The organism is Mesorhizobium sp. SP-1A (genome assembly GCF_032460275.1).
Taxonomy (GTDB): Bacteria; Pseudomonadota; Alphaproteobacteria; order Rhizobiales; family Rhizobiaceae; genus Mesorhizobium.
In genome coordinates this window covers 454,548-512,218 of record NZ_JAVXZD010000003.1, presented here as the reverse complement: position 1 = coordinate 512,218, position 57,671 = coordinate 454,548, and the positions used below count along the sequence as shown (strand labels likewise).

Genomic DNA, 57,671 nt, shown 5'->3' with positions numbered 1-57,671 from the left:
GGCAGACGAAGGGACGGCGTCGCGGTAGCAGCGGGCAAACATCGCGTTGCCACGAGCAGCCGCCGGCGCCCAGCAAAATCCGGATTGTTCTCCTAAGACGAGGGTGACCCTATTTTTCGCATTACGAACATCGGCAATGCGCCCTTTTCTCAGCCGTTGAGGTCAGCTTTGCCGCTGCCCAAAAGCGGACGTTGGCTGGCCGTTGGAAGTCGTGGAAAGACCAAGTTTTCGCGCTCGGGCACAGTCATGGATCATCATCGAGACGCGGGACGCATCTGCGCTGGGTCCACGGAGCGGTCACCGACGCTGCGCGCGGCTTACAACGCAGATCGAAGAGGTCCATTCAGAAAATAGACTGTTGCCCACGGATCACAGGTGCGACCGATCTGACTTCTATTTTCGTTGCGTTGCGATGCCGGATTCCCTCGCTAGGAGTTCTGTGTCACAAATCGGCCTGCAGGGATTTGCGTTGCAGTGGCCGCAGTCTTCAATGGCGCCACCCCGATTTTGTCAGAGCGGAGATGGATGGCGTGAACGTCGACGATTTTCTCGATGATCTTTCGGGGCTCAGATTTCCTCACGCCTTCAATCCTTACTCTGAGAAGTGCGCCGTTCACGATGTAGACGAGGCCCCGGCTATCCGGCGCAAGAACCTAGAGGCAATACTCCTCGCTGCGACAACGAACGGAATTGATTCGGTCTGGATCGGCCGTGATCTCGGCTATCGCGGGGGAAGACGAACAGGCCTCCCTCTGACAGACGAGGCCCATTTATCATCCCATGCCGCAATCTTTGGCTGCGCCCCCCTTTGCCGAGCTACAAAAGGACCAATGGTAGCGGAGCGCACCGCGACAATCATTTGGCGCATGCTGGAGAATATTGGGCGGCCCGTGTTCCTGTGGAATGTATTTCCCCTTCATCCCTACGAGCAAGGCGATCCCCTTTCCAACAGATGCCACACAAGAGCGGAGCGCCAGGCTTGCAGGAGCCTGCTGGTATGGCTCTTGCGGACTTTGAGCCCACAGCATGTGGTTGCCATCGGCAAGGATGCGCAAAACGCGTTGGCGGATCTCGATATTCCCGCTGCCGGCGTGAGACACCCAAGTTACGGCGGGCAGACCGAGTTCATCACCGGTATCAAGACGCTTTACGAACTGCCGCAGGCAAGACGCGAGAGCCCGCAACTGTCTCTGTCGCTGGCCTGAAATTCACGGATTTGGGGAATAGGCGAGCGTTCTGTTTTCGAGATCCGCGGTGACAACGCCGCCCCGGTTGGCCTGAAGTTCGCGGAAGACTTCGTAGCCCGACAAGATGGACTCCTCCCAAAGCCACAGTGGCATACTCGCAACCTCGTAGCCTTCAACGAATTCTCTGACCGTTTTCAGAAGGCCGTAGTCGAGTGCGGGAACACCCTCGAAAAGTCTCAGCCGCTGCGCGTGATTGAACACCCAGGTGGAAACGCCCTCTTCGATCAACACCGCACGCGCGCCATCCTCAACCTCGTCGATTTTCGGAACGCTCTTCCGCTTGCGCTTCAAAAGGCGTCTCAGATTGGGCGACCATCCGAGTTTGGCGGCGAATGCCATGTGGAAAGCATCGTGAAATCGATAGTCATCGTCCTCCATACGGTTGTCCGTCAGCTTGTCGCCGAGCGGGCTCCCCTCATAGTAGGGCGTGACCTGGCGCTTCCCGGGTTCGCCGTTCTCGACAAGCGTCAGAGAAAACCGCCGAGGAAGCCTTTCGTGCTCAGGAAAATCCGCATCCAACAGCTGCGGATAGCGCTTCTCCTGCGGCCAGCGGTCGTACGTTTTCCTGAGGTTCTCCGCCGCCGCATCAGCAAGACTGAGTCCAGCTTCCTCGGCAGCGTCCCTAAGGCATCGCAGTATTGCAACGAGCCTTCCGACGATCGAGGCTTGGTTGTCCTCTAGGCGGCCCGCCTGGAAATCCACAACCAGAAGCCCCACCTCCGACGCCAGTTTCAGCAGGCGTTGTTCAAACTGGCTGCTCGGTTCAGACGCTTTCCTTCCGACAGGCTTCTGCAGATCCACAAACTTGAGATCTTCGGGTGCCGAGAACTGCCAATCGTCCACCGGCCGGTCAATATTATGCCCGACGTAGGCGAGGCTGATGTTTGACCTGCATGCAATCGCGCTAAGATACCATAGAGTATCACCAAATTCCTCAACCACCGTTTTCTGGTATCCAATATAGGCCGCTCTATCTCGCTGCTTTTTCTTTACTTCACTCAATATGCTTCCGGCCTCTCCGAAAATCCCTAGAAGGGGAAAAGAGAGATGTCGATTGGTTCTGAAGAGCTTATCTGTCTTGTTGGCAGCCTTCTGATAGGCGCTAAGTGTCAAAGTTCCTGCTGAAAACTCGATCATGCTGAAAACCTTTTGAGCTATTCGACAATCTTGTCCATGCGTTTCGAGTAGCGCGAGCTGCTCTTCATGAACTGATACGGTATTCCGATAACGGTGTTAATTTGTCCCTTGTATTGATCTTGGATCCAATCCAGCAATGGCTGCGCTTGGGCCAAGGTGAATTTTCTATGGCCGATCCCGTTGTGATAACCGAGCTGCGTAAGGATTCCCCCGGGAACCACAGGAGCTGCATTGCCGAAGTAGTAGAAATTGCGGGAGAGCAGTACTCGATTCGTCTGAGTGTCGTTTTTGATATTCGATGGTTCGGGGCTGCCATCGATTTGGCTGTGATGTGAATCCTCCTGGATCCATGCCGTCATTCCTTGCGGTCGATGATAGATATTGTCGCCCATGATGGTCTTGCGACTGCCATTGCGGACAGGTCTCTTGCAGCGATACTCGGGATCGTCCCAGTACGCGTCGAAGGTGAGTGTCTCGGTCACCTGCATGGCGTATGCACGCGACCTCGATGTCCACGAGAATGTGCTGCGTAAATGGGTGCGCGAGCTATCGGCCGATCCGCAGCACGCCTTTCCCGGCCACGGGCAGATGAAGCCGGAGCAGCAGGAGATTGACCGGCTGCGCAAGGAGGTCGCGAAGCTGAAGGCGGAGCGCGATATCCTAAAAAAGGCCGCAGCCTACTTCGCGAGGGAAGTGACATGAGGTTCGCTTTCATCGCGAGGCACCGGGGCATCTGGCCGGTGGCATGGCTGTGCGATGCGCTGGATGTCTCTCGGTCGGGCTTCCATGCCTGGCTCAACCGCTGCCCCAGCGCTCGCTCCCGGCACGACGAAGTGTTGGTGACGGCGATCGACCGGAGCTTCAAGAGCAGCGATCGAACCTATGGTGCACGTCGCGTCTGGCATGACGTGCTGGCCGAGGGTCTCTCCTGCGGCCTGCATCGCATCGAGCGGCTCATGCGGGAGAACGGGCTGCGGGCCCGGCCTCGGCGTCGTGGGCTGCCGAAGGACACCGGCGAGCGAGCGGCAGCGTCGGACAACCTCCTTGACCGCGCCTTCGATGCGGCGGCACCGAACCAGAAATGGATCGCCGACTTCACCTATATCTGGACCGCCGAAGGATGGCTTTACGTCGCCGCCGTCGTCGATCTGTTCTCCAGGCGTGTCGTCGGCTGGGCGATGAAGGCCGAGATGACGGCGCAACTCGTCACCGACGCTCTGATCATGGCGATCTGGAGGAGAGGCAAGCCCGACAGCTGCTGCACCACTCCGACCAGGGATCGCAATACACCAGCGAGCAGTTCCAGCGGCTGATGACTGATCACGGCATCACCTGCTCGATGAGCCGGTCGGGCAACGTCTGGGACAATGCTGCGATGGAGAGCTTCTTCTCGTCGCTCAAAACCGAGCGGACGGCCCGCAAGGTCTACAGGACGAGGGATGACGCCAGGGCGGATGTGTTCGATTACATCGAGCGCTTCTACAATCCTCGGCGGCGGCACTCGACACTGGGCTATCTGAGCCCTGTGGAGTTCGAGGAAAAAGCTATGTTAGCTTAACCGCGTGTCCGAAAAACCGGCAGCAGGCCATATAGGGCATGCCGATCTGCTTCAGGAACATGGTTTGGCCTCCGTAGCTTGGATGGCGAACCTGATTCACTTCCAGTTTGGGAGGTGGCCATCGCGAATGGACATTCCCTTGGCCAGGAGATCCTTGAGCTTCTTCAGACCCGCGTCATCTTCGTGGACATGAACACATTCTTGGTCGAATCTTGTCCCATCGCTCTGCCTTTCAAAATATCTATACTTAGTTAAGTTTGAGTTCCGATTCTTTTCAAGCGTCGGATGAGAGGACGGTGAAACTATGCTGCCGCCAGTGCTCGAAATCTACATCGTTTGGCATCCTTCCGACCGGGCCGGTGAGAATATTGGGGAGGAAATTATTAGGCATTTCCGTGGCTCGGCCTTCACGGGACTCATTGGCGGAGCCGTCGAAGTCCTCGTGCGCAGCCAAGGCTGGGCTGGCGGTGCCGATGCTCCGCGCCCTATTCCGACCTCCTCCAGACCGCAGCCCAATGGCATTCCATGCGCTCGCTATACGGCTATTGTGCCGTTATGCGGCACGGAGTTGGCGGCCTCCGTTGAAGCCGGTTCACCTTGGCGTGGTTATGCGGAGGCGATCGTGGAGGCGCAACGCGAACATCCTGCCACAGTCGGGATTTTCCCGTATCTTCTGGCGGGCGGAGCACTGAGCGGCACCGTTCTGGGAGGGCTATTTGGAGCCTATCAGGCATTCGCAGCGGGCGCGACCGACGCGCCGCATGATACGGCGCAAAACCTCAGATGCCGCGACCTGACGCAGAGTCTGGCGCAGTTCCTAAGTCCGGAACAGAACCCCCGCGTAACGGCGTTCATCAGCCACACCAAGTACAGCGCGGCAGCGGAGGTTGGAGACGTAAAGGAGTTGGTCGCTCTCGTGCGGGAGGTTATTGCCAACACGCATCTCGCCGCATTCTTCGACGCAAGCGATCTGCAGCCCGGAACGGACTGGTCAGCGGAGCTTGTTGCCAACGCGGCGACAAGCGCGCTCCTGGCCTTGCGGACAGACCTGTATCCGAGCCGCGTTTGGTGCCAGCGGGAGATGTTGACGGCAAAACGCAACGGAATGCCGGTGATCATAGTAGATGGAATTGGATATGCCGAGGAGCGGGGATCATTCCTGATGGATCACGTGCCGCGCGCCCCTATTCATGTAGATGATGGCCGCTGGCGACGCCGCGACGTTTACCGCGCGCTAGACTTGCTCGTTGATGAGTGCCTGAAGCGTGAACTTTGGCGATGCCAAAGGGAACTCGCCGGTCCCCGTGACGACTTGAAGGTGTCGTGGTGGGCTCCTCATGCTCCCGAGCCGCTCACACTTATCCAGTGGCTAGAAGAGGCCCGCGCCGGCGGGTCGCTTCCCGCCGGCACCGAACCGTTGCGCATTATTCATCCCGATCCGCCACTCGGCACGGATGAAGCCGTGGTGCTTCAGCAGATCGCGCGTTTTGGCGGCGTGACTGGAAATCTGGATGTGATGACGCCCCGTCAACTGGCGGGACGGGGTGGCTGATGGCACAGGACAAGAAATCTAAGGGCGACCCGCTACTGAAACCCGAGGCTCTGGAGGGACTGCGTATTGCAGTGTCCGTGTCCAACAGCCCCGATCTCGCGCGGCTTGGTCTGCACGAAATACACTTCAGGCTGGCGCTGGGAGAGATCGCGCGCAGCGTTCTTGTCGCGGGTGGAAAGCTCGCATATGGCGGGCATCTGCAGCCGGACGGGTACACGGCGTTCCTGGTCGGGGAGTTACAGAGATACAGCCGCCGGGACAGGCCGCTGCGAATATGCCTGCCTGCCTCCGAGCACGGGAAGTTGACGGACGCACAGCTTCATGATGCAGCCGCCGAGTTGGGCCTGTTCGGTGAGATCGTCTGCCTGTCTGCTGATGGCGAGCCAATAGCCTTCATTGCCAACCGAACCTTTGACCCCGATGACACACCACGCGCCCTGTCCGGTCTTCGCCGCTACATGACCGCAGAATCGCAGGGACGCATTCTCATTGGGGGAAAGCGGTCCGGGTTCCAGGGAACGATGCCCGGCGTCGTGGAAGAGGCGCTGTTTGCGCTCAAAGCCGGACAGCCCTTGTATGTTGCTGGCGGCTTCGGCGGTGCCGCAATTGACATTGTCGGTGCGATAAACAGAGAGGCAGCGGCCTGGTTCGTTCAGCAGGATGGTGCCGAGCGGGACGGGCGGCTGGATGATGCGCTCGGGATCATTCGTAGTCTCACGGAGGGGCGCAGCTGGACCGCGCTCGACAATGGCCTCAGTCACGATGAGAACGCAAGGCTGGCCGCCACACCGCGACCAAGCGAAATTGCCGCGCTGGTGAGCCTCGGGATGGGCCGCCGCTTCGCGGCATGAAGGTGCTTTTTGAGAACCCTAGTAGGCGACCCGCAATGGCCATCGTTCGACGTAAATGTTTCATTTCGTATCACCATGCAGACCAGGACGCTGTGAATGCCTTCGTGCGCCGATTTGACCACGAACGCGACAGTTTCATCGCGCGGGGGCTGGGCGAAGAAATGCCTGGCGATGTCATCAACAGCACGAACACGGATTACGTGATGGCCAAAATCCGTGAACGCTTTCTCTCCGACTCGACCGTCACCATCGTTCTATTGGGGCGGTGCACCTGGGCGCGCCGTTATGTGGACTGGGAGATTCAGTCCTCCTTGCGCAGAGGGGAACAAACGATTCCCAACGGATTGCTTGGGATCAAGCTGCCCAGCTTTACGAGCTTTCCCCAACGCTTCCATGACAACCTGTCATCGGATTGGCCGCGCGTCGATTGCTACGCGAGGCATATGGAATATCCTGGGAGTACGGAGGAATTGGTGAGCGGCATCGAAGCAGCATATCAACGGCGAGCGACCCATGCTCATCTGATTGTCAATCCCCGTGACCGCATGGGGTACAACCGGCAGTGCCAATGAACTGCATCATACATTTGATCACGGAATAGGGTCACTTGGTCTCCTACACCACCAAAGAAGAACTACGCGGATTTGTCCGCGATATTTCTGTCTTGCAGCGCACGCGAACGAGGAAAAGCGCTGAAGAGCGATCGCCGCAGGGAGCGACGTTTCTTTCTCATTCCAGCCGGGACGACGATCTGGTTGATGGCGCGATCCTCATTCTGGAGAATCACGGCGCAACCGTCTATCTGGACAAAATTGATCCAGAGTTGCCGCCATACACCAGCAAGGAAACTGCTGCAAAGCTCAAGACACGCATAAACCAGTCACGCAAATTCGTGCTCCTGGCAACGAAGAACAGCAAGGAAAGCAAATGGGTCCCGTGGGAGCTTGGTCTCGCGGACGGGTATAAGGGGCTTGGCAAGATTGCCCTTTTCCCCGCCGTTGATGCGCGATACGAAACGTCGTGGACCTCTTGGGAGTATATGGGCCTTTATGATCGTATCGTTTGGGGCAAGCTAAAGGGCTATGAAAAGGAAGTCTGGATGGTCTTGGACGAAGTCGACAACACGGCCACCGAATTGTCGGCGTGGCTGCGCGGGTAGCTGACATTTCGACGTCAAACGGCGGAGGCAACCCAGGCAGATTTCTCTCTTCCGCAGGAGACTCAATCGAATTTCTGCGAGAGTTCGAAAGAGATGTCCCTCTTCAGCGACCGCTATTCGATCCTAAACACCTGACAGCGGACGGTCCGCAGACGGCCCCGGTTCAGCTATAGATCGCTCGTACTGGCAGTTAGTGCGTACCTTAGTTGCCCATGGGCTAGGCACTTTGTTGTACAGTAAGACATGCGATGAGACCCGGCCCGTCCTTGCGCATGGTGAGCGTGAGTCCTGCCCCCTGTCTTTCGGCCGCTGCTTTCGCGATCGCCAGTCCCAAGCCGCTCCCCTCGCTGTCCTGGGCCCCGGCACGGAAGAACCGCTCAAAGACGCGGGGCATGTCGTCCTCCGCAATGCCAGGGCCGGTGTCGCGGATTTCTATCCGGGCTTTCGGCCCCTCGGCTATCACCGCGACATCGACGGTTCCGCCACGCGGCGTGTATCGCACGGCGTTCTCCGCGAGGTTGCCGAGGATGATTTCCAAATCGGCCGAGGAGCCAGTCACCATGGCGCTGTCCTGGCGGGTGATACCGAGGTCGATCCCCCGACTCTCTGCGAGCGGGGTCAAACGCGCAACGGTGTCGAGCGCAAGCTGGACTAGATCGATCGGCTGCGGTGCAGGTGCTGCCTCATGGGCATCGTAACGCGCCAGGCGCAACAGCTTACCCACAAGGCTTCCGGCCCTGCCTATCCCGGCTTCCAACTCGGCCAGGCGTTCGGAAAACCGGTCGTCTCGATCGTCATGCCGAAGGTTGTCGATCTGGATCTGCAATGCCGAAAGCGGCGTGCGCAGTTCATGCGCCGCGTCCGAGACGAACCGCCGTTGCCGTTCCAGCGTGGCGCGCAATCGGGCGAGCAGCAGATTGATCGAATTGACAAAGGGAATGATTTCCGCCGGCACGTCGTCGGTCGGCAAAGGATCGTCCGCCGCCGCATGACGGGAGGCCACCGCGACGGCCAGGCGATCGAGCCGGGTCATGATCCGGTCGATGATCCAGCCCAGTGTCAGCAACGACAGGGGAATAAGGACCATGATGGGAAGCGCCGCCTGCAAAGCCGCGTTGGCCGCCAGTTCCCGCCGAACACTGGTGTCTTGGGAAACCTGGACCGTTCGATCCGGCGCTACCAGTGTATAGACGCGCCAGTCGCTGCCACCGACCGAAACGTCGGCAAAGCCGGTCGCCGGTTGCCGGAGAAGGTCGATGGCGGGATGCGACTGCCGCACCGGCCGGCCGGACGCATCCCAGACCTGAATGACGAAGTCGTCCTCGGGATCGTGCGGCGCGGCGCTGTCCGCCGCCCCTGCCGGCGATGACGGCGCATCCCCGACATAAAGCGCGATCTGCCGAAGCTGGTTGTCGAGGAAGGCGGAGGCCTCGTTGCGGACAAGGAGGTAGGAGGTCGCCGCCGCGCAGATGCCGATCGCCGTCATCAATCCGGCGAGCCACAGGAAAGCGGTGCGGCGGATCGAAATCGCGTTCGTCATTTCGGAACCATCCAGCCGGCGCCCCGGACATTGCGAATGATGTCCTTGTCGAACTTGCGGCGCACATAGTGGATGAGCACGTCGATCGCGTTGCTTTCCACCTCCTCGCCCCAGCCATAAAGCTTTTCCTCGAGCTGAGCGCGGGAAAGGATCGTTCCGGGCCGCTCCAGCAGCGCCTGCATCAAGGCGAACTCGCGCGCCGGCAACACTTCGCCGTTGCCGCGATATTTGACCTCGTGGCTCGCCAGATCCAGTTCGATCTCGCTCGTGCATAGGATTGAGACCGCCTGACCGCCATGCCGGCGCAGGACGGCGCGTATGCGGGCAAGCAGCTCCTTCACTTCGAACGGCTTGATCAGATAGTCGTCGGCCCCGAGATCAAGTCCGGCGACACGATCGTCGAGTCCGTCGCGCGCGGTAATCACCAGGATCGGCCTCTTGTCGCCGGCGGCGCGCAACGAGCGCAGGATTTCCAGGCCCGAACGGCCGGGCAGGCCGATGTCCAGCAAAACGAAGCCATGGCCGCCGACGGCAACGGCTTCTTCGCCGAGATGCCCGTCGCGCACCCAGTCTGCCGCCATGCCGGCGTCGTCGAGGGCCTGCACCAAGGCCCTTCCGAGCATCATGTCGTCTTCGATCACCAGGACACGCATGATGCAAGACGTAACCGAAACGGATCCGCCTGCACAGGTTCCGGTGCTCTAAGACCCTTCTAATTCTACTGGCGTCCTATGCCTTACCAAGTTCGCACAGGAGCCCTGGCCATGACCGCGTATTACCGCCTGTCTGCTGCACTCGTCGTCTTGTTCATGGTGGCCGGGACGTTTCCCGCCGCCTGGGCGCAAGAGAAACTCGTGGCGCCGGAGACGAACCCACCGGGTGACATTCCGGACAACCAGGTCTTCATTACCTACAGTTCTCCCGACGGATTTGATCTGAAAGTGCCCGAGGGATGGTCACGAACCGCGATCGACCATGGCGTCCGGTTCTTCGACAAATATGATGAGATCGACGCCACCCTTGGCGGCGCAAGCGCTGCTGCAACGGCCTCTTCGGCCAAGACTCACGAAATTCCGGACCTCAAGGCAACCGGACACGCCGTCAAGGTCACTGCGGTCAAGGATGTGAAGCTCACGGCCGGACCGGCCGTTCGCATCAGTTATCTCTCGAATTCCGCGCCAAATCCGGTCACGAACAAGCAGATCAGGCTCGAACACGAGCGCTTCATCCTGTTCAGGAATGGCAAGACCGTAACCCTCGATCTCTCCGCACCGGCTGGCGCTGACAATGTCGACCAGTGGAAACTTATTTCCAATTCGCTGCGGTGGAGATGAGACCATGCCTGCGCTGGAAGCAACCGAGCTTTACCGCTTCTTCCATGCCGGCGACGACGAAGTCGTGGCCCTGCGCGGGGTTGCCCTCACGCTCAACGAAGGGGAGTTCACTGCGTTGAGGGGACCGTCGGGCAGTGGAAAATCGACGCTGCTTTCCTGCCTGGCCGGAATCGATGAACCGGACGGTGGCGCGGTGTCGATCGGGGGCGAGCGCATGACCCGGCGCCCCGAGCCCGAGAGGGCGCGGTTGAGGGCGCGCCATTTCGGCATCCTCATGCAGTCCGGAAATCTGTTCGGGCACCTGACGGTGCAGGCCAACCTGCGTCTCCAGATGGAGCTGTCCGGCCGTGGCAAGCCTACCGAAATCGACGACCTTCTCGGCAATCTCGGCCTCGATGGTCTCGCCGATACTTTGCCCGCCCACCTTTCAGGCGGCGAGGCCGCTCGCGCCGGCCTGGCCGTGGCACTCTCGGCAAAGCCCCCGGTACTGCTCTGCGACGAGCCGACGGCGGAAGTCGATGCGGCGACGGAACAACTCGTCATCGATCGCCTCATCGAAGACTGTCGAAGAGGCGCTGCCGTCCTGGTCGTCACGCACAGCCCGGCGCTCGCCGCACGAGCCGATCGCGTCGTCGACATCCGTGATGGAAGCATTGTGCATGGATAGGACCCTGGTAGTAGCCACCGATCTTTGGCGAAGCTTCCAGCGTGAGCGAGGCGTCGTCACGGCCGTTCGGGGTTGCTCCTTCAGGATTCATGCCGGCGAGACGATCGCGATCATGGGACCTTCGGGTTGCGGGAAGACGACGCTCCTGAATCTGATCGCCGGCCTGGACGTCCCGAGCTCGGGCCACGTGGAATGGCCAGCACTCGGCGCCACCGACACATTGCGCCCAAAGCGTATCGGCGTCGTCTTCCAATCCGCCAACCTGATGCCCGCACTCACGGCCGTTGAAAATGTCGAGTTGCCGATCCTTCTCGGCAACGGCGCGGAATCCAGGATCCGCGCTCTAGCCGCACTTTCGACTGTCGGGGTCGAAACCCAGGCGTCGAAGCTTCCTGAACAGCTCTCCGGCGGTCAGGCAGAGCGGATCGCCGTCGCCCGAGCCATCGTGACGGACCCGGAACTGATCGTCGCTGACGAGCCGACAGGTCAGCTCGATCAGGCGGGCGCCATGGCACTGGTCGATCAGCTCCTTGCCTGGGGGCGTGGGGCGGAAACCGCCATCGTCGTCGCCACGCATGACGAGAGAGTGGCGGCAAAGATGAACTGCATCTGGCGTATGCGTCACGGCAAAGTCGAAAGCATGGTCGAGAGGTCCGCATGTACCGGTATTGGCTGATCGGACTTGTCCGAACCGGCTCCGGCCGGCTCATGGGCACCATCGGCGGTGTCGCGCTGACGGTTGCCTTCATCGCTTGCCTGGGAGCCTTTCTGCAGTCCAGCGCGGCCGGGATGACGGCGCGGTCGATCGCGCAGGTGCCCGTCGATTGGCAGGTTCAGCTCCAGCCAGGGGCGGACCGCGCAGCGGTCGAGGCTGCGATTCGTTCTGCCGCGGCGGTTATCGGCCTGCAATCGATCGGTTATGCCGACGTACCAGGCTTTGAGGCAACGACCGGAGGCACCGTCCAAGCCACCGGCGGCGGCGAGGTGCTCGGCATCGAGCCCGGCTATTTCGGCCAGTTCCCGGCACAGGTTCGACGGCTGGTCGGGTCGGTCGACGGTGTTCTGGTCGCGCAACAGACGGCCGCCAACCTACATGTCACGGTAGGGGACCAGGTCGTCATCCACCGCTACCAGACGTCTGACGTCGCCGTGACCGTCGCCGGCATCGTCGATTTGCCCAACGCAGATGCGATGTTTCAGGCGATCGGCGTCGCCCCCGGCGTCGCACCGCAAGCTCCGCCCGACAACATCATGCTGTTGCCGATGTCCCAGTGGCGGCAAATATTCGCGCAGCAGGGCGCAAACCGGCCTGACACCGTCAGGACCCAGTTCCACGTCAGCTTCGATCATCGCAATCTGCCTGCCGATCCGGTTGCCGCCAGCAACGCCGCGACAGAGCGTGGCCGCAATTTCGAGGCGCGCGTCGCGGGAGCGGCTCTGCTTGCCAACAATCTGGCGGCTCGATTGGAGGCGGTGCGCGAAGACGCCCTCTATGCCCGGCTGGTCTTTCTGTTCCTTGGCACTCCCGGGGCTGTCCTCGCTATCCTGCTCACCCTTGCCGTCGCCGGCGCCGGGCGTGACAGGCGCCGCCGTGACCAGGCATTGCTGCGCTTGCGAGGGGCAACGGTCGATGCCGTTCTTCGCCTGGCCGCAGCTGAAGCGATCCTCGCGGGCGTCGGCGGTGCGGTTCTCGGGATTCTCCTCGGTGCGCTTGCTGCGCATTTCCTCCTCGGGGCGACACTCCTACGTGGGGTCGCTATTCCTTTGCTCAGCGCCGTGGCCGGGCTCGCGCTGTCGCTCGCTGCCATCCTGCTTCCCGCCTGGCATGATGCTCGTAGTTCCACCATTGCGGCCGGTCGGCGACCGATAGGTGAGCATCGGACGCCCTTCTGGGCTCGCGGTTATCTGGATCTCGTGCTGCTTGCGCTCGCGGCGGCGCTCTACTGGCGTTCGGCGGCGAGCGGATACCAGGTCGTCCTCGCGCCGGAGGGCGTGGCGGCGACGGCGGTCGACTATACCGCGTTCCTCGCCCCTATGACGCTATGGATCGGTCTGGCGCTGTTGGCCATGCGGCTCGTCGGGGTCGGGCTACGGCAAGGTCGGCCGGTGCTAGCCAAGTGCTTGCGACCAGTCGCCGGACGTCTGGCGGATGTGGTGGCTGCGACATTTGGGCGACAAGGCCGCCGCCTGACTGCCGGCATCGGCCTGGCTGCGCTTGCTTTCGCCTTTGCCTCGTCAACCGCGATTTTCAACGCAACCTATGTGGCCCAGGCGCGGGTCGACGCTGAACTCACCAACGGCGCCGACGTCACCGTTACGGGCACATCCGCCGCGCCCGCCTCCCAAGTCCTTGGCAGCCTCTCCAGGTTACCGGGCGTGGCGGCGGTCGAGCCGATGCAACACCGATACGCATACGTCGGAACCGACCTTCAGGATCTCTATGGCATCGATCCTGCACGCATCGGGATGGCCACAGCCATGTCCGACGCCTATTTCGCCAATGGCAACGCCGGGGCGACACTCGCCGACCTCGCGCAAACGCCCGATGGCGTACTGGTCTCCCAGGAAACCGTGAACGACTATCAGCTCAGCCGCGGCGACAGCATCAACCTTCGTCTGCAAAACGTGGCCGATCACCAATATCACGTCGTGCCCTTTCACATCGTGGGCGTGGTGCGCGAATTCCCGACTGCGCCCAAGGATTCGTTCCTGGTCGCCAACGCAGCCTACATCGCCCGGCAAACCGGTTCCGCGGCAGGCGAGATTGTTCTCGTTCGGTCGAACGGTGATCCCGCCCGCATCGCTTTGGCCGCTCGAAATGCGACTGCGGGTATCCCTGGACTGAAGGTCAGCCAGATCGGCGATGCCGTCGCCTTGATCGGATCCAGCCTCACTGCCGTCGATCTCGCCGGCTTGACGCGACTGGAGTTGATCTTCGCGCTTGTCATGCTTGCCGCATCGGGCGGACTGGTACTGGGCCTCGGCTTTGCCGACCGCGAGCGCTCCTTCGCGATTCTCGTGGCCCTGGGGGCCCGGCCACGGCAACTCGGCGCCTTCGTTTGGGGCGAGGCGGCTTTAGTCATCGGCAGCGGCATGGTCCTGGGTCTCACAGCCGGTACGCTGATTGCCTATGTCCTCGTCAAGCTGCTGACAGGAGTGTTCGATCCGCCGCCAGAGGTGCTTTCGGCGCCGTGGCTCTACCTTGCTTCTCTCGTCGTCACGGCGGCCGCTGCCGCTCTGGTAGCCTCGACGGGTGAGGCGATGCACAGCCGGACACACGTCACAGACAAGCTCAGAGGCGGGTGAATATCCGTTTTCCCGCAACCCATGCCGCCACTACGGGAAAAGACAGATCGGCGGCCCAGACCTTGAAAGGATAAGCAGATGAAGCCGCAAACGATCATAGCCGCCATGCTGGTTCTGGCACCGATCAGTACCGCATTCGCTGCCCAGACATCCGGCACGATCACCGCAATCAGCAAGAATGCAGACACGATCACGCTGTCGGACGGCAAGACTTATTCCCTGCCCGAAGGGATCGAAGACACCAAACTTCGCATCGGCGAAAAGGTCCAGCTAACTTATGCGGACAAGGGCGGTAAGGCGGTTGTCTCCCATCTGGTTTCGCAAAAATGAAAATTACGGCGGCCGGTGCAATTACCGGCCGCCGCTTTCGCGCGCGGTTGGCAGCCGATTGCTCGTGCCCAGCGCCACGCAGCTCTAATTCTTAGCTAATTGAACCTGCGTATTCATCACCGAACGCCAAGGAAGAGCGGAAGGCGCGTCGAGCTATCGCTGCGGGCAGGCCGTTCAACCGGTGAGGGGCGATGCGGAAACAGCGCCCTTCTTGTGACGCCAGAACTCGGGGAAATCCACTGATGAGACAGATTTTTCTAGCCATCGCACTTATTGCCGCTCCCGTGGCGGCTTTCACAGGTTTTGAGCTCTACGCCAGCAATGCGCCCGCCAAGGCGGCGGGGCTTGGCGACCTTTCATCCTTCAAGACCATCATCGCCGACGTTCAGACCCTCGCCTCCAAGGGCGATCTTGCCGGTGCCGCCAAGCGCATCACCGACTATGAAACCGCCTGGGACCAAGCCGAGACGGCAATCAGGCCGCTGAACCAGACCGACTGGGGCAACATCGACGCCGCCTCGGATGCCGCGCTGAAGGCGCTGCGCCAATCCCCGCCGTCGGCCGACAAGGTCAACAAGACGCTCGCCGGCCTGATGGCCGTCCTCAACGATCCGGCCCGGCCGGCTTCGTAGGCGCACGTCACCCGCACCTCCGACCTTTCCCTCCGTCCATTTCAGGAGAGCCGCCATGCCCGTATCGAGCGCTACCGCCAAAACCGTCGCTTACAATCGCGTTCCCCGCGTCACCGCCGACTTCTGGCTCATCAAGCTGATGGCCGTCACCATGGGGGAAACGGCGGCCGACTATCTCAACGTGCAGATGGGGCTCGGTCTGACTGCGACGTCGCTGATCATGTCCGCGATCCTGGCGGTCGCGTTGGTCTGGCAGTTCGCACAGAAGAGATATGTTCCCGCCGCCTACTGGCTGTCCGTGGTGCTGATCAGCATCGTCGGCACGCTGATCACCGATAACCTTGTCGACAATTTTCATGTGCCGCTGCTGGATACGACGATCGCGTTCTCGGTCGTGCTGGCGCTGACGTTCCTGCTCTGGTTCAAGGCAGAAGGGACGCTTTCCATCCACTCCATCTTCACCGGGCGGCGCGAAGCCTTCTACTGGCTCGCCATCCTGTTCACCTTCGCTCTCGGCACGGCGGCGGGCGACCTGGTGGCTGAAAAATTCGCGCTGGGCTATCTGGCGACCGGCGTCCTGTTCGGCATGATCATCGTCTCGCTCAGCATCGGCTATTTCTTCCTCGGCCTCGACGCGATTCTCGGCTTCTGGCTGGTCTATATCCTGACCCGGCCTCTCGGCGCTTCCTTCGGCGACCTGATGTCCCAGCCGGCGCAGTATGGTGGCTTCGGCCTCGGCACGATCATCACCAGCTCAATCTTCCTCACCGCGATCGTCCTGATCGTCGTCTACATGAGCCTGCCGCACGAAGGCGAGGAACTGGTCGAGGTCGACGCAAGTGGTAAGCCAGCGGCGTCCACCAAGGGCCACGGCTTCAGCGCGGCGGAAGAAAAGGTTTGAGGCAGCCGGCGATTGCCGGCCGTGAACATCGCGCTTTGCGCGACTGCTCGGCAGGATTATCAACAGCACGGAAAGCGCCGACTTCTCGGTGCTGCCGACGGATGCCGCGGAAATGAGCGACCAGACCGGGAAGCCTGCAAGCGCGGTCGAGAAAGTCACTTCGTCCGGCCTGCGTGCGGGCATTCCGGCCGGTATCTGGGCGCTCGGCTTCGTTTCGCTGCTGATGGACGTCTCGTCCGAGATGATCCATGCGCTGCTGCCGGTCTATATGGTGACGGTGCTCGGCACCTCGACGCTGGCCGTCGGTATCATCGAGGGCATCGCCGAAGCGACCGCTTCGATCACAAAAGTTTTTTCCGGGGCGCTGAGCGACTGGCTCGGCAGACGCAAGCTCCTCGCCGCGTTGGGTTACGGCCTCGCCGCCCTGGTCAAGCCGGTCTTTCCGCTGGCGACATCCCTCGACGGGCTGATTGCCGCGCGCTTCATCGACCGGATCGGCAAGGGCATACGCGGCGCCCCGCGCGATGCGCTCGTCGCCGACATCGCGCCGCCTGAACTGCGCGGCGCGAGCTTCGGCCTGCGCCAATCGCTCGACACGGTAGGTGCCTTTGTCGGGCCTTTGCTTGCCATTGGCCTGATGTGGCTGACGATGGATCACTTTCGGACCGTGTTCTGGATCGCCGTCATCCCGGCGTTCCTGTCCGTCGCCCTCATTCTCGTCGCCGTGAAGGAACCCGAGCGGCCGGCCACGTTGCGGAAGGTTCGCCTGCCGCTGCACCGCGAGGAGTTGCGCCGTCTGGACGCGACGTACTGGTGGGTGGTGGCGGTCGCCGCGATCTTCACGCTGGCACGGTTCAGCGAGGCATTTCTGATCCTGCGCGCGCAATCGATCGGCTTGCCTATCGCACTCGTCCCGATCGTCATGGTCCTGATGAGCCTCGTCTATTCGCTGTCGGCCTATCCTGTCGGCATCCTGTCCGACCGCAGGAACAAGGTGACGATCCTGCTTGCCGGGCTTGCTTTGCTCGTCGTCGCCGACGTGGTCCTGGCGTTTGCCGGCGGCATCCTCGCGGTCGGTGCAGGCGTCGTGCTCTGGGGCCTCCATATGGGCTTCACGCAGGGCCTCTTTTCCACGCTTGTGGCCGAAACCGCGCCGGCGGAACTGCGCGGCACGGCCTTCGGCATGTTCAACCTGGTTTGCGGACTGGCCATGCTTGCAGCCAGCGTCATCGCCGGTGCGCTCTGGGACCTGGTGGGACCTGAAGCGACATTCCTTGCGGGCGCCGCCTTCGCGCTGCTGACGGTGCTGGCGCTCCTGCCCGTTCGAGGAAAGCTGATGAAGCCAGCCGTGTCTGCAGCAAGACAGGACTATTGACGCGCCGCCGAAGCCGTTCGCGCGAATACGAGAGGGTATGTCATTGCAACTCTATGATCTTGACGCCTCCATGACCCATGCCATCAACGGTCTCGCAGGAGCGGGCGGCATCGCGGATTTCCTGATGATCTGGGTGTCTGCCATCGGCGTGCCGCTGCTCGTGCTCGCGGTTGCCGGCCAATGGTGGCGGGGGCCGGACCGGCCGCACAACAGGCATATCCTCGTCGCGGCAGGACTAACCTTCCTCCTCGGCCTTGCGCTCAACCAGCTGATCCTTTTGTTCGTCCATCGCATGCGGCCATACGATGCCGGCATCTCCCACCTGCTCATCGCGCCCAGCACCGATCCGTCCTTCCCCTCCGACCATGCGACCGCTAGCTTTGCCATCGCGACGACATTCCTGCTGTACGGCGTACGGAGGATAGGTCTGTGGTTCCTTGCAGCAGCGGTGCTGGTGGCGTTCTCCAGGGTCTATACCGGCACGCATTATGTGAGCGACGTCCTCGGCGGCGCCGCGACCAGCATCGCCGCCGCCTTGTTGGTCCTCGCGCTCTACCGCGAAGGAACACGCATCGATCGGCGGGTCACAGGCATCCTGTGAGGCCCTGGCCGTGTTCACGTCCTTCTTCTCCGTCGTCACCGCCTTCATTGCGGCGCATCCGCATCTGGCCTACGCGGCCGTGCTGCTGCTCGCTCTGTCGGAATCGATCCCGGTCATCGGGGTCTTTATTCCGGGCACGGCAGCCATTCTGGCCGTCAGCGCGCTGGTGCCGAGCGGGATCGTAAAATTGTGGCCGTTGCTCGGCGCAGCGACCATCGGTGCCGTCATCGGCGATGGTCTCTCCTTCTGGGTCGGCCATCGCTACCACCGCGAGATCCTCGAACGATGGCCGCTCAACCGGCACCTGGATCTCATAACCCGCAGCGAAGCCTTCTTCGCCCGGCATGGCGACAAAAGCGTCTTCATCGCCCGCTTCACGCCTGGGGTGCGTGCGTTCATTCCCCTGATCGCCGGCATATTGCAGATGCCGGTACGGCGCTTCTATGCCGCCAACATCCTGTCGGCGCTGGTCTGGGCGCCGTCCCACATCCTGCCCGCGGTCTTCGTCGGCGCGGCCTTCTCCGTGCTCGGCGCCGCCGCCAAGCCACTTGCTATTCTGGTCGTCCTCGTTGTCATCGTCATCTGGGTCGCAATCCGTCTCGTCAGGCTCGCCCTTCGCCACGGCCCGCCGCTTGCATCGCGCATGTCGGAACTGTTGCGGGCGCATGTGGCGGGCAGCAATTCCCACTGGGGGCGTTTCGTGATCGATCTCCTCGATCCGGCACGGCCCGACGCACGAATCCTGGCACTGCTCGCTCAATTTGTTGGGCCACCGGCGGGCCGCGGCTCGCAGCCAGGCCAGAATTCGTCAGGAAATGAAATGCGCACAGATACCGGCCAGGTTTTCAGGCTCGAGGATTACCGCCCCAGCGAGTATCTCATCCCGCAGACCAGCCTCACCTTCAGGCTTTCGCCCGACAACACCACGGTCGTTTCGGAACTTTCTATAGAGCGCCGCGGCGAAGCGTCACCCGATCAGCCGCTGGTGCTTGACGGCGACCAACTTGTACTGAGCCGGATCGAGATAGACGGTTCGCCGCTGGAAAGCTCAGCCTATGAGGCCACGCCTGAGCGCCTGACGATCAGGGAACTACCCGCCGCCCGGCGTTTCCGCCTGCTGATCGAGACCAGGATCGCGCCCGCCAGCAACCAGGCACTGATGGGCCTTTACCGCTCCAGCAATGTCTATTGCACCCAATGCGAGGCCGAAGGCTTCCGGCGGATCACCTATTTCCTCGATCGTCCCGACATCTTGTCGGTCTATACGGTGCGGATCGAGGCAAGCCACTGTTCGCGCTGGTGGCGAGCGATCTGGGCTGTGTCAGCGACAGTTTCGTCACCGCCTCGGGTCGCGAGGGCCGGGGGCCTGAACGTTTATCGGCATCATTCCCTCGATGTCGAACGCTATGCGGTAAAGCGCACAATACCGATGATGACGGCTGCTGACTGGTCGGCATCGGGATGGCAAAGCCTGCCATCCCGGCGCATCGACATCACAGGCGAGATCGAAGAGCCACTGACGATTCAGTGGGCGGGAAACCTTTCTGCGATCCAGCAGGATCTGCAGGACAAGGGATGGCGCTCGCCTGGAGCATGGGCATCATCGAAAGCTCTTCTCTGGCTTACCACGACAGCGGCGCCTGTCGACCTGCCGGCCATCCCCCGTCTCTCAAGTGGGCAACTTCCGACGCTCACACTGGTATTGCCGGACAGTGCGGCGCCCGATGTCTCGCGGCTCGTGTTGCGTCTGTGGGATGCCGGCCTTGAACTCACCGACGGAAATCTGATGCCGGTCTGGATTGGCTCCGTCGTCAAGGAGCGGGTTCTGCGACCGCTTTCGCTCGTCTCCGTTATCTCGTCCCAGGCCGACGCCAACACGCCACGCAATAGTCTGGCTCAAATGCTACGATCAGGGCGCATCGCTACGCGTTCCGATACAAAATCTGATGGCGAATGGGACGGGGGCGTTCTGCTGCTGCGACCGATGGGACAAAATGCGCCGGATTGAGCACGGGCACAAGGGCGCCGGTAGCGACAGTTTTTTGCTGAACAGAGACTGAAGCTGACAGATCTCTAGGCCCCCGGTCTGCCGTTTGGCAGAAGCTGAACGAATGGCAAGTTTCGGGCAGTGACGATAGCACTCCGAACGGCGACAATGAGGGTCGCTTGCTGAACGGCAGTTATCCGCCGAGCGCGCCCAGAACCGGACTGTCTGGATACGGCCCCGGACACGCCTTTTCACGTCTGGCAGTGATTGCAATGGCGCCTGGAAAGCCTACCGAAAGTTGAAGGATCCAACTATCTAGGCATCCTTCGCGGCGCGAAGGATTGACTCGCTCCGGTTCCTTTCCATCGGAATGCGAAGCAGCCAATCATTGACGTCCACAGTGACGTGTACGAGTTGGAGTAGAATTCCGAGTTCATTCAGGACCTTCGACCTGATCGACCACATCCAAACTGGAGAATGTACTTATTCTTCTGCTAGAACCCGATGGGGAATCGAACAGCGATCGGGTTCAGGATGGCGGGAGTAACGGCGAGGCGTTTTGAGAGTGGCGACTTAATTCGTCTGAGAGGACGGGAATGGGCAGTCGAATCGTCGCCTGACGACACCTCTGTATTGCAAGCATTCGATCTCGCTTGCATTGACGACGATGCGCAGGGAGAGCGCCTGCGCGCCATCCTCGAAGCTGAACTCGATCTTAGCCGCGTCGAGGATGACGTCTGGCAGCGGATCGGCGAAAACGGGACCGACAACCCCGAGGTGTTCGCGGCCCATCTGCGAGCCGTAACCTGGCGGTCAGCGACCGCTGCCGACCGTGATCTGTTTCAGGCTCCGTTCAGGGCGGGCATTAGGCTGGACCCCTACCAATTGCTGCCGCTTGCCAAGGCGCTTCGGCTGCCACGGGTAAACCTGCTCATTGCCGACGATGTAGGTCTCGGCAAGACCGTAGAAGCAGGGCTCGTCCTGCGCGAGATGCTGCTTCGCCGCCGTGTTGACTATGTCGTGGTTTCGAGCCCGGCCGCCATGACGGTGCAGTGGCAGGACGAACTGGCGCAGAAATTCGGCCTTGGGTTCACCATCATAGACCGCGACTATTTGGCGGCGGTTCGCCGCAACTACGGCTTCTCTGCGAATCCTTGGTCTGTGGGGTCGCGCTTCATCATTTCGCATAGCCTGCTGGCGGACGAGTCCTACTCCGACGGTCTGATCCAACTGTTCGGCAACTTCCGACCCCGCGCCATGCTGATCCTCGATGAGGCGCATCATGCGGCGCCAGCTAGCGGCATGGCTTATGCTACCGACAGCCAGTTCACGCGTGCAGTCCGCAATCTCGCGGAGCGGTTCGAGCACCGCCTCTTCCTTTCGGCGACCCCGCACAATGGCCACTCCAACAGTTTCTCGTCACTTCTGGAGATACTCGACCCACAGCGCTTCACCCGGGGCGTGCCGGTCGAACCCGACCATCTCGATCCGGTCATGGTGCGACGCTTGAAGAGCGATCTCCTCAAGCTCGAAGTATCCAAATTCCCGAAGCGGAGGATCGAGCCGGTCGTCCTGTCCAACCTTCCGGCAGACACGCCAGAACTGGTCCTGTCAGACCTCTTCGAGGACTATCGCGCGTGGTGCGAAGCCGGGCTGCAAGGCACGTCGCTGGCAAAAGCTCGATTCGTCATGTCCGGCCTGCAGCAGCGATTGCTATCTTCGATTCCAGCATTTGCCCGAAGCCTGCGTAAGCATCTGGAGACGCTGAAGCGGCACCGGGACAAGGCGGAAAAGTCCAGTCTGGATACGGCCGCCACCCTGATGGCGACCCCGCCAGAACTCGAATTCAGAGAAGACGCGAGCGAAGATCACCTGCTGAAAGCCGTCCAGGACCAGGAGGACGAGGTTGCCGAGGCCGCGACCGAAGCCATCACGTCGATCATCAGGAACTTCGATGAGGCGATCTCCCGGGTCGAGGCAATGCTGGAGATCGCCCGTCGCAACGAGCGCAAGCCGGACGCACGCGTTGAATGGCTGATCGATTGGATCGAGAAGAACATGATGGTCTCGCCGGGCCGATGGAACGAGCGCCGGCTTCTGATCTTCACCGAGTGGGAGGATACGAGGCTCTGGCTCGAAAAGCGCCTTAAGGAGGCCTTCGAGGACACCGACCAGGGCGAACAACGCATTGCCACCTTTACGGGCGTTACGGGCCAGGACCGGCGCGAGCAGGTGAAGTTCGCGTTCAATGCCGACCCGGCCAAAGAACCGCTGCGAATCCTTCTGTGCACTGACGCTGCGCGCGAAGGCATCAACCTGCAAACTCGTTGCCATGATCTCGTCCATTTCGACCTGCCGTGGAATCCTTCGCGTCTGGAGCAGCGCAACGGCCGCATCGACCGCAAGCTGCAGCCGGCCGAGAGCGTCACCTGCCGTTATTTCGTCTACGCCCAGCGTGCCGAGGACCAGGTACTTGCGGCGCTTGTGCGCAAGACCGAAACCATCCGCAGTCAGCTCGGTTCCGCCGGACAGGTCCTTGGCGAGCGCATCCACAAGCGGCTGTCGAGCACCGGCATCACACGACAATCGGCGGCAGCATTGGCGCGTGAAATCGAGACCGAGGACGGCGATGCGTTCGTCCGCCGAGCGCGCCGCGACATGGCCGATGAAGAAGAGAAGCGGCTTGCGCGTCTTTCGCGTGAGCTCGGCGTGCTCGACCGCGAACTGAAGGAAGCGCGCGAGCGCGTAGGCATCGAGCCGGGGGAACTGCAGTCGGTCATTCGAACGGCGCTGTCGCGCGACGGCGTGCCAATGACGCCGGCGCCGGACCTCGGTGTCGATGGTGCGTTTAGGCTCGACCCAAGCCTACCGATATTCGCCAAGGATTCGTCATGGGGCGACCTGTTCGACGAGTTGCGCGAGGGGCGGCCTCCCAAACGTAAGCAACTGGCGGAGTGGCGAGCAAAGAAGCCTGTCAGAGCGATCACCTTCGATGCGCCGATGCTGCCGGATGGCCGCGACGCTGACGGGGTGGTCCATGTGCATCTGGAGCACCGGCTGGTGCGACGCCTCCTGTCGCGGTTCGTTTCCCATGGATTTCAGGCGGGCCTCAATCGTGCGAGCGTCATCTACTCTCCGGGCACCCAGCCCCGCGTCGTCCTCATTGGGCGGCTCGCTTTGTTCGGTCCAGCGGCCGCGCGGCTGCATGAGGAAATCCTGCCGGTGACGGCCTTCTGGAGCGAATCTGCCCTATCAGGTTCGGGTCTCAAGGCGTTCGGAGCGGCGGGAGAGGAAACCACACTGGCTGAATTGCAAGAGGCGCTGAAAACCGCGACCATGCCGCCGCAGGAGATCGTAGGCAGGCTGCTCGCGGGCGTACAGAAAGACCTCGCCGACCTCCGACCCGCGCTTATGGAACGCTCGAAGGCCGCCGCTAAGGTGGCGAAGAAGGATCTGGCCGAGATCGCTGTGAAGGAATCGGCAGCACTCGCCGGACTGCTGGAGGCGCAGCGCGACCGGATTCGCAAGGCGGCCACGACCAAGGACTCCGATCAGTTCGAGTTGGACCTCTCTGACCCTGTTGAGCGCCGCCAGCGGGAGGCGGACCGCCGCCACTGGCAGCGGCGTCTCGACAGTTTGGAGAAAGAACTGGTGGAGGAGCCGAAACGCGTCGCGGAGTCCTATGAAGTTCGGGCGGAGCGGCTGGAGCCGATCGGCATAGTCTACCTCTGGCCGAGGCAGTCATGAGCGTCATGTTCGACAGCGCAATCGATCCTCAGCTCGAATGGCTCTACCATGTCGGGCCGATCGGGCTGGTCATTGGCCCGAACATCATCCGTGAAGAAGACCTGAACCCGCCGCGCCAGACGGCTGTGGACACGCGGGCTGTCGCGGAACTGCTTGACCTGGACAGCGACGGAGCGGTCCTGCCCGATCCCTGGACCTTTTTCGAGCGAATCCTTGGCTGGGAAGCGCGCTTCGTCGCGGGGGCACCCGGCGGCCCGAAGTTGCCGACAAAACTCGCGGCCCGGGTCGACGAATATGACGTCGTCCTCTCGCCCGACTGGGCCGTACGGGACCTTGGCGGTTCCGACCCGGAATCTTTCCAGATACTGGTGAAGCTCCACACCGAATTGGAGGCCGACAAGCGGGGCGCGCTCGACGGCTGGGAGGCAACGCCGCACCAGCAATTCGAGCGCCTATTGCGCGAGACGGGCGTGCCCATTGGCGTGCTGGTCGACAGGACTCACCTCCGTCTGATCTATGCTCCACGCGGTGAGACGTCGGGCTGGCTGTCCTTCCCGCTGCGCAGCCTCGCGACAGTGGCGGGCCGCTCGATGCTCGCCGGCGCAAAACTGATGCTCGGCCATGCGCGGCTGTTCACCGAGCCGGAGCCGCGGCGCTTGCCCAAGCTGCTTGCCCGCTCCCGTGAGGCGCAGAATAAGGTTTCCACCGAGCTGGCCGAGCAGGTGCTAGGCGCGCTGCACGAACTGCTGCGCGCCTTCCACGCCGCCGATCGTGAGCGCATCGAGCAACTGGCCGCGACACGGCCGCACCACCTCTACGAAGGACTGCTGACCACGCTCATGCGGATGGTCTTCCTGCTCTACGCCGAGGATCGCGACCTGATCCCGACGATGCGCACCGGCGAGGCGGTCGAGATCTACGAGCAGGGATATTCGGTCCGTGGCCTCTATGCCCGGCTGACGGAAGACCGTGCGCTCAACCCGGACACGATGGACGAGCGCGTCGGCGGCTGGGGCCGGCTGCTGGCGCTGTTCCGGCTCGTCCATGGTGGCCACCGGTCTGGCTGGATCACCGCCCGCGGCGGCAAGCTGTTCGATCCGAACGTGTTTCCCTTCCTGGAAGGGCGCGACGACGGTGACCCGCTTTCGGCCGCCAAGGTGCTGCCGATCCGCGATGGCGCGATCCTGCGAATCCTTGAAGGCCTGATGACCATCGAGGCCAAGGCGGTTACGGGCGAGCGGGTGCGCGAGCGGCTCTCCTACCGCTCCCTCGACGTGGAGCAGATCGGCTCGGTCTACGAGACGATCATGGGCTTCACGGTGTTGCGCGCCGCCGGCCGCATGATCGCGGTGAAGGGCGAGAAGAACCTGCCGGTCTTCATCGACATCGAATCCCTGGCGGCAAAGAAAGGCGCCGACCGCCAGAAGCTCCTGAAGGAGGCGGGGGTGTCGCCCACGGGCAAACGCCTGGAAGCGATCAAGAAAGCCGACGACGTTCAGGAACTCACCGAGGCGCTTGTCGCGATTTCCGACCCGCGCGGCTCGCCGGGCGGCCATATGACGGCGGGCGGCAGCCCGATCCTGCAGCCTACGGATGAGCGGCGTCGTTCCGGAAGCCACTACACCCCGCGATCGCTCACCGAGCCGATCGTGCGTCACGCGCTGGAGCCTGCCTTCGAGCGCATCGGCGCGGAAGCAACGCCCGATCAGGTGCTCGAAATCAAGGTCTGCGACCCTGCCTGCGGCTCGGGCGCCTTCCTGGTGGAAGCTTGCCGTCAGCTCGGTGAGCGGCTGGAAAAGGCATGGGGCCATCATCCGGACCTGAAGCCGAGGATTCCGGCCGACGAGGACGAGGCGCTGCATGCCCGCCGCCTCGTCGCCCAGCGCTCGCTCTATGGCGTCGACAAGAACCCGCTCGCCGTCGATCTCGCCCGCCTGTCGCTGTGGCTGGCAACGCTGGCGCGCGAACATGAATTCACCTTCCTCGACCATGCGATCAAATCCGGTGACAGCCTCGTCGGGCTGACGCGCTCGCAAATCGAGGCGGCACATTGGGATGAGACGAAGAATAGCGCGCCACTGTTCCGCGGGTTGATTCGAGACCGTCTCAATGAAGCGGCAACGGGGCGGCGGGAGATTCAGTTCGCCCCCGATGACGTGACGCGTGCTATCCAGGAGGCACGTCACCGCGTTGTCGAACGCAGGCTGGATCAGCCGCGCATGTATGGCGATGCGATCGTCGCGGCCTTCTTTTCCGCAGACAAACCGAAAGCACGAGAAGAAGCTCGTGTGGAAGTTGCGAAGCTCTTGTCCGGTTTCAGCACGAACGAACGGGAAGATCGACTCGCGGTCATTGCCGCAACGCTCCGGTATGGAGAGCATCCAATCCGGCCGTTCCACTGGGAACTGGAATACCCTGAGGTCTTCTCGCGCGACAATCCGGGATTCGACGCCATCTTCGGCAACCCACCGTTTGCGGGAAAAAACACGACGATCGCGTCGAGCCGCGAAGGATTTTTGGATTGGCTGAAGGCGCTGCACGACGGCACGCACGGCAATGCCGACCTCGTCGCTCATTTCTTCCGTCGGTCTTATGGGTTGATCCGCCGTGAGGGCTCCTTTGGCCTAATCTCCACCAACACGATCGGCCAAGGCGATACACGGGCCACAGGTCTGGCGGCGATCCTTGCTTGCGGCGGCGTGATCACGCACACGGTCAAGCGACTGCAATGGCCGGGCGAGGCGGCGGTGGTGGTGTCAGTGGTACATGTTGCGAAGGAGAGAGCGCGTCCTGTGGGCCACAGTGGTGGAATGCCGCTCCTCGACGGCCGTCCCGTCTCGCGCATCTCCGCCTATCTCGTCGAAGGCACGATGGACGGTTCGCCGGAACGGCTGTCGGAGAATTCAGGCAAGGCTTTCATTGGTTCGTATCTGCTAGGCATGGGCTTCACCTTCGACGATGTCGCGGCTGGGAAGGGTGAAGCGGAGCCGATTGTTGAGATGGAACGGCTCATTGCCAAGGACTCGCGAAATGCCGAGCGCATCAAGCCCTACATCGGCGGCGAAGAGGTCAACAATTCGCCGACTCATTCGCACCATCGCTTTGCAATAGATTTTGAGGATTTTCCGCTGCGGCGGAACGCAAGCTTCGGCTCTTGGTTCCGGTGGAGCGACCAAAGAATCCGAGAGGGTCTACGTGAGGGCACTGTCCCACAAGACTACCCTGAACCGGTCGCTGCTGACTGGTCAGATCTGCTCCACATCGTAGAGGAGCGGGTGCGACCCAAGCGCGCAAGCGACAATCGAGACTCCTACAGACGATATTGGTGGAGATACGCGGAACGGCGGAAGGGACTAGGCCCCGCAACATCGAAGCTAAGCCATGTCCTCGCTCTGTCTCGAGTGTCGCCACAGTTCGGCATCAGCCGCCTCTCTAGCGCAATGGTCTTCGCCGAAAGCATCGTGCTTTTCGCCCTTTCAGAATTCGCCCCCTTTGCCACCCTCCAATCCCGCATTCACGAAATCTGGGCGCGGTTCTTCTCGTCAACGTTAGAGGACAGGCTTCGCTACGCTCCCTCTGACTGCTTCGAGACTTTCCCGTTCCCGGAGGGTTTCGAGACCGATCCCATACTGGAGGCGGCAGGGCAGCCCTATCACGACTTCCGTGCCGAACTCATGGTCACCCGCAACGAGGGCATGACCAAGACCTACAACCGCCTCCACGACGCGAACGAGACGTCGTCCGATATCGTGCGCCTGCGTGAACTCCATACCGAAATGGATTGCGCGGTGCTGCGCGCATACGGCTGGGACGACCTTGCCGACCGGGCGCAGCCCGTATTCCTGACCGAGGAGACCGAGGACGACCACACCTATCAGGGGCGGCTGTTCTGGCCGTCCGACTACCGCGACGAGGCCCTCGCCCGCCTCCTGAAGCTCAACGCCGAACGCCACGAGGAGGAGGTGCGGCTCGGGCTGGCGAAGGCGGGGAAAGTGACGGCACGGGACGACGAGGACGAAGAACTCGATATCTGAGGGGGAGCCGATGGGAGGGATTTCAAATGCACAGGTTGAATGGGCACTGATCAATCGCCTGAAAGCGATGTTGGACGATCCGCCGAAGACCAAGTTCAACATAACGCAGGCGTTCTCGATCTTCAGCACGATCCTGCTCTGGAGCAAGAATCGTGCTTGGGTTGGTGGGAACAATCCGCCGCCGGTTTGGGCGGACCCGATCGACGCTCGCGCGCACGCCGTCAGGCAGCAGCTCCAGAACGAGCGCATCATCGATCCGCCGTGGTTGCTCTCGTTGCACGAGCCGGCACTGGTCTCGGCGAAGAAGGATCATGGTGCTGCGCTGGCTGGTGCGGCGGTGAACAGCGATTTCCATGCCATGTCAGCGGACCAGTTCGTCAATTGGCTTCGTAACGCACTCGGCCATGGAGACGGCAGGACCATATATCCTCTGCATCGGCATCAGGGTCCCGCCGATAAGACGTGGCTGACGGGCTTCTATATCGAGTTCAACGAGGCGCTGAATTCGCCGAACAAACTGCATCTCCATCTTTACGAGGCCGATATGCGTCGGATCGGCTCTCATCTTGCCCACCTGTTCTGCAAATCGCTCAGCGGTGACGACGAGTATTTCGAGGCGGAGATCGGTACCAAACAGCGGGTGAAGGAGGCAAAATCCGCCGCCTGACGGGATGCTCACTGTACCAGCGCCACCGTCTTGCCGTTTCGGATCTGAAATCGCTGAACGGTGATGCTTCCAGCTCGGAGCGCGAGCGCGACATCGTTCGGCACCTCCGCATCCTCCGGCAGCACCAGGTGCCGACGCACCTTGGTGTCACCCGCGGAATGGACGACCAGTTGCCCGATCGCCGTATAGAGCACCTGCCGCGCGCCGCTGGTCTTAACCTCGTAGATGTCGGTCAGATGACCACCACGGTGCACAAGAAGATCGATCAACGGTGAATTCGTCGCCCTTGCCCCTTTATCCAGACGGCCTTCCACCCACAGCTTCAAGGCGTCGACCACATCGCCGTGAAAGCTGACATAGTCCAGGTCGACGTTCACGGCCCCTGTTTTCCGACCGGAGAACTCCTTTCGGTATTCGTCCCATTCCGAAGCCCTCCTCTTGAATGCCGCGTTGTCCAGATCGCCGGCATCGACGGCATCCTTGAATGACCTGACCTGCCGCACGAAATGCTCAATCCTGTCGGGGAGGTTGGGCGCATCGAGGCGGCCGATGACGATGCCCGCCCGTGTTGGGCCGACGGTCGGGAGGACAGGCACCAACTCGGGCTTGAGCCAGGCCAGGAAGTTCTCTCGGCTCACGCCCGTCTTTCCGCCGCCCGGCCGGCCCGTGTGCATCAGATACAGTCGCCCAGCCTCGTCTTTGGCAAAGAACCCCTCGGTTCGCCCGTCATCGAGCCGGATGTTGATCTCCACTGTGATCCGTTGACCGGAGCGGGTTCCGTCAAATATCCCGAACGAGTTCCAGTATTTTCGACCCTCATCGATCTCTCGGGCACCGAAGTACAGGCGCCCGTCGCCATGTCCATAGAGATCGATTTCAACGAAGTTTGGCCGGAAGACGACGCGGTGCCTTCCGATGCGAGGCATTTTCCTCAGGGCGCTCTGCAGCAATCTCTGGGCCCTTCGCTTTTGGTCTGAGCTTTCAACCACTCGCAACATTCATCAGTCCTTTGATCGCTATGGTGTATCCGCGATTGCCTCGATCACTCCAGATGTAGGGCAACAACACTCGGCGGTTTACAATTGAGCATTCGTGAATACCGTGGGCGAGGGCTTGGGAGGAATCAATTGAAGACAGTACGGGAGGCAAAGGTCGGCAAGGCAACATTGCGCCTTGTCCAGACCCCGAAGGGGTACAGCGGCATCGTGCTGCTCGACGGGCAACGGAAGGCCCTGGAGGAAGGCGACGACGCGGACGATGTGTGGCGTCGGATCCAAGACGCAGCCGCCCGCTCGAATCCCCACTTTGTTGGGTACGACGGGGCCCGGTCCCGGTTCCTGCATTTCTTCCCTCAGGGATTCGAAGGCGCCGACTACAGCGGTCACGAGCGGGCGTACAAGCTGAAGGCCAAAGCTAAGCTCGACGAAGCGGCGCCGCTCGCAGAGGCGACGAAGGGAAGCGGATTCGGAGAGGCGGCTCTATCAGCCTACCGCGCCACCAATCTCCTGTCGCCCTTCGAGAAGACGCGCCTTCAGCCGCTGCTGAGGAGTCCGGAAGCGGATGACTTCATCCAGGCCGCGGCCGCATTCGCCAGTGGCGACACCAAGCGTGGCCTTGTCGCGATGGCCGCAGTCCTGAAGCGACATGACAATGCCAAATGGACGGTTGTCACCTATCTTCCGTTCCTATGGAAGCCGGAGGAACATGTCTTCCTCAAGCCGACCATGATCACCGCCTTCGCCGAGCGGGTCGGCCACTCCTTCGCCCATACCTACAAGCCGGAACTCGATGTCGCGGTTTACGAGTCCCTGCTCGATTTGGCACGGACTACGAGGGAGAAGATCGCCGATCTCGACCCCCGTGACATGATCGATGTCCAGAGCTTCATGTGGACGGCGGTCGAATACACGGAAGAGGACAAGGCCGACTATCAGTGACGGGGGTCAGATCGCTGTCGGCGAATACACCTTGTTCAGAACAGGCCACACGCCATGGACGAGGGCATGGCTGTTCAGCCAGGTACGTTCCACCTTCTCCAGGTCCGTGCACTCCAGCCAGAAGAACCAGATGGCGCGCCCGTTGGCCGTGGCGGAAACCTTTTCCGGCGTATCAAGATGTTGGCCGAACCTGCGGCGGAGATTTCTGGCCAATCCCACATAGAGGATGTCCTCCTCGAACGTGGCAAGCGCATAGCAGCCGGATTTCTCGCTTACAAAACGCATTTGGGCGCGCCGAAACGGCTCCTTTGTCGCTGGGCAGGGTGATAGTTCTCTGACCTTCATACCTGGATCGTTTCCGCCATCGACGCACTGTTCAGCGCGCGCGTCATTTCCTGAGCCACGAGGCGCAGCGCGCCCGAATTGAGCCGGCCTGCCTGACCGCCGGTGCGCCACCATTCAGGGTGCCCGACTCCCGCGTATTCGCCCTCCAGATTGTCGAAGCAGACCTGCAGCAGGGACTCCATGGTGCCCACCTGATAGTTGCCACCCGTCTGGAGCTTCATAAAGAATGGGATCGAGAACTGGCAAAAAAGCTCGACACCGCCATACTTGTACAGCGTCTCGGATTCCCCGTCGTCCAGTGTTGATGCAATAGCCTTCCAGTAGTTCAGGAAAATCTTCTTCTCCTTGTCGAAATCCCGGATCGCCGTGATGGGGTTGTTGGCGGTCAGCACGTATTTGACGATCGATTTGGCGAAGCTGCTCTGGTTGATGCGACCCGTGCCGGAATCGTCATTTGCCTTCCGAATTCGATTGTACCAGGGAGAATCCGGCTGGTCGTTCAGGTAGTCGACATAACGAACAGCCTTCTCGACCTCACCTTTCTCCACCGTATTCAGGATCCATTTCGGGAGGCTGGGCATATCCTCGATGTCGAGAGCATCGGTCAGCCGGGCAATGATGCGCTGCTCCACCGACTTGTCGACGCTCTTCTGCGTCGTGTTGACAATCAGGAAATGGCACATCTGGTGGATGGTCGGCAGGTCGATTGCGATGTTCACCGGCACCTCGAAATCAAGGACCCGCGAATCCTTTTCGGCGGCGACTTTCAGTCCTTCCAGGCGATGCTGCCCATCCACGACATTGAAGGGACCGACTTCGCGTATATCGATCGTGACCGTGTTAGTGGATGGGTCGAACGGTATAGACTTGTCGGTGGCCAGAAAGACCGAGGTGGGCAGGAATGCGTCGCGCGCGTCCTGTCCCTTCACCACGTAGTCGGCAAGCTTCTTTGCACGCCCCTTGTTAAGTAGCCGTTGGTAGCCTTTGTCGTCATCGTTCGCCGGATCGAGCGTCTCGACCGTGTAGAAGCCGGGCCGGATCAGGTCGCTCACCTTCAGCGCGGTCGTGTAAAGTGTCAGGTCGCCTTGCCGAACCCGAGCCGCTGGGATGTTCAGTACAGCCATATCGTCAAATTCCCCCTTCTTGTGAATTGGCGTTGCCGAACCGGATCGGTGCCACCGCCGCGCATGCCCCTCGGAATTTCCGTTTAGCGACAGTTGCAGCGAAGCCTCGATAAAGGACATTCCATCCTCGATTGCCGACAAGTCTTCAAGATGAAGTTCCTTGTCGTGCTGCCACCCGTTCTTGGCCGCATGGCCGATATGGTGGAGCAGCCCTTTGGGGTCAGGTGTGTCCGTTGCAAAGACTCGCACGAGCACGCGCTTCTTCTGAACTTTGACTTCCGCGAATATCCGGTCGACGAAATAGACGATTCGTTGGGCAGATGTTGCCCTTTCGACTATTCTTCCGTCCAACCGCAGGATCCTTGACCTGAGTTCCGTCAGAACAGGCCGTATCTGGGGTTCGGCATATGAGATGTGTTGCTCGACCGGCGTCATTGCCACCCTTCCCGTTGTCCCGCTTTAACACCGTACCAATCAACGAATTCTTGATAGAAGTTAAACGACGCTGTGGCGATTCTTACGGCGATAGGGGTGGAAGAGATGATCAGCACGATCGAGGTTCGGAACAGGCTCGTCGATATTCTGCGGCGTGACCTTGTTGGGCCGCAGCCCGATCTCGACTCGGATTTGGCGCGGGAAGTGCTCTCCGAAAAGCCGTCACGCTGGTATGTCGGCGGTTTTATCGTGCCTGCCTATGATGGCGCGGCACCCGCGCTCCCCGATGAAGATGAGGCTGCAGAAGAGATTGGCGACGACCTCCTGGCCATCGAAACCCTGGATTCGGGCCTGGACGGAGATACGGACGAAAAGGATTCCTCGGACCAGCCACCGCGCGACAGGTTTCTTCCGTCGTCGATCGGCCTCACTGTTATGCTGCCTGAACATGTGCGTGAGGTCACGCTTCGAGCCACCTGGGGTAGCTACAAGACGGAACCACCCCTACCGGACGAACTGCTTATTCCGGAACTGACCGAACGGGGAAAAGCGAAGCCGGAGAAACCCGAAAAACTCCATTGGGTGCGTATCCCGGGTGAAGCCACGACCGTTCTCGATGTGACCCGCAACCAGTCCGGCATCCCGCTGCCCGAGAGTGCTGCGCCTCAGCGTCCGGGCGGCGGACTTGAAGCCGCGGTCCACCAACGTGTCCTGATGCAAAGGACTCCGGAGGGAGCCGACGAGCGCTTGCGCGTCGTTACCGTCTTTCTCGTCAACCGCCGGCGGAGCGCCAAGGCGCCATATAAGGATGTGGCCTACGCGTTCCAGACGCGGATCGAACTCGAATGCCAAGAGGGGTTCCATCCCCGCGTTGACCTGTCGACCTATCATTCCGAGGATTTCGACTTGAGGCTTGGCGATCTCCACTATCGCGACGTGTGCGAATACGCTGTCGGCAGGAACACGTCGGCGGGCTGGGAGGAAGCCGTCGAGGAAACAGGGACTCCGCTCCCGGTGAAACGCGTCTGGACTGAGTTCCTTCCGCAGCAGGAAGTCGAACGCGTTGCTCCGGCAAAAATTGACAGTGTCGAATTCGGGATGGAGGCGCTCGCTGGCTCAACGCATTCCGGGCCTGATGCGATTGGTGCCGCGCTCGATTCATTGCCCGCGCTGTATCGCCAGTGGCGAGAGAGTCAGGAGCACCTTGCCGCTGGCTTGCCGCCGAGACGTCTGAAGGTTGCCGAGACGCTCCTGGCAAACATCGATACGGCCTGCCAAAGGATTGAGGGCGGCATTGAACTGCTCAAACGTGATCCGCTCGCCCGGGAAGCATTCGGGTTGATGAACACTGCGATGGCCATGGCCAATCGGCGCCGAGAGAGTGTCATTCAGAACAAGGCTCCGGTGGAAGTTGCCTCGCCGACATGGCGCCCATTCCAGCTGGCCTTCGTGCTGCTCAACCTAGTGGGGATGACGGAACGAGGCAGCGCTGAACGCGAGGTCGTCGATCTGCTGTTCTTTCCGACCGGCGGTGGGAAGACGGAGGCTTATCTCGGCCTTGCCGCTTACGCGATTGTGCTGAGACGGCTTCGTGGTTCGGGAGTCCTTGGGGCCGGGGTCAGCGTCATTATGCGTTACACGCTCCGCCTGCTTACCTTGGACCAGCTTTCCAGAGCTGCAGGACTCGTTTGCGCGCTCGAACTCCTGCGAACCGGGGACGGCGGGAAATCCTTGGGGGACTGGCCCATCGAAATCGGCCTTTGGGTCGGTGGCGCTGCCTCTCCTAATGTCCTGAAGCCGAGGAATTCTGCCGACAAGGATGCCGCCACTACCTGGCTCAAGCGCTACCAGAACCGCCCGAAGACTAAGTCGCCCGTCCCACTGAAGGCTTGTCCCTGGTGCGGAACGCCGTTCAAGCCGGAGAGCTTTCATTTCACACCGAACCGAACGGCACCGGAGAACCTCGCAATTAAGTGCGAGAATGCCGAGTGCGATTTCACGCGCGATAGGCACCTTCCCGTTCTCGTCGTCGACGAGCCCATCTACCGACGCCTTCCGGCCTTCCTGATCGCCACGGTGGACAAGTTCGCGTCGCTTCCCTGGCTCGGCCAGAGCGGTGCCTTCTTTGGGCATGTGGACAGGTATGAACCGGGGAAAGGCTTCTTTGGGGCATCGGAACCCGGACTTGGGCGTCCGCTTGGGAATGGGCACCGCCTCGACCCCCCCGACTTGATTATCCAGGATGAGCTTCATCTCATTTCCGGGCCTCTTGGAACCGTTGCGGGCCTCTATGAGACGGCGATCGATCTCCTGTGCTCACGACCACGCGAACAAGGATTCGTGCGCCCCAAGATTGTCGCTTCGACTGCCACCGTCCGCCGGGCTGAAAAGCAGATTGCCGCGCTGTTTGACCGTCCGGCGACGGCCGTGTTTCCATCGCCTGGGATTAACCGCACGGACAGCTTCTTCGCGAGAACGGTGCCATCAAGCCAGGAGCCGGCGCGTCTCTATGTCGGTCTCGCCAGCCAGGGGCGTGGGCCGAAGCTGCTATTCCTCAGAGCTATGCAGACCTTGCTTGCCGGGGCGCAATCCTTGGCCACATCGCCGGCAGAAGCTGGAGAGGACCCGGCAGATCCGTATCTCACCGTTCTCGCCTATTTTAACGCGCTTCGGGAGCTTGGTGGAGCCCGCCGCATCGTCGAGGATGAAATTCGAGAGCATGTTGCCAGCTATGGCGATAAGCGGCGCCGCATCGTTCCTGACTCATTGGCTTTCGCGAACCGCCAGATGCGCCAACCTCTGGAATTGACCTCCCGTGTAAGCACCGATGAAGTCGCCATGGCGAAGGAAAGGCTTTCCAAGGCGTTGGTAAAGCAAGGATTGCTTGACGAGGACAGCGTCGACGTTGCCCTTGCCACCAACATGATCTCGGTCGGGCTCGATATCAGCCGACTTGGTTTGATGCTGGTGCAAGGGCAGCCAAAGACCGCGGCCGAATATATTCAGGCGACGAGCCGCGTCGGGCGCGCTACAGGGAAGCCTGGCCTCGTGGTCACCCTGCTCAACCTGCATAAGCCACGTGACCGCACCCACTATGAACAGTTCCGGGCCTTCCACGCGTCCTTCTATCGGGCTGTGGAAGCAACCAGCGTCACACCCTTCGCTCCGAGGGCGCTCGACCGCGCCTTGGCCGCCGTCATCGTTGCGGCAGCCCGGCACCACGATCCTGCACTTTCGCCGTCCATGGCTGTCAGTCGGCTGGAGGAGTTTCCTGGTGCGCCGGAGACGGTGATCAAAACACTGCGCAAGCGGGCCGTGTCCGCAGGCGTCGACAAGGATTCGATCGAGCGCGTCGCATCGCGGGCAACCGAACTCTTCGATTGCTGGGAAGAAGTCGCCGAAGCCCAGACCGCCACAGGCGGCGTGTTCACATATGACGGCTCGGGAGTGGAGCGGCGACTGCTGCAGTATCCTTTGGACCGTGCCGCGGAGACCTTGGACCCGGCTCACCAGCGGTTTGTTGCCGCGCGTTCTATGCGCGATGTGGAATACGCCGTGTTCCTGAAAACATGCGACCCATTTGGGCGGCCTATGTACGAACCCGAGGAAGACCAATGAGCCGCCCCAAGCAAAGTCTCAGCCAGCTTTTCACATCCTTCGGACCCGGAGCCATGCTCGATCTGCCAACGCGCTCCGTCGTGGTGGCGGGACTTGACCATTGGGACAGCAGCAAGGCGGCCTTCAAGAGCATCGAAGAGCCGAGGCTGACTACGCTGATGCAGACGGTTCTGTCGCAGACTGGCCGTTGGGACCCCAACAAGCCAGTGCGACTGCGGACGCCGCCTATCGCCCAGGACAATCGCAACGAGGCTGATCCGGCGAGCGTTGCTGTCCGGATTTTCCCGACCTGGTTCACCTGTGAGGGGATTGCCGAGGCGGGGTCCTCGAATCCGCGCCGTCGGCGACTCGTCCGCTGGAACGAACTCGATGCCAGCGGCGGCCGCAAGCGATTCCAGCGAGACGACGGTAAGAAGGTGGACGTGACTCCCATCCGCTTCGTCGGTGCCTGTAAGAAAGGGCATTTGCAGGATATCGACTGGAAGTGGCTCGTCCACCGAGGCGAGAAATGCAGTGAGGCTCTCTGGATCGAGGAACAGGGTACAAGCGCTGATCCCGCCAATATCCGCATCGGCTGCCAGTGCGGGAGGCCCGCCGTGTCCCTTGCCGATGCCTTCAAGCCGGGGTTCCTTGGAACCTGCAAGGGGAAGCGGCCCTGGCTCGACAGTGAAGAAGCGGAATGTAGCGAGCAACTGCATTTCCTGTCCAGGTCAGCGACAAATACATATTTTCCTCAGGCAGTGACGATCATCTCGCTTCCCATTCACGAGGATGCGCTAAGCGAGGCGATCCGAAAGCACTGGTCGAGCCTGCAATCAGCCCCCAACCCGGAATTCGTCGGGATACTGAAGAACGTTCCCGAAATAGGCGCAGCGTTTGCAGCCTTCACGAACGAAGAAGTTTATCAGCGGATTGTGCGCCTGCGCGAAACCGTCGTGCGTGAGGCCGTACAGGATCCCAAAATGGCTGAGTACGATCTGTTGGCTAGCGGCGACAGGTTCATCGGTGCCGACGCGCCCGACGAGCCGCTATTCGCTGAGACCCTCGAGCTAGGTGACGTGAGCCGCTGCCTCACGCGAGATGGCAAGTCCGTGCTGGATGGCATCGTCGCCGTGCATCGCCTCAAGGCGGTCACCTGTCTCTACGGATTCACCCGGCTGGAGCCTGCTCCGACCATCGCCGACGAGATGCTGGACGAGGTCAACATTGCCGTAGATGGTGCACCATTGGCGGAGGCCGCAGACTGGCTTCCTGCCATGGAGCAGACTGGCGAGGGCGTCTTCTTCACCGTCCGTTCTGCTGCGGTCAGGGAATGGCTCCAACGAAAGCCGGTGGTCGACCGAGCGAAGGTGCTGATGCGGGGTGCCAAGCACTACCAAGACCGTCACAATGTGAAACAGCCGTTTAGGGGCATGCCGTACGTCCTCCTGCATTCGCTGTCGCACGCGCTGATGGAGGAAATCTCTCTGGACTGCGGCTATCCCCTGAGTTCCCTGAAGGAGAGGGTCTACGCCTTCAGCGGGAACGGCTCGGATCGACCGGATCGCTTCGGAATCCTCATATACACGGCCAGCGCCGGTGCACAGGGGACGCTCGGCGGTTTGACCGAGGTTGCGGCGAGGATACCCCAACTCATCCACAATTGCCTCGAACGGCTGCGGTTGTGCTCAAATGATCCGGTCTGCGCCGACCATGATCCATCCGTTGTCGGTGATGAACGCTCCCTGATTGGGGCTGCGTGCCACGCATGCGCCCTAGTGCCGGAAACGAGTTGCGAGAGCCGCAACAATTTCCTGGACAGAACGCTGCTCATCGACACGGTGGCAGGAAACGACGCCCATTTCTTCGGCGATGGCTAGATCCCGATATCAGATCGAGAGCATGACTGTCCGAGATGGATGTCTCGGCCATCCAACCGCCAAGACTAGCAAAGCTTGATCTCGCCGGCTTAAGGATTCGGTGTGGATCAAGACAGGTTCGGCCATTCTCGCCCCACGTGAGCAATCAAGTCCTGCTCGGATAACAAATCAAAACCGCAGAATGGCGTTCAAACCAGGGTCCGAATGTCGTCACGGGGGCAGTAGAGTGGAGACTCACGTGGCGTCCTTTTTATGGTGCTTCCATGGAGTTCTGGATAGGCTCCCCGGCAATCCAGTACCCGTCGCCGACGTTGACGAACTCCGGAGAGCTCCACATAACTTTTGCTATCCGCTTGATCGGCACCTTTGCATCGATCTTGATGCCAGCACGGGTCAACCGCTCGAGGATCTCTGATCTGGTCAACGGGTGACCGGCCTCCTTGAGTTCTCGGCGTACGAACGAGCGGATAATGCTGGCAGCACTTCCCTTGCGTTCATTATAGTTCCTCGTCGGCGGTTTCCTGGGCGTTGAGCCGCGGGACCCCTCCCTAACTTGCGGTGGCTTTGGAGGTTGAGAAACAGGCTTCTGCCTTCGTAGTGACCGTAATGCATCTTTCAGACGGGCGAGATCCTCCACGCCGCGGCGCACGTCATCTTCGCAGGCCGCGATTGCCGCTATGAGTTCCTCTTCGACTCTCTTCACCGCCATGCCTGTGGCTGCAGAGATCGTATCTGCGCGGCTTGTACCCTCATGCAGGCCCACTTAAGGCTCCTTCAGTTTTGGTTTGACAAGACTCCCGAATCAGTCTCCATATACAGACAGCGTCGGCTGTGTAGCGGCGCGGAGTGCCCGGTACCGCGTCAAAGACGAAACGACGAAGAGGGCAGACCATGAAATCCTCACTATCCCCGTAGCATCGAGCACGGACGATTCAAAGGATTCCTTCTGTAGGAGTCCTTCGCATCCTTCAGGAATCCACAGCCGAATCCCGGTGACTGCCAAGGTCCCTGGCGGCTACGCAATCGAATCCTTGAACGAGAAGCCGGCTTTCGTCCGGCCAGGAGGGCTGTAATGGCACCCGCAACCGCCGATGGAGAGATTGTTGCCGAATTCGCCCGGATGCGTATTGGCAATCCGCTGCTGGACGAGGCCCACAGCCTCTTCGATAACCTTCGGTACGTGGGGCGGCGTTGCTCAGTCGGCCCCCTTCCTTGGGGAGGGGTCTTCGGCCCCCCTCTGACCGGAAAGACCATGTCTGTGACGACCTATATCGAGTCGAGCGTCGTGGACGAGCTGATCCGGCATCGAAAGTTTGCGGCCGATATGGACCGGGAGGAAATTGCCAGGCAGCAACGGACAGTCGTACCTGTGATCGTGTCTCCGCAGGCGACCGAGAGATCGTTCGCGGTCGACATCTTGCAAGCTCTCGGAGGCCCATTGCCGCCAAGAGGGCTCTCAGCCCAAGAGTTGCTGGCACTGGCATGCGTTTCTCTCCGGGATCACAGCACCGAATTGCTGATAATCGAGGAGGCCCAGCACCTGCTCGATCAAATGACCTTCAGGGCGTCAGCTTCCCGGGCGGAAACAACAGCCACAAAGATACTTAAGACACTGCTGCTTAAGGGCGTGGCACCCGTCGTTCTCGTAGGAAACATGGAAGCGCGATACGAGCTAATGAGCAACGTTGCGCTCGCCACGCGTTGCATAAAGCATCTGGACTTCGGCGCTCTGGACAGAGTGGATGAGGTTCAGTGGGGGACCTTCATCAATTTTGTCGGCACGCTTGGCGCCAGGCTTAAGCAGCACGGCCTGTTCGACGAACCGTCGGACTTTGTTTCGGGAGATGTAGTAGCCTGCATTCACGAGGTCGCCAATGGCCGCTTAGGCATGGCATCCGCAATAATTTGTTCGGCCAGCATGGTGGCGCGGAAGGCTGGTGCAGTCCGTGTCACAAGGGAGCATCTTTCGATTGCAACTGATACCTGGGCCGTTCCCGTTGGGATAATCGATTACAACCCTTTTGAGGATGGCATCCGCAGCGCCGCATGTAGCCGGGCAGCCGGCCTCCTTGGCGCGGTCCGACGCAAGCGTCGTCCGGTTGCCCGTCGTCACTCGGAGCGATTGGGGGATGAGCGTCGATATGACCATTAAGGGACGTAAGAAGGCCAGCCACTTCGATGGGCTTCGGTACTGCGACGAGCCTGGCGACCGGCCGTTGGAGTGCTTCCTATGACGCGCGGTGTTCATTTGCCAGTCAAGGGACCGAACATGGAAGCCCGCGAATTCCTTGAGACGGTTGCACTAGGCCACATCCAAATCGACCAATGGGTGAAGGGGGTCGACGGGGACGGTAAGGCGATAGTCGAGAGACCGTGGCTCACCCTGGCGTCGGATATCCATACCAGGTCAATCCTCGCCGTCGTCATCTCCTTCGAACCTCCCTCGATCCTGACGCTGCTGGAAAGCCTGGGCCAGATCGTCCGGCCCAAGGAATGGCTGAAGACGGAGTTCGGGGGTGCGATGGCTGCCTCCGTCCGGGGAATGCCGCGGACGCTCGTAGTCGGCCATGAGTGGGCCCAAGTCGGCGTCTCGTTCTACGCCTTGTGCGAGGCCGCAGGCATTGACCTGGTATTCGCTCCCCTGAAAACACTTGAATACAAGGGCCACGTCGAGAGGCTGCTTCGGACCATCACCGAAAAAGTATTTCATCGTTTGCCGGGAGCAATTCGGCACAAGCCGTTGGAGATGTCCGAACGGGAACTGGATCCCCGCAGCGAAGACCTCCTGACGCTCGAAGAGCTTAGAGACAGGTTGTGGTGCTGGGCCTGCACTGACTATTCCATGCGTATGCACCGCGGGATCGGCATGGCGCCTTCAAGAGCCCTGAAGCTCAGCCTAGAGCAGAACGGCCGTCCGATCATCGACGACATTCATAGCCTCGACGATCTGATGGGCCAGATCGCGAGGATGCGGCGGTCTGTTGTGCATGTCACAATGTCGGCGAAGGCCGCTCCCAAGACGCTTGCCAATGGACATCCTCAACGTGTTCGAAGACGCGGCCTCTCCCCTCGCTTCGGATAGGCTTTCGCACGCACGCGCAGGACTCAGACGCGCCGAGCCTTAATCGGAGCGAAAGGATACGCATGTTCTTGGATATGGCTCAACAGCTATCGGACACGGCCGCGCGCATCGTCCGATCCTCAACGGGCGGACCGCTCAGGCAGATGCGGAAGGCACGTTGGACCAAACCAACCGGCACCTTCGTGTCCTTGAAGGCCGGCAGTCGCGCGATGCCTTGGGAGTCCTTGGGGGCGGAGCTTCCCGCACTGGAGCTCTGCGAGTTTGCGAGTCCGGTGGTCGCCCTGCTTTCTCAGCCGCACCGCCTAGAGATGTACGTACGCGGTAAATCCAACCCGCTGGTGTACTTTCCGGACCTCGAGCTCGATGTTGAACCCGCCGCTTTCCACCGCATCCTTGAAGGCGTGCCCTTCGCCAGGGCGCTTCTCGAATGGTCACCGACGCAGCGACAGCCCGATGACCGCCCTATGAAGCTGGTGGTCGAGATCAAGTCCGATGACGATCCAAGGAACAACGATCCGAAGTACCTCCACAAGCTCAGGCTAGCCGCTGACATTTACAAGAGCATCGGGGTAGGATTCGTGACCGCGAGGTTTTCGGACGATCTAGCCTGCGTCGACCTTCCCCGCATCCATGACTTTCTAATTGATCGATACACGGAAGTTTCCGTGGCCGATTATCATCGGGCCACAGAGTGGATCAGTCGATCCGGTGCCAAGGGGGATCACGGCGAATTGGTTGAAGCGCTGGGAGGTGGTCTGGTGGGAAAGGCCAAGGCGGCCGCTCTTCATGTAAGACGGATCGTTTCCATCGACATAAGCCGCGGCGTCGACCAAGGAATGAACACCTATGAATTCAGACGGAATGGGACCCGCGGCATGACCGAAGCGACGACAGACATCCGTCCGGGGCAGCTCTTCCTCTTCCCGAAGAAGTCGCGGGAATGTGTCTATGAGCTACACGACATCACGGGCGACGGGACACACGTGTTCGTTGCTAAATCCGGGCGTTCGACAACCAAGCTGTCTCATGACGATGTGCTGGAGAAGTTCTCCGTCACGGGCGAGATGATCCGGGTACATGTTGAGGGGGAACCGAGCCCTTCTGAAAGCTTCACTTACGTCGATCCAAGAACTTTCATGGACCCGGACAAGGCCTCTGGCAAAGTCGAACGGCTGGCGATCACCCGCCTGAAGAGGAAGTACGTCAAGGCACTGTCTCAGCAGTTCTACACGCGCAAGTTCGATGCCTCCCCCTGTCCGCTTGGCGACTACAAGCTCAAGGCATTCATCCGAATGCACGAAGACGAGGCCAGATCGCTGGGTCTTGATCCAGATTTCTCAGCCAGCACGTTGAGGCGCTCAATTAAGGGCTGTGGGAGGCCGGGCACCAGGGATCTACACCATTTCCTTGGTCCCCAAGATTCGGAGAAGGGCTCGTTCTGGGATCCCTACGTTTTAATGCTCAAGGCGGAGATGATCGACCTGTTCTGGTCGGCGCGCGCGCCGAAGCTCTGGGAAGTCCAGAACGAGTTCTCGATAAGGCTGAAGAATAAGAACGAAGAGCTCGCACGATTGGGTGTTGAGCATCAACTAGGCCAACCCAACAAGGAGACGTTGCGACTCTGGATCAACGGCGCCGAAAACTACCATCGATATAGGGCGCGGTATGGGGAACTCCGGGCCGGCCGCCGCTTTCGGGGGCAGAGTCGAGCGATCCAGGCCTCTCGCCCGCTCGAATATGTGATGTTCGATCACACACCAGCTGACGCCTGGGCAAATGTGGAGAATCCGTCCGGTCAAGTCCTGATGCAGGAACGCCCGTGGCTGGCGCTGGCAGTCGATGTTTACTCCCGGATGCCTCTCGCGGCGATACTGACCTTCGAGCCGCCATCAATCAATACTGTCGTCATGTGCATGAAGCAGCTGGTCCGGAGAAAGGATTTTTTGCCCCCCGAACTCCGGAACTTCAAGAACTTCGCTGATGCCGGGGGGAAACCGAGTTTCATCATCGTGGATTGCGCCTGGGAGAATGCTGAGGTCTCCTTCCAGACTATGTGCGAGAGCTTGGGCATCAACATCATCTGGGCTCCAATCCATACTCCCGAATTCAAATGCCACGTCGAGCATGAATTTCACTTGCTGAACCAGCTCTACTGGCACCGCTTACCGAGCGGTATTCCCCACAAGCCACATGTGATGTCCCAGCTCAGGCTGGATCCCCGATCTAAAGCAGACAGGAATCTCGAGCAGATGACCGACGGACTCTGGTACGCAATTCGAAAAGCCGCCTTCTCAGAGAACAGAGGCCTAGGGATGTCGCCTGCTCTCGTCTGGAAGGACGGCATCGAACAACACGGTAGGCCGATGATAGATAACGTCAACGCTCTCGATACTTTCCTGGGGCGGGTCAAAAGTGCTCAGCTTACGACGTCCGGCATCAGGTATGACAACCAGCAATTTCACGACCCGCTGATTACGAGCGCGCTCCTGAATGACCTAATGCGTTTTGCTAAGAAGTCGCTCCAGCGGAAGTCGCTGTCATCAAGCGGCGTCGCACGGGTGCACATCGTTCTCAATGAGACATGTGAATATATTGAAGTCTGGAACCCTCGCACCAAGCTAAACATCCGCATCCCGAATGTCCTTCCACGATACTCGGCCGGGCTCACATGGAAGGAAGCGGCTGACAGCCGCCAGTTCGCGCGGGATCGCAACCTTCAGTTCTGCAGCGAAGACGAGATGCTGGAAGTCGTTGCGGCTTTGCGAGCGACGTATGAACCCATCGTCGCCTCCCATCCATTCCGGGAAGCGCGAAAGCTGGCGCCTAGGTTCACCCCTGGGACGAAGCTCGTGGCGGGTTCGGTAGTGGAAGAGGTCTTCGAAGACCCGTCGGATTCGGGCATGGGACCCAATGTTCCCAATTCCATCGCCGCTCAGGAGCGCACTGACGATCGCTCGGTGATCAAGTCGAGCCGCCGCGGGGGCGCCACCGCCACTAAGAAAGCTATGGCAACACGGGCCGCCAATCAAAAGAAGCGTGCCACAATGATGGCGCAGCCTGTTCAGCAGATTCCGGAGACTGCTCCGAAGAAGACGGGGCCGATTCCGCGCTCGGTTTGGACCCAGGTCGAAGACGCAGACGGACTGCTGGCCGATCTCAGAAGCACCCTGTGAGGAGGCACTGCAATGTTACCCAATGGTGAGATAGCCGCGAAATTCCTGCAAATGCGTATCAAGCACGACCGTTTGGTAGGGGCCCATAAAGTTTTCGATTCGATGCGGAAGATGAAGATCGATGCGCCTTGGGAGCCCCAGCGCTTCTCCTGCATCTTCGCTCCCACCGGGTCGGGAAAATCAACGACGGTGAAGGACTATATCGAGACGGTCATCGTGGACTTAGTCATCGCGCAAGGTCTCTTCCCAGCAAGCATGAACCGCAAGGAGATCGCACACAAGCAACATATTGCACTGCACGTTACCCTCGCTGCCAAGGCGACCGAAAAGTCGTTCGCCTCCGATATCCTGAAAGCGTTTCGTGATCCCAGGGCCTCACGAGGCACCAAGGATTCAATGCTCGGGCGCGCCTACGACTACATTGAAGCAAAGGGTACTCAGATCATGTTCATCGATGAGGTCCAACACCTCGACCATCGCTACGAAGCCGATCAAAAGAAAAGCAGTCGTGTTTTCTCGGCCGAGAATTCCTCTGTCACCGACATGATGAAGGTGATCATGATCGAGGGACGCATACCCATCGTCTTCCTCGGCATTGACGGCGCGAGGAATCTCATCCTCGGCGACGAGCAGATGAACATGCGAAACTTAGGCGAGATCGATTTCAGCCAGCTCAGGCCCGAGCGTCCCGCCGAGCAGCGGATGTTCGTGCACTATCTGGGATCCGTTGGCATTCTGATGCAGCAGTGCGGCATTTTCCCCAAGGAATCTGACTTGGTTTCGGGCGACATACCGGCGAACGTCCATGAGGTCGTTGGTGGACGTCTGGGTACGGCAAGCAACCTGGTGCTGGCTGCCGCCACTATCGCCAGGGAGCGGGGGGCGGATCAACTGCTGGAAACGCATCTGCTGGCCGCGGTCGACGAATGGGCGATCCCTGCCAAGCTCATCAGCTATAATCCGTTTCGTTCGGGCATTAGACAAAGGGAGCTGCGGGCAGCATGATTTCCGATCTCCATGTGCAGCCTCCGACGCCGCGAAACCACCCTCAAGGCGCAACTCCCCTAGTCGTGCCGTTGGGTGCGGTCTTGACCGGTGAATCCGTGGCAGAACTGGTGTTGCGCGCGACGGCTCTGAACTCATATCGCAGAACGACTCATGTTTTGGCAGCGGCCGGCCTCGAGGTCGGTCGGCATTCCGTTCGGATCGGGAGTCTGTCGCATGGACTTGATCGGTTGGCTGTGGCGCTAGGACTTCCACACCGTTCAGACGACTTGGAGCGTGTGGCGATCAGGCCCATCGCAGGCAGGCCCGGCTGGGTCAATTTCTTCGGGGTTCCTCTAAGGGCGATCCATCGAGATGCGAGACAACGGCGCGTCTCACCGATGAGCCTTCGAAAGTCGCTGCACCTCAAGGCCATGTGGAGCGTAGGGGTGTTCTCGTTTGATCCAGGTACCAAGGAACTTTTGCTTGATCGCTGCCCCGAATGCTCGCGGCCCCCAACCTTCTCTCGGAGCTACGGCTTGCAGTACTGCGAGTTCTGCGTAAGTGCCGACCGATACGGCGTTACCAGGGGACGGGTTGACTTTCGCGACTATCCCCAGCCGACAGTCGAGATCAACGACTTGGAAGCTCTCGATTTTTGTAGCGGCCTCATTGATCCCGAGCGTAGGAACAGGGACGGGGGCCGACGCCTGCATCCCGAAATCAGCGCGCTTGAGCCGTCTGCGCTATTCGAAGGAATCCTGGCAGTTGCATGCGCGCTCACCTCGCGCGCGTCTCACACTTCTTCCACGCTTGAACGTCCATCTTGCCTTGCAGATTATCAGCGCTTCACTCCCGAGATTTTGGCGAAGTCCGCCAGAATGTTTCTCGACTGGCCGGATGGCTTCCACAAGATTGCGGCGGATGTCCGAGCTACTGCAGGGGACCGGAGCGGATATTATGGCGTAAGGAAAGAACTTGGTCCGTTAGTTGCCATCAGCATGGACCAGTATGTGGATCCACTACTGAAGTCCTTATTCAAGCGCATGATCGCGGCCGACATGGAGGGGTGGGAGGGCGCTACGCATGCGATCCGTACTGGAATCTACAGGGCAGGAGACGATTTTGTTCCCGTCTGTCAGGCTACGAAAGACTTTAACTTGGACAGCCGAACCATCTTGCGCCTTGTACGCTCCGGTGCGTTGCCCTTCCGGCAATTGAAGGACCCTCAGAAAGGTCCGATGATGGTCGATATCGCCGGTCTAAAGGATATCATTACACACCGCAAGAAGACTCTCTCATCCACCAAAGTGGCAATAGAATTCTGCGTACCTCGCCCATGCTTATCCGCCCTGGGCGATATGGGTTTGCTGACACCAGCCAGACCTCTTCTCTCGGTGCCTTACGCCATGGGCTATTACGAAAAGTCATCAGTGGAAGACTTGAGGCGACGCTGCGAGGCCATGGCTTCTCCGACACCTCTGCCCGCTACCGCAATGACAATTACCAAGGCCGTCGGTAGGCTGTTACCGAAACCTACGAATCCATGGCCCGAAATCTTCCTCAAAATAATTAGAGGTCAGCTTGAAGTCTGGAGCGTAGGAGGAAAGTCATTAATGGCCTCCCTTGCCGTCCGTGACATAGGAGCCTTACAATTCCTCAATGACGCTGTTTCGAGCAGTTTGGATGCCGATATAGTCCTTACACAACAGGACGCGGCAGGAGTGCTCAAAACAACACCTGTGATTGTGAACCAGCTCGTACGTGACGGTTTCCTTTCAAGGAAGCCAACGGTGACAGAGCTTGGTGTCTTTGAAAGAGAATTTATACTTACCTCTGAAGTTACCGAGCGCTTCTCGGCCCTCGGGCGCAACCTGCGATGGCGAGACGTACCTCGTATTCTGCGCGCCGCTGGTATCCAGCCCTATGTCTTGGAACCGAAGAAGACGCTGGTCTGGCAACGCAGAGAGGTAGAACCGCTGATTGCGGCAGCCTGAACGTCGCCTTTCCCAGTCCCGACACTGCTTAGGAGGTCGCCGTTGGCGGCCTTTTTATTGCGTATCAGCCAAGCCTGAAACGCGTTCGAATGTCTGCCATAATCACCCCATGAATCAGGCAAGTTTGGCGGATCGCATGGAAGGAAGATTCTCGCTTTGTGGATTTTCAAGGGGTTGATTGAGTCAGTTTAGATTTGGCTACTCACTTTGTTGCCGTTTGAACAGCCCATCGCCCAGGCTTCGGTCCTGGCGATAAGGAGAGAGGCGGGCGGGATGCGATCGCCGCCCGCACGAGGCCGCCTACCGTACGACGAGGACGGGAATCGGCGAGGAGTGGACCACTTCGGCCGTCTGGCTGCCGAGCAGCAGCCTGCTCACGCCGCGCCTGCCGTGTGAAGCCATGACGATCAGGTCGCAGCCGAGCTTCTTGGCCGTGTCCACGATGGCCTCGGCCGGAGAATCATTGCTTTCGTGAACGATGCCGACCTCGAGGCCGGCCCTCGAGGCCGCCTGTTTGACCGCGGCGATCGCCTTGTCAGCGTGTTCCTTCTGCGCCGCTTCCCAGGTGCCGATAGTCGCGGCGCTTTGCAGGGGATAGGGATGGGTCACCGTCACGGCGGTGACCTTGCTGCCAAGATTCTTTGCCAGCGCCAGTCCGTGGTCGACGCCGCGTTGCGCGAGTTCGGAGCCGTCCGTGGTCAAGAGAATGTGCCTGTACAAATCTGCCTCCCATCATGAATGCGAACGCATCACAACATCATGCGGAAGAAAGGTCCACCCGTCTGCGACAAAGTGGCCGGCGCGAAGGCCTGCCGCGCCGGCGGCGGTCAGGCACCGGGCGGCGGGTTCAGAACAGGAATGCCGCCGTGGCCGGGTCGGGGCCGGTGCGCCCGTCGCGCCGGTCCATCGCGGCGATCGCCTGCATGTCTGCATCGTCGAGCCCGAAATCGAAAACGTCCATATTGGCTTCGATGCGTTCCTTGTGGACGGATTTGGGGATCACGACCAGCCCTTCCTGCAGGTGCCAGCGGATGATCGCCTGTGCGACGCTCTTGCCATGCTTTTGGGCGATCCTTTCCAATGCGGGGTCCTGAAGCAGCCGCCCGCTGCCCAGCGGGCTCCAGCTTTCGATCCTGATGCCGTGCCTGGCGTGGAACTCCCGCTTGTCGCGCTGCTGGAAATGCGGATGCAGCTCTATCTGGTTCACGGCCGGCGTGACGCCGGTCTCGCCGATGATGCGCTCCAGATGGTCCTGGTTGAAGTTGGAGACGCCGATCGATCTGACGCGGCCCTGGTCCCGCAACTCGACAAGGGTTTTCCACGCCTCGACATATTTGCCCTGGCTGGGGACCGGCCAGTGAATCAGGAACAGATCGAGCCGGTCGATGCCGAGATTGCGCATCGTCTCGTCAAAGGCTCGCAACGCCTTGTCGCGCTCATGCGCGCCGTTGCGCAGCTTGGAGGTGACGAACAGATCTTCGCGATCGATTTCGGCCTCGCGGATGGCCCGGCCGACGCCTTGCTCGTTGTTGTAGCCCTCAGCCGTGTCGATCGATCTGTATCCGGCACGGATACCGTCGGCGACGACGCGCGCCGTGATCTGCGGATCGACCTGCCAGACCCCGAGGCCAAGCTGGGGAATGAGCCCGCCGTCGTTCAGTTCGATCTCTTCCACCATCGTCCTTCCTTTCAAGCCTTTGCATTCTTTGCTGCGTGTCAAACCGCGTCGCGACCTTTCAGATCCGCCCGATGCGCATGGCATTGTTTTCACGCATGTCGTCCCAAACGGATTCCGCTTCCGGGAGGCCTGCCTTAGATAGGACACGCCAAGCCTTCGTGCAGACGTTGCATGCCGAAATGTACCGCAGCATGTGCCAAGGACGGCCTGTGTTGGGCGCTTTCGTTTGCCAGGATGCGGCAAGGTCCGCGGCAGATTGAGCGATTCGGAACGCCAAACCGATGAGCCCGAAACCGGGACAGGCAAGCCCTTGACGGCGGTCTTGAGGCGGGGTGAGGCCAGGGCAGGGTGCAGACTGAGCCGCTTAGCCACGCGATCGGGCGGGGTGAGGGCACAGCGCCGCGATACCGCTCCAGCCTTTTTCCCGATGGCGTAAGCAAGAAGTGGGAAAACTTTGCAGGCCCGTCTTGCTTTTCGCAGATTCACTCGTTAGTTAGCACGTCAATTCACGGCCGGTCACGGACCGGTCGGTCGCCTTCATGCACTGCCATGACAGGCTGCGCGCCCGTAGCTCAGCTGGATAGAGCACCAGACTACGAATCTGGGGGTCAGGAGTTCGAATCTCTTCGGGCGCGCCATTTCCGAACAAAATTGGCTACTCGGGCCGGAACCGTCCCGCCGCCTATCCCAGGCCGCTCCGGCACCGTGCGCTGTCGGTGTCCTCCACCTCTACAGCGTCGATCATGGCGCGCAGCGGCGGCTAGGGATACAGGCATTTCTGACGGGCGAAATCCACCGGGCGGAGATTTTCATCTGCGTTCACATACGGCGCCTCGCCTGTCGGCTTTCTCGCGACCAGATTCAGTCTGCTTGGAACCAATGAGGGGCCAGACTGTTCAGCTATAACTGTGATCCGACGCTGACCTGCCGGGGCGGCTGGCAAGCGCCGACCTTGAGGAGGTCCGATCATGAACATTTCGCCCAGATGTCGTTCAGTCGCGTTTGCCGTCATCGCCGCTGCGGGAGTCAGCCTTGCCAGTGCCGCACATGCCGACAGCGGCAGGATCCGCTTCGCTATCTACAAGGCGGCCTTCTTCGTCGGCGGTGCCGGAGGCGAGGGCACGCTGACTTTCCATGGTCGCCGTTATCCCATCTCTATCGGCGGTATTTCGGGCGGCCTCGCCTTCGGAGCTTCCAAGACCTATTTCCAGGGCACCGTCCGCCATATCCGCCGCGCCCGGGATGTCACGGGGGTTTACGGGGCAGTAGGTGGTGGCGGCGCGCTTGGCAGAGGGGCCCAGATGATCGTCATGAGCAATGACAAGGGCGCCCAACTCGAACTCTCGGGCAGGCAGGTCGGCCTGCAAGTCAACCTCGATCTCAGCGGTATGAGCATCACTGTGAAGTAAATGCAGTCTCTCCGTTCGCCCTCCCAGCGGGCGGTCCTCAACAAGATCGTTCGGGCTCCTTGCTTTCCCGTCAGGGCAACAAGAAACCGACACTACGGTTGCTGCCGCTGGAGGGCGAAGACACGGCCGAGGACATATTCCAGAAGATCGTGCTGAACGCCACGCGGGCGAACGTGGCGAGCGTGTGGGTGAGGGGACGAAAAGTCCGAACTGCGCGGCAGACCAACTAATCCCACCTTGACAGGTATGGTCACCAGTCTTGACCCGACCAGGTCCCTACAAGGACGACTCAGGCAGAGGACATCATTCAGCTCGCGGCATTCTGGTGGTGGCAAACCACCGCCAGCAGATGCACCGGGAGACTGACCAGCTCGATCGGCCCGTGCGGAACACGGGCATGGAAAAAGAGGCTGTCGCCGGCGGCCATATGATAGTGCTTATCGCCATGGCCATAGACGAGCTCGCCCTTGAGAACATGAAGAAACTCCATGCTCTGGTGTTCGAACTCGGGAAGATTGTCCGAGGGCTGCGTGAGCGTGATGTGATACGGGTTGAGAGTAACACCCAGAACGCCGGACCCGCCGCCCAGCAACCGATGGCTGGCTTTCAACTTGTTCTGGCAGGGCCAGCCTTCCATGCCGCCGCCTGAAGTGAAGACGGCCCGGCTCCGCTTCTCGCAGTTCTGGAACAGAACCGACATGGGCAGACCGAGCGCCGTGGACAAGGATTGCAGCGTGCCGAGCGACGGGGAGATCGAACCGCGCTCGATCTTGGACAGCATGCCCGTGGAGATGCCGGCCTCGGCGGCGAGGTTCATCGCCGTGGCACCGCGCATCATCCGGTAGAAGCGAATCTTCTGACCGATAGCGCTGTGCAGCAGGCTCTGCCGGTTGTCATACGGCATGGTTCAAGTTCCAGGAGAAATGGCGGTTCGGGCCCTTCCCCGTCGAGGCGGGCGAGGTTGGGCCCATGCCGGTTTTGACATTTGCACCCGTCAGAGGATTCCCGTGATGAGCGCTACGCCCGCCAGGGAAGCCGCGCCGCCCGCGCACCTGACCAGCATTTGGCCACCCGCGGTGGATTGACGTCCGAGCACCAGACCGCCGGCGACGCCCAAAGCATGTAGCAACGCGGTCGCGGCCACGAAGCCGGCGCCATAAGCCAGGCTCGCCGCTGTTTCCGGCATCTCGGTGCCATGGGCATGGCCATGGAAGATGGCGAAGAAACCAACCAAGGCCATCGCCGCCGCCGGGGCGATCCGGAACCCGAATGCGACCGCCGCGCCGAGCACGACGACGGAGAGGCCGATGCCGAGTTCGATGAAGGGCACTGACACGCCGGCAACGCCGAGGCCGCCACCGGCGATCATCAGGCAGACGAAGCTTGCCGGCACCAGCCAGACCGCCCGGCCGCCGAGTTGGGCGGCATAGAGTCCGACCAGCACCATGGCGAGGATGTGATCCAGCCCGCCGAGCGGATGCAGGAACCCGTGCGAGAAGCCGCTGGCGTCGCCGATGCCGACATGGGCTTCGGCCGCTCCTGCCATCAGCATCAGGAACGTCGCTCCGGTCAGGAGCCGAAAGACGGGTCTGTTCATGTTGATCCTCCTTGCTTTCGAAACTGGCTGCAAAATGACTGCAGCACTGATCCTCACTTGCGGCGCTGTGTAGCGCTTCCTCCCCTAAGGCGGTCACTAAACATGCACGGAGCGGCGCCCTGGCCATATTGCTTGAGACTATGGCATCGGGGACCATACAGCACACTGCACCGCCGGGACCTCCGCAGCGCGTCGATGCCGTACATGACACAGGCTATGACAAAGAGGCGACGAAGGTCATACCCTGAAAGGGGAGGATGGGCGCCTCTTAGTTGCTGAAGCTGCTATGCTGTGGTTGCGGATCTGACCGGATCGAACAGGCAGCGTTGCATGCTTGATGCAGCGCGCGCTTCATGAGGCCGTTGCCGGTCCTCGACCTTGAGCCATCAGCGATGAGCTTATCCTACCCGGACAGGTAGATATACAGCATCGAGGTCGGTGGCATTATTGGGCGAACGCAGAACCGGCATTCACTTGGAAGGACAGCCTACGATGCATCTTACAGTGAGGGAGGAAGAACGAATCCAGATATGGGGGGCGGCCGAAATGGCGCGACGTCGCTTGGATAAAGGAATCCGCCTGAACTATCCGGAAGCCGTTGCTCTCATATCGGATGAAATCCTGGAGCGGGCGCGCGAAGGCGTCATCCCGATGTTGACTGACATGATGGAGTACGGGGCTACGATCTTGAAGCGTGAGCATGTGATGGAAGGTGTTCCGGAAATGCTGACCATTCTGCAGGTCGAGGCGCTCTTTCCGGATGGCACCAAGCTCGTGACCGTAATGAATCCGGTCCGCGACTGACTGTCATCAATCTCTGGATTTGTCGATTTCGTTGCTAATTTTTTGGAGTTCCGCCATGCCCGCCAAGTGGTCCCGCCCTCCCTTGCCAAAGTCGGTGATAGCAGCCGAAGCCTTTGACGTCGGTGAGCCTTCCAAGGTCGGATTGATTGAATTTGCCGATGGCGACATCGAAATCAATGCTGGTCGACGAACTGTCGAGCTCGTGATGGTCAACACAGGCGACCGTCCAATTCAGATAGGCGCCCATTACCATATCGCAGAATGCAATCGCGCCATGGCATTCGATCGAGAAGCAGGCTTCGGCATGCATCTGGATATCGCAAGCGGTACGGCAGTGCGTTTCGAGCCCGGTCAAAGCCGCAAGGTTCAGCTAACCTCCTATGTCGGACGAGAAGTTGCATACGGCATGAACAACATGACCAACGGCACGACCCGGTCCGATATCATCAAGCAACAGACGGTTCGGCGTCTCAAGGAGAACGGCTACTGTTTCGAAGGTGAGCGGTTTGCCGTCAGGACGCCGCCAGATGCGCGCTACGAGAAGTCTTCGAAAAAGGAAGCCAAGTAGGGCGGCACGGGAGATCCATCATGAGCACAAAGCTTTCGAGACCGGAATACGCGGTCCAATATGGACCAACCAAGGGCGACAAAATCCATCTCGCAGACACCGGCCTGGTCGCTGAGATCGAACATGATTTCACCACCTATGGCGACGAACTGGTATTTGGAGGCGGCAAGACCATCCGCGACGGCATGGGGCAGGCTTCGAAGTGGAAGGCCAGCGACGGTGCACTCGACATGGTCGTGACGAACGCCGTCATCATTGATCCGATCCTCGGCGTGGTGAAAGGTGATATCGGCATTAAGGACGGGCTGATCGTGGGTGTCGGCAAGGCCGGTAACCCGGACACGATGAATATCACTCCGGGGCTTATCGTAGCGCCCAACACGGACATTCTCTCCGTGGAGGGAATGATCGTTACTCCAGGGTTCATCGATATCCATCCGCACTTCGATTCCGTGCAGCAGCTTTACGAATATCAGGGCGCTGGCTTCACCACGGTCATCGGTGGCGGCTCCGGCCCCAAGACAGTTGGCATCGAATGCCCCGGCGTATTCAATCTGCATCGCATGCTGGAGGCAATGGCCGACATTCCCCTCAACTTCGGTAATTTCGGCAAGGGCAACTCTGCCACCAAGGGTTCGATTGAAGAACAGGTGATCATCGGAGGCGCCACCGGTCTCAAGATTCACGAAGACTGGTCGTCGTCGCCGGCGGCCATCGAGGCGTGCATGGACCTCGCCGACGAACTCGATTTCCAGGTTCAGGTACACGCCGATACATTGAACGAGACCGGATATTATGAGGACACACTCGCCGCTATCAACGGCCGTGTCATGCACATCTATCACGCGGAAGGTGCCGGCGGCGGTAATGCACCCGACATCATGCGCTGCGTGATGGAGCCGAATTGCCTGCCGAGTTCGACCAACCCGACCAATCCATTCTCGATCAACACGTATGATGAAGAAATCGACATGTTGATCACGTGTCATAACCTCAACAAGCAAGTGCCGACCGATATGGCCTTCATTCAAGGACGCGCGCGCGCCGAGACGATGCGGGCCGAGGATGTGCTGCACGACTTGGGAGCCATCAGCATGATCGGCTCGGACAGTCAGGGGGTCGGGCGCGCTGCCGAAAGCGCTCAGCGTGCTTTCCAACTCGCGGCCGTCAACAAGGTGCGCTTCGGACGCCTGCTGGAAGACGGCGCAGGCAACGACAATTTTCGGATCAAGCGCTATCTTGCGAAGGTCACCATCAATCCGGCCGTCACCTTCGGTGTCGACAGTTATGTCGGTTCGATCGCGCCGGGCAAACTTGCCGATCTGGTGCTCTGGCGGCCAAAGTTCTTCATCGCCAAGCCTGAAACGTCGGTAAAGGGCGGCTTCATTTCACATGCCGTAATGGGCGATCCCGCTGGCTCTTTGATGACCTGCCAGCCGCTTAAATACCGTCCGCAGTACGGCTCGCTGGGCGCCAATCCAGCCCGTACCAGCTATTCCTTCGTCACCCAGGCGGCGATCGATGCAGGATTGGCTGGGCGCCTACGCAGCCATCAGACACTCATGCCCGTGAAACGTACGCGCACGATCTCAAAGCGCGATATGATCCACAACAACTACATGCCTAACATCGAGATCGATCCTGAAACGTACAATGTCTACGTCGATGGTCAACGCATCACGGTCAAACCGGCAAAGACCCTACCACTGACGCAACTCTATTATTTCCGGTGACCGCATGAACATCATATCCGGTATCATCGGGCACATGTCCGACCTGAGTTGCCCCGAGAAGGTCGATCTGCTCGAACTTACATCCGATGAAAGAGCCTCTCCACATTTTGCAGCGACTACTAGATTTGGACGCGAGGTTCGCGTCTCGCTGCCGCGCGGTACGGAGCTACAGGACGGGGATGTGTTGTGCTTTGATGACGATACCGCGGTCGTCGTCAAAGCCAAGGAAGAAGACCTGCTTTTCCTGAAGCCGGGTGGAGACGCAATCGCCTGGTGGGCGGCATGCTATCAACTCGGCAATTTCCATCGGCCTGCTCGGTTTTGTGAAGAAGGCGTTTTGACCCCTAACGATCCGTTGGCGGCACAGATGCTGGACCGATTGGGTGTTGCCGTCGAACGCATTCACGCCCCGTTTGTTGGCCGGCGGTTTGGTGCCGCCGGTGCACACCATCATCATCATGATCGTGAAACGGATGCACATCATGCGACCCGACATCACGACCACTAAGAGTTCGATGGTAAAGAAAGCTCGACCGAATACCAACGGTGGAGATCGCCTGCTGACGCTTCTTCAGGTGACAAATGCTGCTTTTCCTACCGGAGCGTTCACCCATTCCTACGGATTCGAGACCTGGCTGCACGATGGTACCATTTCGACCACCGTGGATGCGGAGCAGCGATGCAGGGACTGGCTGCGTTTCAATCTCGCCACGGGGGATGCCGCTGCGGTCGTCTTGTCCTTCCGCGATTGCATGCTGAACGACATGGACGGCATCGAAGGGATCGATCGGCAAGTCGGTGCGATCAAACTTAGTCGCGAAGCGCGGGCGGCCTCTCTGATGACCGGAGCTGCGCTGATCGCCGCCGGCAAAGATATTTTCGATCTGGCTTACATAAGAAGGCTGGGTGAAATGGTTGCCGAGCGACAATGCGACGGCCATCACGCTATAGCCTATGGATCTCTTGCTGCCGGCCTCGGCTTTAGTGAAGTGGAAGCTGTGACCAGCTTCCTATGGGCCAGCTTTTCCAGTCTGATTGGCGTTGTGCAGAGACTAGCGCCGCTTGGCCAGACAGAAGCGCAACGTATCGTGGCCCATGCTGCGCCCCTGGTTGAGCAATGTTCCGAAATCGCCCGAACCCGCGAGTTGCGCCAACTCTCATCATCGTTCGCGATCCTTGACGTCGCCTCCATGCGCCATGAACGCTTGCAAACCAGATTGTGCATCTCATAGAGCGTGAAAGGATCAGTACATGCGCAAACCTGTCCGCCTCGGCATCGCGGGGCCCGTCGGGTCGGGTAAGACAACACTGCTCATCCAACTCTGCCGTGAAATGGGTAAACGCTATTCGCTGGCAGTGATAACCAACGACATCTTCACCCAGGAAGACGCAGAGATCGTCGCTCGCAGCGGTGCGATCGAGCTGGAGCGCATCGTCGGCGTGGAAACGGGAGGGTGTCCGCATACCGCCATCCGCGAGGACGTTTCCATGAACCTGGTTGCGGCTAACAATCTGGTCAAACGTTTCCCGGATCTTGATCTGATTCTGATAGAGAGCGGTGGCGACAATCTGGCCGCGACCTTCAGCCCCGAGCTCGCTGACAGCCATATCTATGTAATCGATGTCGGTGAAGGCGAAAAGATTCCACGCAAAGGCGGACCGGGTATCACCAAATCCCCGCTCCTTTTGATCAACAAGATGGACATCGCTCCCTACGTCGGGGCCGATCTCTCGGTCATGGATCGCGACGCCCGAAAAATGCGCGGCGCCAAACCATACATCTTCACGAACATGAAGACTGGCGCCGGGCTAGAAGCCGTCACCACCTGGATCGAGCACAGCGTGCTCATGTCAGTCGCGGCTTGAGGACCCTGTCATGCAGATCGTCTACCCGGATAGTAGCTGGACCATCGGCAAACATGCGTTGATGAACCTGCATGTTGTCAGGCGTAATGGGCGTACCGAGATAGATCCGAAGAGTTGGCGAATTCCGTACCAATGGCAAGGCTGTCACTATCAGGATCATGATGATCAGCCGTTTCTTCTCGCCATCAATAGCGGTGGTGGATTTGTGGAAGGCGACTCCGCTCATCTTTACGCGACGATGGAGGAGGGGACCCGTGCGTTGTTTACAACCACGGCAGCCAGCAAGTTCTATAAATGCCCTCAGGGTGCCACCTCCTGTGAGCAGATCCGGATCGATGTCGGGGCCGGTGCCCTGCTTGAGTACCATCCGGACGAGGCCATAATGTTTGCCGGTTCCCGGGTCGAGCGACGCACGCGTATCGATCTGGATGGATCGTCGCGCCTATTCGCCACCGATATGATTGCGGCTGGTCGAGTGCACTACGGTCCCGGCGAGGCCTTCAAGTTCGAGGCCCTGGAGTCCGAGTTCGAGGTTCGGATCGACGGCGAACCCGTGCTGCTCGATCGCTTGATCGTGCAGGGCAAAGAGGAAACGGAAGCGCTTCGGCGCTTGTGGGGCGGACTGCCTCATATGGCGACGGTGATTGCCGTGGGCAGTACACTGCCTAAAGGCATCGAGAGCAAGATCGAAGCCCAGATATCCGACAGCGGTATTACTTCGGTCGGGGCCACACGGATCGACGATGCCGTAATATGCCGGATACTCGCTGCGGAAGCCTGGATCTGTCACGACGCCGTGTACCAGTGCTGGAGCCTTGTCCGACCCTACCTGGCCGA

At 60.3% G+C, this 57,671-nt stretch carries 48 protein-coding genes, 1 tRNA gene and 3 pseudogenes (2 of these 52 cut by a window edge); 40 read left to right on the top strand and 12 right to left on the bottom strand.

Going from position 1 to position 57,671, the window contains the following annotated elements; all coding sequences use genetic code 11:
• Both QU595_RS17365 and QU595_RS17360 read left to right on the top strand, forming a co-directional pair.
• Positions 1-28, top strand: the 3' end of a protein-coding gene (locus tag QU595_RS17365) for a fatty acid desaturase (RefSeq protein WP_315924138.1). Its footprint begins 1,016 nt before the window's first position; the window shows 28 of its 1,044 coding nt (coding positions 1,017-1,044); the start codon falls outside the window, past its left edge; its stop codon occupies positions 26-28.
• Positions 29-530: 502 nt separating this feature from the next.
• Complete coding sequence (locus QU595_RS17360) at positions 531-1,205, top strand: uracil-DNA glycosylase (RefSeq protein WP_315924136.1); 675 nt, start codon at positions 531-533, stop codon at positions 1,203-1,205.
• Between the two features lie 3 nt (positions 1,206-1,208).
• On the opposite strand, the gene QU595_RS17355 is transcribed toward QU595_RS17360, so the two are convergent.
• Together QU595_RS17355 and QU595_RS17350 are read right to left on the bottom strand one after the other, a co-directional pair.
• Positions 1,209-2,384, bottom strand: a complete 1,176-nt coding sequence (locus tag QU595_RS17355) for a nucleoside triphosphate pyrophosphohydrolase family protein (protein ID WP_315924134.1) — start codon at positions 2,382-2,384, stop codon at positions 1,209-1,211.
• A 17-nt stretch (positions 2,385-2,401) separates the two neighbouring features.
• On the bottom strand, positions 2,402-2,872 hold the full coding sequence (locus QU595_RS17350) for a hypothetical protein (RefSeq protein ID WP_315924132.1): 471 nt from the start codon (positions 2,870-2,872) through the stop codon (positions 2,402-2,404).
• Between the two features lie 7 nt (positions 2,873-2,879).
• On the opposite strand from QU595_RS17350, the pseudogene QU595_RS17345 reads away from it, so the two are divergent.
• The 5 genes and pseudogenes from QU595_RS17345 to QU595_RS17325 all read left to right on the top strand — a co-directional run.
• Positions 2,880-3,942, top strand: a pseudogene (locus QU595_RS17345) (IS3 family transposase); the annotation flags it as partial.
• Between the two features lie 304 nt (positions 3,943-4,246).
• The gene (locus tag QU595_RS17340; RefSeq protein ID WP_292841434.1) at positions 4,247-5,494 is read left to right on the top strand and encodes a hypothetical protein; all 1,248 of its coding nucleotides are present in this window, start codon (positions 4,247-4,249) and stop codon (positions 5,492-5,494) included.
• On the top strand, positions 5,494-6,345 hold the full coding sequence (locus tag QU595_RS17335; RefSeq protein ID WP_292841437.1) for a hypothetical protein: 852 nt from the start codon (positions 5,494-5,496) through the stop codon (positions 6,343-6,345). Before QU595_RS17340 ends, QU595_RS17335 begins: the two co-directional genes overlap by 1 nt.
• 35 nt (positions 6,346-6,380) lie before the next feature.
• Positions 6,381-6,917, top strand: a complete 537-nt coding sequence (locus QU595_RS17330; protein ID WP_292841440.1) for a TIR domain-containing protein — start codon at positions 6,381-6,383, stop codon at positions 6,915-6,917.
• Positions 6,918-6,952: 35 nt separating this feature from the next.
• Positions 6,953-7,504 (top strand): toll/interleukin-1 receptor domain-containing protein, encoded by a 552-nt coding sequence (locus QU595_RS17325; protein WP_315924128.1) that lies wholly within the window; start codon positions 6,953-6,955, stop codon positions 7,502-7,504.
• 217 nt (positions 7,505-7,721) lie between these two features.
• Here the strand turns inward: QU595_RS17325 and QU595_RS17320 are convergent, their stop codons facing one another.
• Both QU595_RS17320 and QU595_RS17315 read right to left on the bottom strand, forming a co-directional pair.
• Positions 7,722-9,044: an ATP-binding protein gene (locus tag QU595_RS17320; RefSeq protein WP_315924126.1), complete on the bottom strand. Its 1,323-nt coding sequence runs from the start codon at positions 9,042-9,044 to the stop codon at positions 7,722-7,724.
• Positions 9,041-9,697 carry a response regulator transcription factor gene (locus tag QU595_RS17315; RefSeq protein ID WP_315924124.1) on the bottom strand — a complete coding sequence of 219 codons (657 nt, stop codon included), beginning with the start codon at positions 9,695-9,697 and terminating at the stop codon, positions 9,041-9,043. The genes QU595_RS17320 and QU595_RS17315 overlap by 4 nt, the downstream gene beginning before the upstream one ends.
• 111 nt (positions 9,698-9,808) lie before the next feature.
• Here QU595_RS17315 and QU595_RS17310 point away from each other — a divergent pair, with 111 nt between their 5' ends.
• From QU595_RS17310 to QU595_RS17240, 15 genes and pseudogenes are all read left to right on the top strand, one after another.
• Positions 9,809-10,378, top strand: a complete 570-nt coding sequence (locus QU595_RS17310) for a hypothetical protein (protein ID WP_292841596.1) — start codon at positions 9,809-9,811, stop codon at positions 10,376-10,378.
• Positions 10,379-10,382: 4 nt separating this feature from the next.
• On the top strand, positions 10,383-11,045 hold the full coding sequence (locus QU595_RS17305) for an ABC transporter ATP-binding protein (RefSeq protein ID WP_292841593.1): 663 nt from the start codon (positions 10,383-10,385) through the stop codon (positions 11,043-11,045).
• Positions 11,038-11,721, top strand: a complete 684-nt coding sequence (locus QU595_RS17300) for an ABC transporter ATP-binding protein (RefSeq protein WP_315924121.1) — start codon at positions 11,038-11,040, stop codon at positions 11,719-11,721. The genes QU595_RS17305 and QU595_RS17300 overlap by 8 nt, the downstream gene beginning before the upstream one ends.
• Complete coding sequence (locus tag QU595_RS17295) at positions 11,703-14,351, top strand: ABC transporter permease (RefSeq protein ID WP_315924119.1); 2,649 nt, start codon at positions 11,703-11,705, stop codon at positions 14,349-14,351. The genes QU595_RS17300 and QU595_RS17295 overlap by 19 nt, the downstream gene beginning before the upstream one ends.
• 78 nt (positions 14,352-14,429) lie before the next feature.
• Positions 14,430-14,681 carry a DUF1344 domain-containing protein gene (locus QU595_RS17290; RefSeq protein WP_292841587.1) on the top strand — a complete coding sequence of 84 codons (252 nt, stop codon included), beginning with the start codon at positions 14,430-14,432 and terminating at the stop codon, positions 14,679-14,681.
• Positions 14,682-14,923: 242 nt separating this feature from the next.
• Positions 14,924-15,313, top strand: coding sequence for a hypothetical protein (locus QU595_RS17285; protein ID WP_292841585.1), 390 nt, complete (start codon positions 14,924-14,926; stop codon positions 15,311-15,313).
• Positions 15,314-15,368: 55 nt separating this feature from the next.
• The gene (locus QU595_RS17280; protein WP_315924116.1) at positions 15,369-16,214 is read left to right on the top strand and encodes a hypothetical protein; all 846 of its coding nucleotides are present in this window, start codon (positions 15,369-15,371) and stop codon (positions 16,212-16,214) included.
• A 112-nt stretch (positions 16,215-16,326) separates the two neighbouring features.
• Positions 16,327-17,589, top strand: a complete 1,263-nt coding sequence (locus QU595_RS17275; protein WP_292841579.1) for an MFS transporter — start codon at positions 16,327-16,329, stop codon at positions 17,587-17,589.
• A 37-nt stretch (positions 17,590-17,626) separates the two neighbouring features.
• Positions 17,627-18,190: a phosphatase PAP2 family protein gene (locus tag QU595_RS17270; protein ID WP_315924112.1), complete on the top strand. Its 564-nt coding sequence runs from the start codon at positions 17,627-17,629 to the stop codon at positions 18,188-18,190.
• 10 nt (positions 18,191-18,200) lie between these two features.
• Positions 18,201-18,611, top strand: a pseudogene (locus tag QU595_RS17265) (DedA family protein); the annotation flags it as partial.
• Positions 18,612-19,010: 399 nt separating this feature from the next.
• Positions 19,011-19,543 (top strand): annotated as a pseudogene (gene pepN / locus QU595_RS17260) (aminopeptidase N); the annotation flags it as partial.
• Positions 19,544-19,619: 76 nt separating this feature from the next.
• On the top strand, positions 19,620-20,198 hold the full coding sequence (locus QU595_RS17255) for an LssY C-terminal domain-containing protein (RefSeq protein ID WP_315924110.1): 579 nt from the start codon (positions 19,620-19,622) through the stop codon (positions 20,196-20,198).
• Between the two features lie 483 nt (positions 20,199-20,681).
• Positions 20,682-23,924 (top strand): DISARM system SNF2-like helicase DrmD, encoded by a 3,243-nt coding sequence (gene drmD, locus QU595_RS17250; RefSeq protein ID WP_315924108.1) that lies wholly within the window; start codon positions 20,682-20,684, stop codon positions 23,922-23,924.
• On the top strand, positions 23,921-27,958 hold the full coding sequence (locus QU595_RS17245; protein WP_315924106.1) for a DNA methyltransferase: 4,038 nt from the start codon (positions 23,921-23,923) through the stop codon (positions 27,956-27,958). Before drmD ends, QU595_RS17245 begins: the two co-directional genes overlap by 4 nt.
• Before the next feature lie 10 nt (positions 27,959-27,968).
• Positions 27,969-28,625, top strand: a complete 657-nt coding sequence (locus QU595_RS17240) for a hypothetical protein (protein WP_315924104.1) — start codon at positions 27,969-27,971, stop codon at positions 28,623-28,625.
• An 8-nt stretch (positions 28,626-28,633) separates the two neighbouring features.
• On the opposite strand, the gene QU595_RS17235 is transcribed toward QU595_RS17240, so the two are convergent.
• A complete protein-coding gene (locus tag QU595_RS17235; protein WP_315924102.1) occupies positions 28,634-29,575 on the bottom strand; it encodes a hypothetical protein in 942 nt (313 codons plus the stop codon).
• Between the two features lie 177 nt (positions 29,576-29,752).
• Between QU595_RS17235 and QU595_RS17230 the strand changes: the two genes are divergently transcribed.
• A complete protein-coding gene (locus tag QU595_RS17230; protein ID WP_315924100.1) occupies positions 29,753-30,562 on the top strand; it encodes a hypothetical protein in 810 nt (269 codons plus the stop codon).
• 6 nt (positions 30,563-30,568) lie between these two features.
• On the opposite strand, the gene QU595_RS17225 is transcribed toward QU595_RS17230, so the two are convergent.
• Both QU595_RS17225 and QU595_RS17220 read right to left on the bottom strand, forming a co-directional pair.
• Positions 30,569-30,847 carry a GIY-YIG nuclease family protein gene (locus QU595_RS17225; protein ID WP_315924098.1) on the bottom strand — a complete coding sequence of 93 codons (279 nt, stop codon included), beginning with the start codon at positions 30,845-30,847 and terminating at the stop codon, positions 30,569-30,571.
• 56 nt (positions 30,848-30,903) lie between these two features.
• Positions 30,904-32,466 carry a DGQHR domain-containing protein gene (locus QU595_RS17220; RefSeq protein ID WP_315924096.1) on the bottom strand — a complete coding sequence of 521 codons (1,563 nt, stop codon included), beginning with the start codon at positions 32,464-32,466 and terminating at the stop codon, positions 30,904-30,906.
• Between the two features lie 105 nt (positions 32,467-32,571).
• Between QU595_RS17220 and drmA the strand changes: the two genes are divergently transcribed.
• Together drmA and QU595_RS17210 are read left to right on the top strand one after the other, a co-directional pair.
• Positions 32,572-36,084 (top strand): DISARM system helicase DrmA, encoded by a 3,513-nt coding sequence (drmA, locus tag QU595_RS17215; RefSeq protein ID WP_315924094.1) that lies wholly within the window; start codon positions 32,572-32,574, stop codon positions 36,082-36,084.
• A complete protein-coding gene (locus QU595_RS17210; RefSeq protein ID WP_315924092.1) occupies positions 36,081-37,943 on the top strand; it encodes a DUF1998 domain-containing protein in 1,863 nt (620 codons plus the stop codon). Before drmA ends, QU595_RS17210 begins: the two co-directional genes overlap by 4 nt.
• 250 nt (positions 37,944-38,193) lie before the next feature.
• Here QU595_RS17210 and QU595_RS17205 read toward each other — a convergent pair whose 3' ends face one another.
• The gene (locus QU595_RS17205) at positions 38,194-38,706 is read right to left on the bottom strand and encodes a hypothetical protein (RefSeq protein WP_315924090.1); all 513 of its coding nucleotides are present in this window, start codon (positions 38,704-38,706) and stop codon (positions 38,194-38,196) included.
• Positions 38,707-39,015: 309 nt separating this feature from the next.
• On the opposite strand from QU595_RS17205, the gene QU595_RS17200 reads away from it, so the two are divergent.
• The 5 genes from QU595_RS17200 to QU595_RS17180 all read left to right on the top strand — a co-directional run bounded on the left by QU595_RS17200 (position 39,016) and on the right by QU595_RS17180 (position 47,179).
• Complete coding sequence (locus QU595_RS17200; RefSeq protein WP_315924088.1) at positions 39,016-40,095, top strand: AAA family ATPase; 1,080 nt, start codon at positions 39,016-39,018, stop codon at positions 40,093-40,095.
• 78 nt (positions 40,096-40,173) lie between these two features.
• The gene (locus QU595_RS17195; RefSeq protein ID WP_315924086.1) at positions 40,174-41,025 is read left to right on the top strand and encodes a hypothetical protein; all 852 of its coding nucleotides are present in this window, start codon (positions 40,174-40,176) and stop codon (positions 41,023-41,025) included.
• Positions 41,026-41,087: 62 nt separating this feature from the next.
• Positions 41,088-44,198, top strand: coding sequence for a hypothetical protein (locus QU595_RS17190; RefSeq protein WP_315924084.1), 3,111 nt, complete (start codon positions 41,088-41,090; stop codon positions 44,196-44,198).
• A 12-nt stretch (positions 44,199-44,210) separates the two neighbouring features.
• Positions 44,211-45,203 carry an ATP-binding protein gene (locus QU595_RS17185; protein WP_315924082.1) on the top strand — a complete coding sequence of 331 codons (993 nt, stop codon included), beginning with the start codon at positions 44,211-44,213 and terminating at the stop codon, positions 45,201-45,203.
• Positions 45,204-45,823: 620 nt separating this feature from the next.
• Entirely contained in the window at positions 45,824-47,179 is a 1,356-nt protein-coding gene (locus tag QU595_RS17180) for a hypothetical protein (RefSeq protein WP_315924080.1), read from the top strand.
• A 300-nt stretch (positions 47,180-47,479) separates the two neighbouring features.
• On the opposite strand, the gene QU595_RS17175 is transcribed toward QU595_RS17180, so the two are convergent.
• Entirely contained in the window at positions 47,480-47,899 is a 420-nt protein-coding gene (locus QU595_RS17175; protein ID WP_315924078.1) for a universal stress protein, read from the bottom strand.
• A 127-nt stretch (positions 47,900-48,026) separates the two neighbouring features.
• Positions 48,027-48,857, bottom strand: a complete 831-nt coding sequence (locus QU595_RS17170; RefSeq protein WP_315924076.1) for an aldo/keto reductase — start codon at positions 48,855-48,857, stop codon at positions 48,027-48,029.
• 561 nt (positions 48,858-49,418) lie between these two features.
• Between QU595_RS17170 and QU595_RS17165 the strand changes: the two genes are divergently transcribed.
• The 3 genes from QU595_RS17165 (at position 49,419) to QU595_RS17155 (ending at position 50,496) form a co-directional block, all read left to right on the top strand.
• Positions 49,419-49,495: transfer RNA gene (locus tag QU595_RS17165), tRNA-Arg, on the top strand.
• Between the two features lie 330 nt (positions 49,496-49,825).
• Positions 49,826-50,266 carry a hypothetical protein gene (locus QU595_RS17160; protein ID WP_315924074.1) on the top strand — a complete coding sequence of 147 codons (441 nt, stop codon included), beginning with the start codon at positions 49,826-49,828 and terminating at the stop codon, positions 50,264-50,266.
• 59 nt (positions 50,267-50,325) lie between these two features.
• Positions 50,326-50,496 carry a hypothetical protein gene (locus tag QU595_RS17155; RefSeq protein WP_315924072.1) on the top strand — a complete coding sequence of 57 codons (171 nt, stop codon included), beginning with the start codon at positions 50,326-50,328 and terminating at the stop codon, positions 50,494-50,496.
• Between the two features lie 77 nt (positions 50,497-50,573).
• Here QU595_RS17155 and QU595_RS17150 read toward each other — a convergent pair whose 3' ends face one another.
• On the bottom strand, positions 50,574-51,170 hold the full coding sequence (locus tag QU595_RS17150; RefSeq protein WP_315924070.1) for an XRE family transcriptional regulator: 597 nt from the start codon (positions 51,168-51,170) through the stop codon (positions 50,574-50,576).
• 90 nt (positions 51,171-51,260) lie between these two features.
• Complete coding sequence (locus QU595_RS17145) at positions 51,261-51,863, bottom strand: HupE/UreJ family protein (RefSeq protein ID WP_410000514.1); 603 nt, start codon at positions 51,861-51,863, stop codon at positions 51,261-51,263.
• 492 nt (positions 51,864-52,355) lie between these two features.
• On the opposite strand from QU595_RS17145, the gene QU595_RS17140 reads away from it, so the two are divergent.
• The 7 genes in view from QU595_RS17140 to QU595_RS17110 are tightly spaced (at most 55 nt apart) and all read left to right on the top strand, a layout consistent with a single transcriptional unit that may run on beyond the window.
• Complete coding sequence (locus QU595_RS17140) at positions 52,356-52,667, top strand: urease subunit gamma (protein WP_315924068.1); 312 nt, start codon at positions 52,356-52,358, stop codon at positions 52,665-52,667.
• A gap of 55 nt (positions 52,668-52,722) precedes the next feature.
• Positions 52,723-53,235 carry an urease subunit beta gene (gene ureB, locus QU595_RS17135; RefSeq protein WP_315924066.1) on the top strand — a complete coding sequence of 171 codons (513 nt, stop codon included), beginning with the start codon at positions 52,723-52,725 and terminating at the stop codon, positions 53,233-53,235.
• A gap of 20 nt (positions 53,236-53,255) precedes the next feature.
• The gene (ureC, locus tag QU595_RS17130; RefSeq protein ID WP_315924064.1) at positions 53,256-54,968 is read left to right on the top strand and encodes an urease subunit alpha; all 1,713 of its coding nucleotides are present in this window, start codon (positions 53,256-53,258) and stop codon (positions 54,966-54,968) included.
• 4 nt (positions 54,969-54,972) lie between these two features.
• On the top strand, positions 54,973-55,476 hold the full coding sequence (locus QU595_RS17125; protein ID WP_315924062.1) for an urease accessory protein UreE: 504 nt from the start codon (positions 54,973-54,975) through the stop codon (positions 55,474-55,476).
• Entirely contained in the window at positions 55,409-56,200 is a 792-nt protein-coding gene (locus QU595_RS17120) for an urease accessory protein UreF (protein WP_315924060.1), read from the top strand. The genes QU595_RS17125 and QU595_RS17120 overlap by 68 nt, the downstream gene beginning before the upstream one ends.
• Before the next feature lie 19 nt (positions 56,201-56,219).
• The gene (gene ureG / locus QU595_RS17115; RefSeq protein WP_315924058.1) at positions 56,220-56,834 is read left to right on the top strand and encodes an urease accessory protein UreG; all 615 of its coding nucleotides are present in this window, start codon (positions 56,220-56,222) and stop codon (positions 56,832-56,834) included.
• 10 nt (positions 56,835-56,844) lie between these two features.
• On the top strand, positions 56,845-57,671 hold the 5' portion of the coding sequence (locus QU595_RS17110) for an urease accessory protein UreD (protein ID WP_315924056.1). Its footprint extends 31 nt past the window's final position; 827 of the gene's 858 nt are visible here — the first part of the coding sequence; its start codon is at positions 56,845-56,847; its stop codon lies beyond the right edge, outside the window.

Coding starts and splice junctions, on each gene's coding strand:
- QU595_RS17355 (WP_315924134.1), bottom strand. CDS start 2,384: ATGATCGAGTTTTCAGCAGGAACTTTGACACTTAGCGCCTATCAGAAG.
- QU595_RS17350 (WP_315924132.1), bottom strand. CDS start 2,872: ATGCAGGTGACCGAGACACTCACCTTCGACGCGTACTGGGACGATCCC.
- QU595_RS17340 (WP_292841434.1), top strand. CDS start 4,247: ATGCTGCCGCCAGTGCTCGAAATCTACATCGTTTGGCATCCTTCCGAC.
- QU595_RS17335 (WP_292841437.1), top strand. CDS start 5,494: ATGGCACAGGACAAGAAATCTAAGGGCGACCCGCTACTGAAACCCGAG.
- QU595_RS17330 (WP_292841440.1), top strand. CDS start 6,381: ATGGCCATCGTTCGACGTAAATGTTTCATTTCGTATCACCATGCAGAC.
- QU595_RS17320 (WP_315924126.1), bottom strand. CDS start 9,044: ATGACGAACGCGATTTCGATCCGCCGCACCGCTTTCCTGTGGCTCGCC.
- QU595_RS17315 (WP_315924124.1), bottom strand. CDS start 9,697: ATGCGTGTCCTGGTGATCGAAGACGACATGATGCTCGGAAGGGCCTTG.
- QU595_RS17310 (WP_292841596.1), top strand. CDS start 9,809: ATGACCGCGTATTACCGCCTGTCTGCTGCACTCGTCGTCTTGTTCATG.
- QU595_RS17305 (WP_292841593.1), top strand. CDS start 10,383: ATGCCTGCGCTGGAAGCAACCGAGCTTTACCGCTTCTTCCATGCCGGC.
- QU595_RS17300 (WP_315924121.1), top strand. CDS start 11,038: ATGGATAGGACCCTGGTAGTAGCCACCGATCTTTGGCGAAGCTTCCAG.
- QU595_RS17295 (WP_315924119.1), top strand. CDS start 11,703: ATGTACCGGTATTGGCTGATCGGACTTGTCCGAACCGGCTCCGGCCGG.
- QU595_RS17290 (WP_292841587.1), top strand. CDS start 14,430: ATGAAGCCGCAAACGATCATAGCCGCCATGCTGGTTCTGGCACCGATC.
- QU595_RS17285 (WP_292841585.1), top strand. CDS start 14,924: ATGAGACAGATTTTTCTAGCCATCGCACTTATTGCCGCTCCCGTGGCG.
- QU595_RS17280 (WP_315924116.1), top strand. CDS start 15,369: ATGCCCGTATCGAGCGCTACCGCCAAAACCGTCGCTTACAATCGCGTT.
- QU595_RS17275 (WP_292841579.1), top strand. CDS start 16,327: ATGAGCGACCAGACCGGGAAGCCTGCAAGCGCGGTCGAGAAAGTCACT.
- QU595_RS17270 (WP_315924112.1), top strand. CDS start 17,627: ATGTCATTGCAACTCTATGATCTTGACGCCTCCATGACCCATGCCATC.
- QU595_RS17255 (WP_315924110.1), top strand. CDS start 19,620: ATGATGACGGCTGCTGACTGGTCGGCATCGGGATGGCAAAGCCTGCCA.
- drmD (WP_315924108.1), top strand. CDS start 20,682: ATGGGGAATCGAACAGCGATCGGGTTCAGGATGGCGGGAGTAACGGCG.
- QU595_RS17245 (WP_315924106.1), top strand. CDS start 23,921: ATGAGCGTCATGTTCGACAGCGCAATCGATCCTCAGCTCGAATGGCTC.
- QU595_RS17240 (WP_315924104.1), top strand. CDS start 27,969: ATGGGAGGGATTTCAAATGCACAGGTTGAATGGGCACTGATCAATCGC.
- QU595_RS17225 (WP_315924098.1), bottom strand. CDS start 30,847: ATGCGTTTTGTAAGCGAGAAATCCGGCTGCTATGCGCTTGCCACGTTC.
- QU595_RS17220 (WP_315924096.1), bottom strand. CDS start 32,466: ATGACGCCGGTCGAGCAACACATCTCATATGCCGAACCCCAGATACGG.
- drmA (WP_315924094.1), top strand. CDS start 32,572: ATGATCAGCACGATCGAGGTTCGGAACAGGCTCGTCGATATTCTGCGG.
- QU595_RS17210 (WP_315924092.1), top strand. CDS start 36,081: ATGAGCCGCCCCAAGCAAAGTCTCAGCCAGCTTTTCACATCCTTCGGA.
- QU595_RS17200 (WP_315924088.1), top strand. CDS start 39,016: ATGGCACCCGCAACCGCCGATGGAGAGATTGTTGCCGAATTCGCCCGG.
- QU595_RS17195 (WP_315924086.1), top strand. CDS start 40,174: ATGACGCGCGGTGTTCATTTGCCAGTCAAGGGACCGAACATGGAAGCC.
- QU595_RS17190 (WP_315924084.1), top strand. CDS start 41,088: ATGTTCTTGGATATGGCTCAACAGCTATCGGACACGGCCGCGCGCATC.
- QU595_RS17185 (WP_315924082.1), top strand. CDS start 44,211: ATGTTACCCAATGGTGAGATAGCCGCGAAATTCCTGCAAATGCGTATC.
- QU595_RS17170 (WP_315924076.1), bottom strand. CDS start 48,857: ATGGTGGAAGAGATCGAACTGAACGACGGCGGGCTCATTCCCCAGCTT.
- QU595_RS17160 (WP_315924074.1), top strand. CDS start 49,826: ATGAACATTTCGCCCAGATGTCGTTCAGTCGCGTTTGCCGTCATCGCC.
- QU595_RS17150 (WP_315924070.1), bottom strand. CDS start 51,170: ATGCCGTATGACAACCGGCAGAGCCTGCTGCACAGCGCTATCGGTCAG.
- QU595_RS17145 (WP_410000514.1), bottom strand. CDS start 51,863: ATGAACAGACCCGTCTTTCGGCTCCTGACCGGAGCGACGTTCCTGATG.
- QU595_RS17140 (WP_315924068.1), top strand. CDS start 52,356: ATGCATCTTACAGTGAGGGAGGAAGAACGAATCCAGATATGGGGGGCG.
- ureB (WP_315924066.1), top strand. CDS start 52,723: ATGCCCGCCAAGTGGTCCCGCCCTCCCTTGCCAAAGTCGGTGATAGCA.
- ureC (WP_315924064.1), top strand. CDS start 53,256: ATGAGCACAAAGCTTTCGAGACCGGAATACGCGGTCCAATATGGACCA.
- QU595_RS17125 (WP_315924062.1), top strand. CDS start 54,973: ATGAACATCATATCCGGTATCATCGGGCACATGTCCGACCTGAGTTGC.
- ureG (WP_315924058.1), top strand. CDS start 56,220: ATGCGCAAACCTGTCCGCCTCGGCATCGCGGGGCCCGTCGGGTCGGGT.